Origin of the sequence: Pedobacter frigidisoli, assembly GCF_032678525.1 — a bacterium.
In the GTDB taxonomy this organism is placed as follows: domain Bacteria; phylum Bacteroidota; class Bacteroidia; order Sphingobacteriales; family Sphingobacteriaceae; genus Pedobacter; species Pedobacter frigidisoli_A.
The window spans coordinates 57,672-115,342 of sequence record NZ_JAVTSE010000008.1 but is presented as its reverse complement, the minus strand read 5'-3'; the positions used below and the strand labels follow the sequence as shown (position 1 = coordinate 115,342).

Sequence of the window (57,671 nt, the reverse complement as noted above, 5' to 3'; positions counted from 1 at the left end):
GCTATACTCATTTCGCGAACTTTTCATTATACATTTTCTCCAGGGCAAACATTTCATCACGCAGTTTTGCGGCTTGTAGAAAGTCCATTTCCTTAGCTGCTTTCTGCATATCTTTCCGGGTATTGTCGATGGCTTTTTGCAGTTCGGCTTTACCCATATATTGTACGATGGGGTCGGCAGCGATGCTGATTTCCGCATTCTCCACATATGCCCTTGCTTTATTGTCGCTGGCTTTCTGAGAGAAATCTAGCACAGAAGTTTGTTCCAGGATGGCTTCCCTCGATTTTCCGACCGTTTTAGGGGTAATCCCATGTTCCAGGTTATAGGCAATTTGCTTTTCCCTGCGGCGGTTGGTTTCGTCGATGGTTTTCTCCATACTCTCTGTTATCCCGTCGGCGTACATAATTACCCTTCCCCTATCGTTACGGGCGGCGCGACCAATGGTTTGAATCAACGATTTTTCAGAGCGGAGGAAACCTTCTTTATCTGCATCGAGGATGGCCACCAAAGTTACTTCCGGTAAATCCAGCCCCTCTCTGAGCAAGTTGATCCCTACCAGCACATCAAATTCACCCAGGCGCAGTCCACGAAGGATCTCTACCCTTTCCAGCGTTTTGATTTCGGAGTGGATGTACCGGGTTTTGATATTTAAGCGGTCGAGGTATTTAGTCAGCTCTTCTGCCATGCGTTTGGTGAGGGTAGTCACCAGAATACGCCCTCCGTCTTTAATGGTCAGATCGATCTCATCTAACAGATCATCAACCTGGTTTATAGCCGGTCGGATTTCAATGACAGGATCTAGCAAACCTGTTGGACGAATCACCTGTTCGACCACTACCCCTTCAGATTTTTCCAGTTCGTATTCAGCTGGTGTGGCACTAACATATATCGTTTGCGGCGCCAGGGCTTCAAACTCATTGAAGTTTAACGGGCGGTTATCTAAAGCTGCCGGTAAACGGAAGCCATATTCCACGAGTGATAATTTCCGCGACCGGTCTCCACCGTACATGGCTCTGATTTGCGGAACCGTAACATGGCTCTCGTCAATCACCATCAGGTAGTCATCAGGAAAATAATCGAGCAGGCAGAATGGGCGCATACCGGGCTGTCTGCCGTCAAAAAAGCGCGAATAGTTTTCGATACCCGAGCAATAACCCAGTTCCTTCATCATTTCGATATCGAAATTGGTTCGTTCTTCCAGGCGCTTCGCTTCCAGTAAATGTTTATCGCCTATCAGCTGATTTTTCCTCACTTCCAGTTCTTCCTGAATGCCCCAGATAGACTGATTAAAACGGTCTTTTGGTGTAACGAAGAGATTGGCCGGATAAATGGCCATATCTTCGAGCTTTTCCAGTGTTTTTCCGCTTACCGGATCAATCGCTGACAGCTCTTCAATATCATCGCCAAAGAATGATATCCGGTAGGCATAATCCAGGTAGGCCGGAAAAATATCAACGGTATCGCCTTTGACCCTGAAGGTACCGCGTTTAAATTCAGTAGTGGTTCGGGAATATAAAATCTCAACCAGACTATGTAAAAAGGCATTCCTGGATATTCTCAGCCCCACAGCAAAGCGGAAAACCATCCGGGAGAAATCTTCCGGATTACCCATACCGTAAATACAGGAAATTGACGAAACCACGATAATGTCCCTTCTTCCACTCATCAGCGAAGAGGTGGTTCTTAAACGTAGCTTTTCGATTTCTTCATTAATACTTAAATCTTTCTCGATGTAGGTATTGCTTGAAGCGATAAAGGCTTCCGGCTGATAGTAATCGTAATAGGATACAAAGTAATTGACCGAATTTTCCGGGAAAAAGTTTTTAAATTCACCATAAAGCTGCGCTGCAAGGGTTTTATTGTGACTTAATATGAGCGTTGGCTTTTGTGTTTGCTCAATTACATTGGCTACAGTAAAAGTTTTTCCTGACCCGGTAACGCCCAGCAGTGTTTGATAGTGCTCATTTGCATTAACACCATCTACCAGTTGTTTAATTGCCGTAGGCTGATCTCCGGTGGGTTTATATTCTGAAGTGATTTTGAATTTCATCGTTGTATCAAATATACGATTTAAAGAACAGAGGTGATAACAGATTAAAGTCAGGATAGTTTAACACACCTGTTGTATCGTAATACAAAATCTATGTAATTTCAAAATAGAAGCTATGTGATTTCAAAATAGCGATACAATTTTCCTGGCATAGATGGAAGCCATACAAATGAAAATCCCCCGCTGATTTGTCTTCAGCGGGGGATTTAAAATTTTAACTTCAGTAATTATTTGCTTCCGGCAACTTTCATTGGGTTGGCTCCCACAGACTGGCCTCTAACGGCGCCACCTGTTTTGGCTTTGAAGGCCCTGAACTTGCTTTCTTTGGCTTTACCGCCCCAGGTATTGTTAGTGGTATCAATATCGGCAGTTTCACGAAGCGGATCAACCAAAATAGATTCTACCTCTTTATCTTTAACATAAAACTTTGAAGTTTTCAATTCATTATGTCTCCAGATTTGTGCAGGAATACGATCGATTTCTTTAGTACCATCCTTGTAGGTAAACTCTACAATAACCGGCATCACTAAACCGCCCTTATTGCTAAAGCTCAACTCATACAGGAATTTGTCTTTATATTTTGCCTGGTCGCTCTCTGGTACAACCTCAAAAGGCATCCCCATTTCTACTTTATTGGTAATGGTAGTATCGATGCTGACCATTCCCCTGTCGTACTTGTAATAAAAATCCTGTGCGGCTGTGTTTTTATCGACATAAAAACCGATCTTTTTATCTTCACGGTTTCTGATTTTTGAAATATCTTCAAAAGCATTCACAGCAGGTTTATCAATTTTTACCATTCTTGATCTGGCGGCAGGAACATCTTTAGGAAAATCTGCTTTTGCAAATTTTACGCTGTCCAGAGCAATATCACAAGGTTCTGTTCCATAGAACCAGCCTCTCCAGAACCAATCTAAATCCTCACCACTGGCATCTTCCATAGTACGGAATAAATCTGCAGGTTCAGGGTGTTTGAAAGCCCACCTTCTGGCATACTCTTTAAAAGCATAATCAAATAACTCCCTGCCCATAATGGTTTCACGAAGAATATTCAAACCAGTGGCAGGTTTAGAATAGGCATTCGGACCGAAACGTGCAATGTTTTCTGAGTTGGTCATGATCGGTTCCAGCTCGTCCTTTGGTAATTTCATGTAATCAACAATGGTATAAGCAGGGCCTTTTTTACTTGGAAATTTATTATCCCATAGTTCTTCTGTTAAGTACTCAACGAAAGAGTTCAAACCTTCATCCATCCAGGTCCACTGACGTTCGTCGCTATTTACGATCATCGGGAAGAAGTTGTGACCAACCTCGTGAATAATTACCCCCAACATACCGTTTTTAGTGCTTTCGCTATAAGTTCCGTCAGCATCGGTACGGCCATAGTTGAAACAGATCATTGGATATTCCATACCATTAGCCGCTTCGATACTTTGCGCAACAGGATAAGGATAAGGAATAGTGAAATCAGAATAGGTTTTAATGGTATGCGCTACTGCACGGGTAGAAAACTTGCTATATAAGTTATAGGCTTCTTTACCGTAGAAACTCATACACATTACGGTGTTGTTGTTGGCTTGTATTTTTTGAGGCATGGCATCCCAGATGAATTTACGGGAAGATGTCCATGCGAAGTCACGAACGTTGTTGGCATTGAATACCCAGGTTTTTTTAGCTGTTGATTTTTTAGCTTCAGCAAGTTTAGCTTCGGCTAAAGTCTGGATTTCTACCGGAGCAGAAGCCGTTTTTGCGGTGTTGTAACGGCTTAACTGTGTTGGAGACAACACTGCGCTATAGTTGATACATTCTCCGGTTGAACCAATCAGGTGATCGGCAGGAACGGTCATTTGTACCTTGAAATCACCAAAGGTTAAGGCAAACTCTCCCCTTCCGGTAAACTGATGATTTTGCCAGCCCTGGAAATCGCTATACACACATAAACGTGGGTACCATTGCGTCATGGTGAATAAATAATTGCCGTCGGCAGGGAAAAACTCATATCCGCCACGACCGCCAACGCTCATCCTGTCGGTAATTTTATAGTTCCAGTCGACATTGAAGATGAATTTCTGACCCGTTCTTAAAGCCACAGGCAAGTCAATCCTCATCATGGTTTTGTTCACCGTATATTTTAAACTCTTACCTGTTGCATCGCTAAGTTTGGTGATATTAATACCATAACCGTTATCTGCTTTAGAACTCAACTGGTCTAAAGATTGGATAGTACCTGCAGCAGGCATTTTGGTGGCATCCTGATAATTGGAACTTTTGCTGGTGCTGTGTTCGTTTTCATCTAATTGCAACCAGATATAGGTTAAGGGATCAGGTGAATTGTTGGTATACGTTACCGTTTCAGATCCTGTTAACAACAGGTTTTTCTCATCCAGTTCGCACTTGATGTTATAATCGGCACGCTGCTGCCAATATTTAACGCCCGGCGCACCGCTGGCTGTACGCTGCTCATTAGGGGTTGGTAAAATGGTGCCCAGCTGCTCAAACTTATTTCCATGGTTGCTACCGGGATTGTTCTGAATGTTCTGCGCCATCGTCATCCCCCCCGAAAGGAGCAGCAGACTGGTGGTGATTGTAAATAATTTATTCATTTGTTCTTAGTTAGTTAAAAAGGGATGCGCTCTAAAGCCATTTTTAGTGCGAGGGAAAATACGCCTGCAGAGATAAACAACACCCAGCTCATGCGTTTGATTTTTGTATAGTTAAATATAATAAAAGTAATCAGCAGAATAATTAATACGACAAAAATCTGTCCGGCTTCCAGGCCCATGTTAAAGCCAAACAGGCCCCATCCCAGCTGCTGATCTTTTGCCAGCATGATCCGGATGGAGTTTGCAAAGCCCATTCCGTGGATTAAACCGAATCCAAGGGCAAAAAAGTAATTGATCTTTACAGACTTTAAAGAAAAATTCTTCCTGAACAGGTTGCTTAACGCCGTAATTACAATGGTACAGGGAATTAAAAATTCTACCCATTTATTTTCAAACCTGATGATATCGAGCACGCTTAACAGTAATGTGGCAGAGTGACCGATGGTAAAGGCAGTAACTAAAATTAACACCTGCTTAAGATTGGTATAACTGTAAATGGCAACAAGCGCCAGAATAAACAGCTGGTGATCTAAAGCATCGGCACTGATAATGTGTTCCCACCCCAGTTTGAAGTAAAAAATAAAATCCTGCATCGGCATTATAAACAAATGAGCGTTTGTATTTTGCTTTTAGTTACTTTTGAAAGCTTAAAATTAGAGTTTTAATTATAAAATAGTACAAAATCCAATCAAATGCATGTGTTAAACACCAAATTTGTTACCATAATCCTGACTTTCTTATTTTTTGGATTGTCGAAAAGCGATAAACATCCCCTGCATGTGAGTACAACTGAAGTAAGTTTTAACGCGAAGGAGAAAAGCCTGGAAGTGAGCTGCAGGGTTTTTTCTGATGACTTCGAATCGATACTGGCGAAGAACTATAAACAGAAAACAGATTTATCGAACCCGGCCATGAAGGTTGCAATGGATGAGCTGGTGAAGAAATACATTATCGCCCACCTCTCGGTCAACGCAAATGGTAAGAGCGTAAAAATGAATTACCTGGGTTTCGAAATTGACCATGAAGCCACCAATATTTACCTGGAAGTGGAAAAGGTATCAGGAGTAAAATCGCTTGAGGTGACGAATACCATTCTTTACGATATGTTTGATGATCAGATGAGTATAGTGCATTTAGTAAAGGGTAACATCAGAAAGAGCAGCAAAATCCTTTATCCTGACAAGCAGTTTTCGGCAAACTTTTGAGTGTAATTTTTGTAATAGATATTAGGTTAGCATTAAAATAATGTTAAATTTATTATCTTGATCTTACAATAGCGTAATATTAGTTGCTAAATGTTGTTGTATCACTTTTAAGTTCCTTTGATAATTAAGTTATGCACCTGATCGTTTTTTCCAAGCTGCTTACCCCCCGGATAAAATATATCTTCAATTTTATATTTAAAGATATTTTGAAGGCAGAAGTCGAATTTACAGGTAATGCACAGTATTTCTCGCAAAGCCCACAATACAAGATAAGCTACGGTGATCATCCGCTGGCGGATGAGCTGTTTTTCAAAAGTACTTCGTTATTGTTTTCTAATAAACTGGAGGAGATAAAGGTAAAAAGCACTGAATTTTACGAATATAAAGCACCATTTCCGGTTGAGGATTCCGCTTTGCCATTTGATGTGTTTGCTGCATCTTTTTTTATCGTTACGCGCTATGAGGAATATCTCCATCAGCAGAAAACCGTAGAAGGGTTCAAGCCGGTGATGAGCCTTCAGCATAAATGGAAAGTACTGGAAAGACCAATCATTGACGAGTGGGCAATGATTTTAAAGAGTATTATCAAAAAAAAATACCCCGACTTCAGGTTCCCCGGAAAAAGCTTCTCCTCACAACCAGCGCTGAATTTTAATCTTACACCTGATATTCCCGATGGATTTCTAAATAAGACCAGGTTTGTTTTCAGCAGCCTGTTTCAAAAGGAGAATAACTACATCAGCTCAAAGTTTGATGAGTTTACCGGAGTAAGGGTGAAGAATGAAATGGTCCTTGAACAATTGAAAACCAGATTTGCAAAAAAAAGCGGCAAGCCGGTGTTCTTTATCAGTATTCCTCACATTTCATCAGATTATATCCATAAAGCACATCTTGCCGAAGGCTTCAGCAAAGCTCCAGTGGGATTGCTTCGCCCCTGCGCCAGTGATAAAGAAAAAACTACGGCGATTAAAAATGATCTGAGCCTGCTTAGGGAGCTTTTGCCCGAACAGATTATTCCGATTAGTCAGCAACTCGAACCGTTGAAATTCCCGATCTGTTATTTAAACATTCTGAATCTGGGTGTACTGGCTGATTATTCCATGGGATATCAGGAGGCTCCGGGTTTCAGGGCCGGCACAGCTACGCCATTCAACTGGTACGACCTGCAACTGGAGAAAGTAACCGCCTTGATGATTCATTCTTATTGCATAACTGATACACAGCTACAGTATTTAAGTCCGGCTGATGCTAAAAATGAAATCACGGCTTACATTAAGGCCGTGAAATTAGTTGACGGGGCATTCCTTTCCTGCTGGAACCTGAAAAGTTTGTCGGCCAATCCAAAGTATAAAAAACTTAACACGCTTTTTAACCTGCTGCTAACTGAGGTGGCTGATTAATCAGATTTGTTAAACCATGTTCGACCATTAATTGTTAATTTAGGCAGATTGTATTAAGCTTAAAAAACCAACGATGATTTTTGACCTGAGTAAAACAAAATCTATTGCCAATACATTTATCGCCGAACTTCGCGATGAAAACATCCAAAAGGACGCTATGCGTTTTCGGAAGAATATGGAGCGCATTGGTGAGTTTTTTGCCTATGAGATCAGTAAATCACTAACCTACATTCAAAAAGAAGTTACTACTCCACTTGGGCTTTCAACATGCGAAGTATTGGCGCAACAACCTGTATTAGCCACGATCCTAAGGGCGGGTTTACCTTTACAGCAGGGGCTGCTTAACATTTTTGATCAATCGGATTGTTGCTTTATTTCCGCTTACCGCAAAACAGAAAAAAACGGCGACTTTATCATCCAGATGGATTATGTGTCTACGCCTGAGCTGGACGGGCGCATATTGATTATGGCAGATCCGATGCTGGCAACGGGACAAAGTATGGTGATGTGCTGTAAGGAATTAATTAACCGCTACAAAATTGCAGAGCTGCACATTGTTGCAGCAATAGCCAGCACAGAGGGTGTTGCACACGTTAGGGCCAATTTACCCAAGGCAAAGCTTTGGCTTGGCGCCATAGATGAGGAGATGACCAGTAAATCTTATATTGTTCCCGGACTGGGTGATGCGGGGGATTTGGCTTATGGAACTAAAGTTTAAACCTAAACGATAAAATATTGCAACTTTCAAATAAACAACACATTTTCTTCGACCTGGATCATACCATCTGGGATTTTGACCGAAACGCAGAAGAGACTTTAAAAGAGCTTTATCACACTTACGATTTGTGTTCACTTGGCTTAAACTCTTGTGAAGACTTTATTAGTACTTATACAGAAAATAATCATCAGCTTTGGGCAGATTATCATCTGGGAAAAATTACCAAAGACTTCCTGAGATCAGAACGGTTTAGCAAAACTTTTATCCAGCTGGGTATTCAGCCGGACCTGGTTCCACATCAGTTTGAAAATGATTATGTGAGTATATCTCCTACAAAAACCAATCTGTTTGAAGCCGCTGAGGAGGTATTAAGTTATCTTCAGCAAAAATATACGCTACATATCATTTCAAATGGATTTAAAGAGACCACATTAACTAAAATGGATCTTTCCAATCTGAATCCATATTTTGAGCACGTGATCATATCTGAAGATGTGGGGGTAAATAAACCAAACCCTTTGATTTTTGAATATGCACTGGACAAAGCACAGGCCCTGAAAGTAGAGAGCATTATGATTGGCGACAGTCTGGAAGCAGACATTTACGGTGCGATGGGATTTGGCATGGATACCATTTTCTTTAACCCATTAAAGAAAGACAAACCAGCCGATGTGGAAAGAGAAATTTTCCATTTAAGGGAACTCTTGCAGCTATTCTAATAATTAACTTATATTTATTAAATGACAGCTGCAAAAATCCGGGCGTCTTTACATCACATTGTTAAAGCGTATAAGGCAAAACTATCTTCTTATCCTGAGGATATTTTCCAACTTACCCCGCCGATAGATGGCTGGAGTTATAGTGAGGTATATTCCCATATTTTTGATTCCAGTTTATTATCCCTGATTGCCCTCGAAAATTGCATCAAAGGGAAAGGTGAAGATAAGCCTACACATTTTGCGGTAAAAGTGATTTTGTTTTTTGGAGCTTTTCCACCTGCTCAAAAATATAAAGTGCCTAAACGGTTGATTGACCGCGTAAAGAAAATATCGAAAACTGAAGCACTGGATTTTATCTTAGAATTTGAAAAAGCACTTGAGCATGCCTATCCAAATGTGAGTAAAGCAAACAAACGTATTAAAACGCCACATCCACGCCTGGGTTATTTAAATGCTCAACAATGGTTTAGGTTTATAGGGATTCATTTGAAACATCATCTCAAACAGTTAAACCGTATTGAGCAAAGTTTTAAAGGCTGAAATTATTTCGCCATATTTGGGTAAATCTAAAACCTACGCTTATGAAGCAGTTTACCTATCTCCTGGCATTAGTGCTATTTTGCAGCTGCAAAGGGGAGAAAAAAGAAACTTCACAAAGTCTAATCGCCACACCCGGTGGATTGCAGGGCTTGCAACAAGTTTCCAATCCGACGCCCCAAACTGCTACAACTAAAAGTAATTTAATTTTTAATCCGCCACATGGCCAGCCGGGACATACCTGTGCCTTAGCTGTTGGTGCTCCGCTGAACCAGAGTGCACCTGCCCAGGCACAAGTAAGCACAAAGGCCACTCCACCTCCTGTTGTACCAGCGACTGTGGATGCAAAAGGAAAAAAGCTAAATCCCAAGCATGGTGAACCTGGCCACAGATGTGACATTGCCGTAGGTGCACCCTTAGATTCAAAACCTGTTCAGGTTGCACAGGCCACAACGCCACAACCGGTAGTGACTCAGGTGTCGACGGTGAAAGTGGCAAAAGGCATGAACCCACCGCACGGACAACCCAACCACCGTTGCGATATTGCCGTGGGCGCCCCACTGACCTCGAAGCCCGTGGCAGTTAAAACTACTGCTGTTTCGCAAACCCCTGCACCGCCTGCTGCAGAAGCAGGATCTCTTGAAGCTAAAACCGGGGTAAAGTTGAATCCCAAACACGGAGAGCCCGGTCATCGCTGCGATATTGCGGTGGGCGCACCACTTAGCTAATTACCGCACATTTTTTACATATTTGCGTTAATGAAATTACCCGGTATAAAAGGTTTTGATGAGGAGGCGTTTAACAAGTATTTAAAGAATACTGGATGGCTGATGTTTGGCAAGGTGTTGAGCTTGCTAGTGGGCTTATTCATCGCCAGATACCTTGGGCCGGGTCTATTTGGCGATCTTAGTTTTGGATTGTCTCTTGTTGCTATACTGGCTGCTGTTGGGGCACTTGGTCTGGATACCTTTATTATCAGGGAAATAATAAAAGAACCCAAGCAACGAGATGAAATACTCGGCACTTCTCTTTGGCTTCGGTTATTGACGAATGCCGCAGCCATTCCAGTGGCCATGGGAATATACTATATTAGCCACGAGACATCGAAAAATCCGGGTGAACCGTTGACGATAATGGTTGGTTTGTTGGCTCTTGCTTCTTTTTTTAAGTCATTTAATGTCATTGATGCCTACTTTCAATCGCAAGTTCAATCCAAGTATGTTGTGCAGGTTCAAAATATATGCCTGATCATTTCGGCAGCGATTAAACTTATTCTGATTTATTTAGGCCTTCCATTAATATATATTGTAATGGCATTGGTTTTCGATGGCCTGATCCTGGCTATCGGACTGATCATTGTCTACCAAAAACAGGGATTTAGCATCTTTCAATGGCATTATGATGGGGAAAGAGCTAAATCATTATTAAAACAATCCGCGCCCCTCATCCTTTCTGCGGTAATGGTTTCCATTTACATGAAAATAGATGTAGTCATGCTGAAAGAAATGGGAAGTAAAGCCGTAGGGATTTACAGTGCCGCAGCTAATTTAAGCGAGGCATGGTATTTTATACCGGTTGCCATTGTTACATCTGTATTTCCTGCTTTAATCAATGCCCGAAAAACCGACATAGCGCGTTACCACAAGAGATTGGGAAACTTGTATGATTTACTGGTTTATATCTGTTTGCCAGTGGGAATTTTCATCAGCTTTACTGCCGATTTTATCATTCACCTACTGTATTCAAATCAGTTTGAAGGTGCGGGCGTAATGCTCTCGATTCATATCTGGTCAGGGATATTCGTCTTTTTGGGAAGTGCGAGCTCGCAATACCTCATCGCAGAGGGATACACCAGGATCTCATTCTATAGGACAGCTTGTGGTGCATTAATTAATATATTATTAAACTTATGGTTGATTCCGAAGTATGCAGGTATTGGCGCCTCTATTGCCACGTTAATAGCTTGCTTTGTTTCAACCTTTTATCTTTTATTGATCCCGAAAACGCGTCAGCAGGGAATAATGATGTTAAAATCATTATTTTTGATCACCACATTTCAAAAAATATTCAAACGTTGAGTACCTTAAAAGCATTAACTACACTTATCGGGAAACCGGGTAGACTAAAAGCGCTACTATCATACGGGCACAAGGGCTACCTGAACAGCATCGGCTGGTTTACCGCCTTTGATCAAAAACAGGCAGTAGACGGCGAGGGTAAAGCCCTACCCTGGGTTACCTATTCCTTTATTGATTTCATCAGGGAACGCATTAATAAATCGCACCATATTTTTGAATATGGTTCAGGAAACTCCACCATCTTCTATGCACAAAAGGCGGCTTCGGTTACTTCTGTTGAACACGACAGGAACTGGTACAATAAAGTGAAAGGCACCAGCCCTGCGAATGCCGAGATGATATTCTGCGAACTACAACGCGACGGCGAATACGCCAGGAAAGCAACATTACTCCATAAAAAGTTCGATATCATCATCGTTGATGGTCGCGACAGGGTACGTTGCTGCCGGTATAGCCTGGCCGCTTTATCTGAAAACGGAGTAGTCGTTTTAGATGATAGCGAACGTGACGTTTATGAACCTGCACGGGTTTTATTAAAGGAACAGGGTTTTAAGGAAATCAGCTTTAGCGGCATCTCCCCTGGACTATTTTATGAAAAGGCTACATCAGTTTTTTATAAGCCAAATAACTGTTTAGGCATCTAACTTCATCAATATGTTAAGCGAAGAGGTAAAAACTGCTTACGATAATTTCTACACCAATAGTGATGTGGCATGGCGGATGCTTGGCGCTAAATATAAAGCGAAAAATATTGTGGATGTTTGCGCCGCCATCAAACCAAGAAAGGTGTTGGAAGTTGGTGCAGGTGATGGCAGTATTCTTCACTTTTTGAACGACTGGAATTTCGCGCCGGAGCTTTATGCCCTTGAAATTGCTGAAAGTGGGGTTGATCTGATCAAAAGACGAAAGCTATCGTTGCTGAAAGAAGTACAAAGTTTTGATGGCTACAAAATCCCTTACGAAGATGACAGCTTCGATTTGATTATTCTGGCACATGTACTGGAACATGTGGAGCATGAACGCATACTGATTCGTGAGCTAAAAAGGGTGGCCAGGTATATTGTTGTGGAAGTCCCTAAAGATTATCGTTATGGTGTTGACAACCGTATGAAACATTTCCTGGATTATGGTCATATCAATATGTACACGCCTACTTCACTTCGGTTTTTGTTGCAAAGTGAAGGCCTGGAAATCCTGGAAGATAAGGTGTCAATGACGGCGACAGAGACGGTAAAGTTTAATGAGTTTGTAAACAAGAGAGCACCAAAGTCTTTGATAAGGAACCTGAAAATTGAGCTGGAATACAATATCAAAAAAACGCTTGGTGCATTGCTTGGCCGCAAAAAGCAGGAGCAGTTTGCAAATGCCTATACAGTGCTGACAAAAAAATCTGATCAGAATTTACATATATTTTAACATATTGAATTAAACATATAAGAAATGTAAGGAAATATAAGCTTATGTAGTATAACTTTGCATTTAAATCTCCCTTTAAAATTTCATTTTATCATTTTAATTATGAATTATTTAACGAGAGATTATTTAAATGAGTTAGTTTACAAGGTAAACGGCTGTGCGATTGAGGTCCATAAAGCATTAGGCCCAGGATTACTGGAATGTACCTATCATAAATGTATGATGCACGAGTTGGAAAGAAGAGATATTCAATTTGCGACGGAACTCAGTATTCCAATAGATTACAAAGGGCTGCAAATTGAAGCTGATTTAAGGTGTGATTTACTTGTTGAAAATACTTTAGTTGTTGAACTGAAATCAGTAAGTAACATCGCCCCTATTCACATTGCACAACTTCTTACTTACATGAAACTACTAAACCAACCAATGGGCTTGATAATTAATTTCAATTGCACTCATATTTTCAAGGAAGGACAAAGGACATATGTTAACAAATTATATGAAAGGATTTTTTAGGCCAATAACTTAAATGATTCTTAAATTCCTTATATGGTAAATATTAAAAAACAGTATTAAGAATTTTATTTAGCATTTTAAAGTCAATAATTCTTAACTAACTCAACTGGTAACATATACATGCAAAACCTTGCCCCGATAGCCCTTTTTGTTTACAACCGTCCGCAGCACACTGAGCGGACGCTTCAATTCTTACAGCAGAATGAACTGGCTGGAAAAAGCAGATTATTTATTTTCTCTGATGGGGCCAAAACCAAAGCAGACGAAGAAAAAGTAGCTGAGGTAAGGGCCATTATTAATGAGGTAGACGGATTTAAATCTGTAAAGGTAATTGCACGCAAAGAGAACGCTGGGTTAGCCAATTCGGTAATTGCTGGTGTGAGTGAGCTGATTGCTGAATACGGGCAGGTGATTGTATTTGAAGATGACCTGGTAAGCTCGCCACATACATTGACTTATTTTAACGATGCCTTGAACCGCTATCGTGAGGAAGAAAAAGTAATGCATATTGGGGCTTACATGTATCCACTGAAAGATGTTAACTTGCCTCAGACATTTTTTTACCGGGCGGCTACCAGCTGGGGCTGGGCAACCTGGGACAGGGCTTGGAAGAACTTTGAACCCGATATTGATATCCTGATCAAACAGTTTGATAAGAAGAAAAGAGCGGCCTTTTCCATTGATCATAAGATGAACTTCTGGAAACAGATGCAGGAGTTTAAAAAGGGTAAAAATAATAGCTGGGCGATCCGCTGGTATGCGTCGATTTTTCTTAAAGGTGGCCTCACATTAAATCCTGCTCAATCATTGGTGAATAATATCGGTCACGATGGTACAGGTGTACATTCGGGGATCAACGACATCTACAATGTCATCATTAACCCAAAGCCGGTTACCGAATTTCCGGACAGCATTGAAGAAAACAAGCAGGCTTTTAAAGCGATAAAAAGTTTCCTCACCCATCGTAAAGGGAATATGATGATCAGAGTCAAGCGCTTTGTCAGAGAGAAACTTGCACAATATTTTTCAAAGTAAATTGATTATTCTTTGTAATTTGGCTTCACTATGCAACAAATTATGAAGTCCTTTTTTATCTTACTGTTATTTCTCTCGTGTAATGTCTTAGCACAAAATGCGCCTGAACCATATGGTGCAGTACCCTCAAAACGACAACTGGCGTGGCATGACATCGAAGTTTATGGTTTGATTCACTTCACCCCCACTACTTTCGAGAACAAAGAATGGGGCTTTGGTGACGCAGATCCCAAGACATTTAATCCAAGTGACTTTAATGCGACACAAATTATTCAGGCGGCTAAAGCGGGTGGTTTGAAGGGCATTATACTGGTAGCCAAACACCACGATGGTTTTGCGCTATGGCCGACCAAAACTACTGAGTATAACATTAGCAAAAGCCCTTTCAGAAACGGGAAAGGAAACCTGGTGAAAGAGGTAGAATCGGCTGCGCGCAAAAATGGTTTAAAATTTGGCGTTTACTGCTCGCCATGGGACAGGAATAGTGCCTTGTACGGAACCGATAAGTATCTCGCCATATACCAGGCCCAACTTACAGAACTATATTCCGATTATGGACCGTTATTTATGAGCTGGCATGATGGCGCAAATGGTGGCGACGGTTACTATGGTGGTGCTAGGGAAAAAAGATCAATAGATAATACCACATATTACGACTGGAATAATACCTGGGGCATTACCAGAAAATTGCAACCTACAGCAAACATATTTAGTGATATTGGCCTGGACATTCGCTGGGTGGGTAATGAAGATGGCCATGCAGCAGAAACCAGCTGGGCTACTTTTACACCAATGGCACCTGATGGAAAAAATGTTGCAGTACCCGGGCAGGCTAACTACCCGCAGAGCCCTGCCGGTATCAGGAACGGAAAGTTCTGGATGCCAGCAGAGTGTGATGTTCCTTTGCGTAAAGGCTGGTTTTACCATCCGACGGAAAAACCTAAAACTCCGGAGGTTTTATTTGACCTATATTTGAAAAGTGTAGGCCGTGGAGCAGGACTGGACCTGGGTTTAGCACCCGATACCAGAGGACAGTTGCATGATGATGACGTAAAGGCTTTAACCGAATTTGGCAATATAGTGAAACACACCTTTGCAAATAATCTTGCCAAAGGCGCTCAGATTACCGCCAGCAATGTTCGCAGTAACATTTTCGCCGCCAAAAATGTATTGGATGGAAAGAAGGAAAGTTATTGGGCAACACAAGACAATACCCATAAAGCCAATATTGAAATCGACCTGAAAACTGAAAAAACTTTCGACATTATAAGCCTTCAGGAATACATTCCTTTAGGGCAAAGAATCGAGGCATACACTATCGAGGTTCTGCAGGATAAGCATTGGAATAAAGTTTTTGATGGCACAAGCATCGGCGCCAAAAGGTTGATTCAACTTGACCAGCCGGTTAAGACCAATAAAGTGAGAATCAATATTACCAAATCTCCGGTTTGTATTACCCTTAGTGAAATAGGTTTGTATAAAAAAGCTATTTAGTCTCCTCGCGATCGTAAAGGATCCTGAAAACACTACCCAGTGCTTTCGACGTTTCCTTGCTATAGCGATAGGTACTATCTCCTTTTATATCCCTATACATCAGCATAACTGCCCGGTAAGATATCTTGCCGAGCCTTACTTTTTTATCACGCTGTTTTGAATCCTCACTCTTCAGCACTAAAGCATCCATCTGTTTAATGATCTGGAGATTTCGCTCCATAGGGATAATACCATCTTCTTTAATTGATTTTAACTTTGAATCCTTCGGCAAATCAATTTTTAAGCGGGTGATTGCATTAAGGTAATCCATATTGCTGTTGAATTTCTCATTTAATGCTTTAAAGTCTTCTGTCTGGTACCTGGGAATAAATGTTAATACTGCGCTGAAAAACAATGCGAAAACAACAAAATTTACAGCGTACCTTGCCCAGTCTTTCAATGCGTCTTCATGCGTCGGTTTAAAGCTAAACAGGTAACAAAATGCAAAACCAGAGATAAACCCACCAATGTGCGCTGCATTATCAACCCGCTTTCCAAATGCACCATTAATCAGCACAAATACGGAAACGATCAGCGTACTGATCAATAATGCCTGTGTGGCCTTTTTTTCGAATGTTTTATTGATGAGCAGGGCAAGGAATGCACCAAATAATCCCATGATCGGACCAGAGGCACCCAGAATAAATTGATCTGGATGAAACCACAAACTCACCAGTCCGCCACAAACACCACTTAACAGGTAAATAAAAATAAATTTTTTCCAGCCCAGTTTATTTTCAATCATTAAGCCGAGATAAACCAGGGCATACATATTAAAGAGGAGATGTGATATAGACCCGTGACTGAACTGATAGCTGATCAGGCGCCAAAGCTGGCCGTTGAATATGGTATTGCGGTAATCCAGACTGAGTATGTTTTTAAAAGCTTTTGCTTTCAAACTTAGCGTATAACTATCGGTGACTCTGCCTTGGGTAATGAGGAGATACCTGAAATATATCACGTATAAGATAGAAATGGCAAAAAAACAGATGATGTTGAGCAGCACCAGAATTGGCGTTACCGTATAGCCTTTCTGCGGGAAAAATAAGTATAATACATTCTTGATTTTATTCTTGGTTGCCAGCGGGGCTTTCTCAAAATACTGATCGTCTTGCCTGGCAATCAGCGAATGGAATTTGGTTAAGCGATCATCCCACACATCTTTCAGGTGAAATTCAACATATTCGAATTCATGAAAGAACTTTTCCAGGTTCAGGTCATTCTTACCATAATCGTTAAACAGCATCTGAATACCCACGCATTCACTTTTGATTACAGCAAAATTCCCATGGATTCTGATTGAAATTTCCTCGCTGTAAGATTGAAAAGAGATATTCGTGTAAGCGATGAGTCCGGTTTGGGAAATGTGACTAAGCTTCCATCCCAGATTTTCAATCGCTTGTTGTGCAACGATTAAGTACTTATCTGCAGCAAAATCGCCAAGGGGAATAAATTTTTCAATTTTTGGCGAGTATCCCCAACTGATTGACATAGAGCGTAATTATTTTTTCGCCACTAAGATAATATATGGTGATAAATTTTTGCTCTCAAAAGGAATAATTTTAGTAAAAACTTTACCCGCTAACCAGATTGTTTTTTTCAGCAAGCGAACGCCTGCAGACTTTTGATCTTCATTCTCCAGCCAAACGCTAAAGCGTCCAAAATAACCAGCGGTTACATCCTTCAAACCGGCCTTTTCACATATAGATTTCAAGAGCTGCGGATCCATACTATCGATATTGTGTTTATCGTAATTGTCCTTGTCAAACTGCTTCTGGAACCATCCGTTAACCGCTTTAAAATTAGGCAGGGTAATAAACAATGTTCCACCTGGTTTCACAAAAGAAATATGTCTGTGGATGATGTCTGCTGTATCATTGAAATGCTCAATCAAACCGCAGCTTAGTACCAGATCATATTGTTCAGCAGGCTGATAATTAAAGAGATCTGTCTCGATGACATGTATATCATCAGGTTTCAAATCATTTTTCTCTAAAAGTGCCTGCACCACCGGTGGATGAACGAAATAATCTAAAAGTGTTACGTCAAGTTTTAGATATTTCTTAAGGAAAACAGCATAATAGCCGGGAAAACCCCCGAGTTCAATCGCGGTTTTAACATTTCCTTCATCTACAATTTCAGCCAGCTGACGATGAAATAAATAATTTGCAGGTAGCTGAACCGCAAGCCCTTTTTTACTTTCCCAATAATTTACCCAAAAAGCCCTGTCGGTTAATAAATTTGCCATGTTTTAAATTGAATACGGGTTCAAAGAAACGGAAAATTTGTTTAACTGTATAAAATGATGAACGGGTTAATGGCAACAGCATCATTGCTTTCAACATTAACCCGTTTAAACGATTCACAACTTAAATTATTTCAGGTCTTTTAGAATCTCTGCCACCGCTTTTTCCAGTTGAGGATCTTTGTCTGCCAGACGATCTTCGAAGGTATTTTTAACAAAAACATCTGGCTTTACGCCTTCACTCTCGAGGTTTTTCCCATCCATTGTATAGCAACCCCAGGAGGGTAAGCGGTATGAAGACCCATCTACAAGTCCTTTAGCGGAAGTGAAAATAATCCAGCGATAGGTTTCCGTACCTATAATTTTACCGAGCCTCAATTGTTTAAAACCTGCCGCCGTCATTTCTGCATCACTGAGTGATTGTTCATTGATCAACAGCACGATAGGTTTTGCCGCAGGACCAAAATTACTTTGAGGTGCGAGTTTGCCGCCACGATATTTCCACTGCAGGTATGGACGTTGTGAGAGAAACTTCAGCACATCATCGTGTACATTCCCACCCGTGTTATAGCGAAGATCAAGAATGATCGCATCTTTGTTTTCTTCCTGTGCAACCATATCCAATAGAAAAGATTCCAGCTCGCCCCCACTCATATTTTTCATGTACGAATAAGCAATTCGGTTATTGCCCCATTTGTCCACCTTTTTGCGGTTATTGGTAATCCATTCATCGTATAGGTTTCCACGTAGGGTGCCGGAGCTTTCGGGATGTATATTTACATATATCTCTTTACCATTTCGGTTGAAGGTTAAGCTCATCTCTTTATCCAATGATGGTTTGCTGAAATAATAATCACGGTCTGTTTTTGCATCTACTTTAATCCCGTTCACCTGAGTCAGGATGTCACCGGCTAAAATATTTGTACCTGTGCGTGCGGCATTGCTTTTAGCGGCTATCCGTTCAACTTTCAGTGGGTGCTCATTATCGAACACGATCCCGGTTTCATTGGTTACATAATTCAGATTTTTGCGTTCTTCTACCCCGGTGCTGTTGAAACCCATGTGTGATGAATTTAGCTCTCCTAACATATCATTGAGCAAAATCCTCAAATCACTGCGGTTATTTACGTAAGGAAGATAAGCGGCATAGCGTGTTCTCATTTTATCCCAGTCTACACCATGAAACTTCTCATCATAAAAATTTTCATCCAGCCCTACCCAGGTTTCATAGAACATCTGATTAAACTCAGCATTGAGGTTTCTGGTAAATTTATATCCGTGATCAATTTTATCCAGTTTATTGGCCTCCAGGTTGTATTTATTGATAACACCACGGGAGAGCACAAAGAACTTATCTCCAGCCTGAACAATATTGTAATCTCCTCCGTCTGCTACTTTTTCCGTTTTATTGGCTTCGAAAGCTTCAATTGTTGTCCGATACAAACCAGGTGCCCCTCCCTCGTGATTAGAGGTATAAAAAACATAGGTTTTATCGCCTTTTGCAAAGGCATCCGTTCCATACTGTCCGCCAAAAGACGGACCAACAAGCTCTATGCGATCTAAAATATCCTGTGTATTAATCGCAATTACGCTTGCAGGTTTTGGAGTTGGCTTTACCCCGGCTTTCTTTTTACTGGTATCGGCTTTTCCCTTTTTGCTTTTATCATCAACAACGGGCTTTACTTCTGCAGGCTTCGTTTCTTTAAAGAGATCATCAAACTTATCAGAACGGTAAGGCTCATCATAATTGTTCAACGCCATCCGGTAGATATGCGCATTAGACATCCCGGTAGGATAAGATGGTTTAGTTCGGGCACTGGTAAAAAATATATATTTTCCATCGGGCGACCAGGAAGGTCCCGTTTCGGTAACCCCTGTGTTGGTTAAATTAATGGTTTTATTTTGTTTGATATTGTGTACTACGATATCCTGTTCAAAATTTCTATACACAGTAAACAGCAGGTATTCACCATTCGGAGAGAAACCGGGTGCTGAATTTTGAAATGCCCAGAATTCATCTGTGACCACCGTTTTACTGTCAAAAGTTTTAAGGTCCATTAATTTCAACTCATTTCTACCGCTTAGATAAACCGCCATGGTTTTACTCTTATTCAGGCTGATATCCCGGTTATTGGCCTTGTCTTTAGTCAGTTGTTTAACCGTTCCTTTACCGTCACCAGCAATGGTGAACCAATTTTGATAGCCATCTGCCGTTTGGCTAAAGAGGATTGTCTTATTATCAGCCAGCCATTTACATTCCATCGCCCTTTCTCCACTATTGGTAATTTTACGGATGAATTTTCCGTCGGCATCACTTACAAATACTTCTCCACGCGAAACGAATACAATCTTTTTACCATCGGTGGATGCATCAAAAGCAGAGATGTTTGCCCGTACATCATACTCCTGTTCTTTACTTAATACCTGGTTTCTGGATGTACTGATGCTCACCTTCTCTGTTTTTCTGGTATTTACATCATAAGTATATAGCTGATAGTCTTTTTCAAAAACGACAACAGTGCCGTTTGCAGCTACGAAAGGTCTTTTAATGGAGGTATCAAACTTAGTTAAACCTGTTTTCTTTCCACCGGTGAAGGTGTAAAGATTATATTCCTCATTGCCCTCATCGGATACAAAAAAGATATTTCCCTTTTGATCAACGCTCGTCCAGAAGTCTTTCCCGATATAATCAGTATATCGTTTGTATGTTTTGGTTTTAGGGTTGTAGGACTGAATATCCGGATTATAGGCACCTTTATAATGCTTGCGGTTAGGAAAGCGGTAACTTTCCCAGGTATCGTTGAAAAACAGTTCGCCTGTTGGCGATTCAGCGATATGGTGTGTGGTATTGAAGTAGTTATCAAATAAGCGGACTGCACTTCCACCATTCACATCCACCTTATAACTGGAAAAAGAATTATACCTTCCTGAAGTAAAATAGATGGTTTTGGAATCCCAGCTCCAGTTATCCACTTCATCAGAAGCGTCATTAAAGGTTAGCTGCCTGATATCACCTCCATTGATGGGCATTACGTATACATCATTATTACCAAACTGATTGGATGAAAATGCCAGCCATTTGCCATCGGGAGAAACTTTTGGATTGATTTCTTCGCCCTGTAGTGCGGTAATCCGGGAAGCCACCCCACCTTTAACCGGAACTTTCCAGATATCGCCATCATAACTGAATACTATAGTCTGCGCATCGGGCGTTAATGCTGGATAGGAAGCAAAATAGGTTTGATTTTGAGCAAATGAATAACATGGCAGCAAAAACGCTATTGCCGTAAGCGATTTTAACAGGGTTTTGATCATGATTTTGGTTTGTTGGCTTAAAATTAGGTTGAAATTACGCAACAGATTTTATATTCGTGAACAATAAAATGTATTTTTGGTCGATTTGAAAGTAGTACACTTAAATACCTATGATGGAAATGGCGGAGCTGGCAGAGCCTGCCTTCGCCTGAGCGACGCCTTGAATGCAAATGGTATTGAATCGAAAGTACTGGTGTATTATAAATTTGGAAACAATCCAGAGATTGATACTTTCAGCAAGTCTCCTTTTCAGAGAGCGAAGGCAGTTTTCAATATCTTCTCGGAAAGATATTATGCCAAATGGCTGAGCAAATCCGTTAAAACCCCTTTTAGTTTGCAGTGGTTCGGGCGATCGGTTAAAAATCATCCTGCTGTTAAGGGTGCCGACATCATACATTTGCATTGGGTAAACCATGGTTTTTTAACCCCGAAGTTTTTAGCTGAGCTTGACGAGCTGGAGAAACCCATTGTGTGGACTTTCCACGACAGCAATGCATTTACAGGCGGTTGCCATGTGCGTTATGGCTGTGAAAATTTCCATCAGCAATGTGGCAATTGTCCGATTCTGAAAATGAGTGGTGATGATGATATTTCACACAAGACCTGGCAACGTAAACAAAAGGCTTATAGTGAACTTAATTTTCATATTGTGGCACCGAGTAAGTGGATGGCTAAGTCGGTCAAGTTTAGCAGTTTATTAGGTACGCGAAAAACTTCCGTGATCCCCAATACAATAGAAACCAATATTTTCAAACCTTATGTAAAAGCTGAAGCGAAGAAAATATTAAAAATCAATCCGGATAAATTTGTGTTGATGAGTGGATTTATGCCGTCAAAAAATGATAAGCATAAGGGAACGCCTTATTTGATTAAAGCATTGGAAATCTTATCCAAAAGATCAGGAATTAACAAAGCAAATATTGAACTGGTTATTTTTGGCAATAAAGAAAATGCGGAAATGCCTGAATTCCCCTTTAAGACAACCTTTTTGGGTACAATAAATAAAGATGATCATTTAGCAAAGTGTTATTCGGCTGCCGATGCTTTTATTACACCATCCCTCGAAGACAATTTACCCAATACGGTGATGGAAAGTCTGGCTTGTGCCACTCCGGTGATTGCTTTTACTACAGGTGGAATCCCCGATATGGTAAAGCACATGCAGAATGGTTACCTGGCAGAATATGAAAATGCCCGAGATCTGGCAAATGGAATTGAATGGCTTTACCACCGCCCGAATAAGGAAGAGATACAAAAAGCAGCAAGGCTAAGTATTCTGGCAGATTTTTCGGAAGAGGTTATTGCTGCTGAACACATTCACCTGTACGAAACCCTGATTGATTTGCAACCAAAATAGTTTTGACTTGAAGATTAATTTAATCTTTACATTCCAATTTATTTGAGGGCATACAAACCCGACAAATCTTTGCTAAATTTATAGCGTTTCGACTAGCCAAATGAAAAAATATAGCAATGCCTAAACTGACCATCATCACCATCGTATATAATAACGTCCGCGACATTGAACGAACGATAAAGTCGATTATCAATCAAACCTGCAAAAGCATCGAATATATTGTAATTGATGGGGCATCAACTGATGGTACGCTGGAAGTGGTTAACAGGTATCAAACACAAATCTCTAAAATTGTTTCGGAGCCTGACAAAGGAATTTATGATGCGATGAACAAAGGCCTTGCATTGGCTACGGGTGATTATGTTTTGTTCATGAATTCGGGCGATGAGATCTACGATGAACATACGGTTGAGGATGTTTTTGATTCGGCACCAGGAGCAGATATTTATTATGGGGAAACCGAAATGTACAATGATAACTGGGAAAACCTGGGAAGAAGAAGGCATGAAGCACCGGAGCATTTTGATTGGACGAGTTTTAAATATGGCATGAACATCAGCCACCAGGCGATATACATCAGAAGGAGTATTGTTACGCCATATGATTTACGTTATAAATACAGTTCGGATATCGACTGGATCATAAAGGCGGCGAAAAAAGCATCAAACATTGTTAATGTTCACCGCTACGTGGCCAAGTATCTCGTTGGTGGCATGAGCAAGAAAAAACATCGAGAAAGTTTAAAGGAGCGTTTTAACATCTTTACCAAATATTATGGGTTAATTCCTAATATTTTTAATCACATCATCATTGCAGGAAATCTCGGCGTTTATTTTCTCAAACACCGCCGAACAAATGACTAATCACATTTTGTCAAAACAAAATTTCCCGAATGAATGTCTTTAAATACATACCTATTTAAAACAGAAAGATTATGGGACAATTAAGTAACCGCACAATAGCTGTTCTTTCAGAAAGCGGATTTGAAGAAGTTGAATTAACTGAGCCGGTAAAGAGATTAAAAGAGGAAGGTGCAACCGTACATATCATTTCCTCAAAAAATGGAAAAATTAAAGCCTGGGATCAGGACCATTGGTCGATAGAAGTGGAGGTTGACAAAACAATTGCAGAGGCAGATGCCGACGATTATAACGGATTACTTTTGCCTGGAGGGGTGATTAATCCAGATCAACTTCGGGTAAATGCAGATGCGATTGCATTCGTGAAATCATTTTTTGCGGATGGCAAACCTGTTGCTGCCATTTGCCATGGTCCGCAAACGCTGATAAATGCGGATGTAGTTCAGGGTAGGAAATTAACATCAGTAAAAAACATTTCACAGGATTTAATAAATGCAGGCGCTTTGTGGAGTGATGAAGAAGTAGTAGTAGACCAGGGTCTGGTAACCAGCAGAACACCTGAAGATTTACCTGCTTTTAATGATAAAATTGTAGAAGAATTTGCGGAGGGAATACATGAGGGCCAACACGCTTAACGTTTTGGACGCTCTTTCTAGATTCACTCAAAAACGGCTGGCAACATTGTCAGCCGTTTGCTTATAACTTCACCTGCCTGATGATGTTTTTGATATTCAGTTCGATGATATCTGTCATATTACCGCATTTCAAATAGTTTTTATCTTTAAAATATTCACTCATACTTTGCTTTAATATGGCAATATTTTCTGGTGTAGTCAGCTCTTCCTTATTTGAAACATCTCTTAGATCAGTTAAACGGTGCCGCTCACTTCTTACCCGGTGAACAATAGAGGAACGCTCTTCCTGTTGATATTGTAAAACCGTTTTTTCGGTTAGTTGCTCCATACTCATTTTTACATAAGGGAGATTCTCTTTAAAAAACTGGGGCAAATAAACTTTCAGGTTCCCTTCATAAAACTGTTGGTCGAAGTCTATGGCACGTATACGGAATTGAATATCATCAAAGTCAGGTGTAATCTGAACTACAAAATTATAGGCACGCATATCTCCTAAGAGCATGATCAGGCAACGCTCATTGAACTTAACAAATTCCTTAGCGATACGGGTGGGATTAAATTCGGGGGTATACAATTGGCCTTTTGTAAAAACATCTCCAGGAATGCCGGCAATATGCTCTTCCACCAGGGTGTCTCCATCCACCAGATAATTCACCTGATTGGGAGATAGAATCTCTTCCATTTCCAGGCCATAAATACGGGAGGCATCTGCCTTTTTGATATAGAAATAGTCATAAACATCATTTAATCTGTTTACAATTCTGATGCGGAAGGGATGAGTATTGCCGAAGGTGCAGTATTCAATTTTATCGATGTATTTATGTTCAACGATCCGAAGGTTTCCTGAAGCTTTTAAGTTGGCGTAGACTTCTTTTAATCCGTTATGGAGATTTTCAATCAGATCCTGTGCATATATCGGTCCTTCCCACAGTGAGTCTTTACCGGATTTGTCCATCAATGGAAAGGCTTCATTGAACTGCATGAGATCTTGATACGATATTGGTAATTTAGCCTCACGCTGATAGGTCCGCAAATACTTCTGCAAAGCTGGCGTAACGGGGAAAATTGGTTTCTTTTTCAGAATTTTTACGTCTTCGTTTTCCATGTATCAGCAATGTAGTGTTTTAAAAATTCAACGGCAAAGAAAATAAAGCAAGCGCAATGAACGTGGAGATAAATAGTAAACTTGGTGTGCTTTGCGGATATTTCTTTGTGCCCTTTATGGTTAAATAAGGTCAAATCAGGGATAATTAAAGGGCAGTCCAGCTAAATACCTGCTGATTTTCCGGTAGGGATAATCACCCGCACCATGAGCTGCAAACTGCACAATGATGGTATTGGTTTTAGGATCGACATATAACCTTTGCCCGAGCATTCCTTCCGCAGCATAGTCGCCATTATCTCCTGACTGTGGAATCCACCACATATAATGGTGGGCCGATTTTTGCCAGCCTTTGGCCGAAGCAGGCTTTTCGCTACCGATGTGAATAGATTGATCTACCCATGATTTGGTGACCACCTGAACATGATTGTATTCTCCTTGATGCAAATACAATCTGCCAATCTTTGCCAGGTCGATTGGAGTTACCTGAAACCGGCTTGCTGTATTTGCCAGTCCACCAGGCTGATCTAATCCAAAGGATGCGGGATACTGTGCGCCTATTTTTCTCCAAACCGATTCTTCAAAAAACCTGGCTACCGGCTTACCAGTTGCCCTTTCCAAAACCCAGCCCAATAAAATTGGATCAATACTTTTATATTTCCAGACCGTGCCTGGCTGATTATCGAGCCTGACTTTCATCAACTCTTGCTTCATGTCATGAGTATAATAGTATTTCGCCTCATCAGATAAAAAAGCCTTTATCACTCCGCCTAAAGCATCCTGAAAGGCTAAACCGGATTTCATATCTAGCAGGTTTCTTATCGTAATCTGTTTAAATGAGGCGTTTCCAGCCAGTTCGGGGATGTAATCGGTTACCCGGTCATTCAAGTTTTTGATATGCCCTGCAGCTAAGGCCTGACCAATCATAATCGACACCATGCTCTTCGCACCAGAAAATATAGTTGTTAAGGTGCTGTCTGTATAACCCGGGCTATATTTCTCATAAAGTATGCTATCATTTCTAATGACCAGGAACGCATTCAGTTTGCCGTTTTTAAAGTATTCATCGAAGGTAATCAGGTGTTGATCAGCATCGCGTACCTTGAGGGTATCTAAATCATTTCTTATCCTGCCTGAACGATTAAAATGAAATGCGTTGTCACTTTTATGCACGACATCCTGTGGAAAAGCTTTATAAGTATCAGCATCAGGTGTTCGGTACCATAAAACCCTGATCAAATAAGGATGAATGAGAAATAACGATATAATGCCCAGTAAAATTATGACTGTGATATACGCTAAAATCTTTTTGAACATGAAACGGAACATTGTTGGCAAATATAAAAATTAATTCGCCTGCGCAACTAATGTTCCCGGCGGTGGTTTATGCTTCCACCTTCTGTGGCTCCAAAGCCAGTATGCTGGTTCCTGCTGAATAATCCCTTCTAAGAGCCTGGTATGCATTTCGGTGATCTCAAAGTTTTCAGTCTTCTTAGGATTTAAGCATAAGGGCACGCAATCAACCTCATAATACCCTCGCTTTAAAACCTTAACTTTTAAATAAAAAATAGGACGATTTGTTTTTTTTGCTATTTTTTCAATGCCTAATTGTATAGCCGCTGGCTGATTTAAAAAGGTGGTCCAGTAGTGTGATTCATCTTTTGCCGGTGCCTGATCGTTACCGAAACTAAAACTGGTTGGTCCGTTTTTACTTAACGTGAGTGCCCTCATGGTCTGCCTCATGGCTACCATATGATTTCCAAACCTGCTTCTGATTTTTCTGAACCAGATATCAAATACCGGATTACTCAAAGGTTTATATATTGGGTAATGACTTCCGGAAAAATTTAGTCCAATCCCGATTGTGCCCCATTCCCAATTCCCATAGTGAGCGGAGCAAAATAATACACTCTGGCCACTTTTCAAATAAGTTTCAGCGAGTTCAGTGTGCTTAAAAACGAATCGTTTTCGAATTGCTCTTTTCGAAATAGTCGTCATTTTTACCACTTCGAAAATTAAGGAAGCCAGGTATTTGTAATAGCGTTTCTCAATTTCCACGATTTCAGGTAGTGTTTTCCAGGGAAAGGCTTTTAGCAAATTTTCTCTGACTACTGTTTTTCGATATCCGAAAACATGATATAGTAGAAGGTAACTACCATCCGCAAGCAAATACAGAATAGGTAAGGGAAAAAGTGACAATGCACTTAAAAAAAATATGCCCATTAAGGAGATGCCTTTCTTAATCATGCAGGATGAGTTGATAGGCAAAATTAAAAGGGCTGTAAAAAACTTATGCCATGAAAATGTTAGATTTTTATGCTTGTAAGATGGTTTGAGTTTCCGCTGACAGAAAACGCCATAAGTGATTGAGAATTTCCAAATTCTTTACAAAAAAAAGCCCCGATTTTCATCGGGGCCTGGAATTTATTTTCAAAAGGATTAAGCGAATTGCTTTCCTTTAACTTTACGTTCTTGTTCTGTTAAGAAGATTTTACGTAAACGCATGCTTACTGGTGTAACCTCGATGTACTCATCAGCCTGGATATACTCCATAGCCTCTTCTAACGAGAATTTAATTGCAGGCGCAATACGGGTATTATCATCAGTACCCGAAGCACGCATGTTGGTTAACGCTTTACCTTTAACCACGTTTACTACTAAATCATTATCACGGATGTGCTCACCCATAATCTGACCTTCATAAACATCAGCTCCCGGGTCGATAAAGAAGCGACCTCTATCCTGTAATTTATCGATTGAATATGCTGTAGTCTGACCTTTTTCCATTGAAATCAATACACCGTTCAAACGACCAGGAATAGTTCCTTTCCAAGGCTCATAAGCTTTGAAACGGTGCGCCATGATTGCTTCACCAGCAGTAGCAGTTAATACGTTGTTACGTAAACCGATAATACCACGCGATGGGATCTCAAATTCTAAATGTTGTAAATCACCTTTTGGCTCCATAATCAATAACTCGCCTTTACGTTGTGTTACCAATTCAATTACTTTACCAGAAACTTCTCCAGGTACATCAACAATTAAAGTTTCAACCGGCTCATGTTTTTTACCATCGATTTCTTTCACGATAACCTGTGGCTGACCCACTTGTAACTCGTAACCTTCACGACGCATCGTTTCGATTAATACTGATAAATGGAGAATACCACGACCATAAACCAACCATGAATCTGGCGAAGCAGTTTCAACAACTTTCAAGGCAAGGTTTTTTTCCATCTCTTTCATCAAACGGTCTTTGATCCGTTGAGAAGTAACCAATTTACCTTCTTTACCAAAGAAAGGTGAGTTATTGATGGTGAACAACATGTTCATTGTTGGCTCATCAATGCTGATTACTGGTAATTGCTCTGGTGCTTCGAAATCAGCGATAGTATCACCAATATCAAAACCATCGATACCTACAACTGCACAGATATCTCCTGAACTTACTTCAGTAGCTTTAACTTTGCCTAAACCTTCAAATGTATAAAGTTCTTTTACTCTTGATTTAACGATTTTACCATCGCGTTTGATTAAAGTAACCGGCTGGTTTTCTTTAATTGTACCGCGGTGAACACGACCGATCGCAATACGACCTACGAAAGATGAATAATCCAAAGAGGTGATTTGCATTTGTAATGTACCCTCGTTGATTGGTGCTGGTGGAATGTTGGCCACAACTGCATCCAATAAAGCAAAGATATCGGTAGTTGGTTTCTGCCAGTCAGTACTCATCCATCCTTGTTTAGATGAACCGTAAATAACAGGGAAGTCCAATTGTTCTTCAGTTGCTTCAAGGTTAAAGAACAATTCGAAAATTTGCTCATAAACCTCTTCAGGGCGACAGTTTTCTTTATCCACTTTGTTTACCACCACAATTGGCTTTAAACCTAATGCCAAAGCTTTTTGCGTTACGAAACGTGTTTGAGGCATTGCACCTTCAAAAGCATCGCAAAGTAAAAGTACTCCATCGGCCATTTTCAAAACACGCTCTACCTCACCGCCAAAATCCGCGTGACCAGGTGTATCGATAATGTTAATTTTTACGTCTTTGTATTGAACAGATACGTTTTTAGATACGATCGTGATACCACGCTCGCGCTCTAAATCGTTATTATCCAATATCAACTCTCCTGTTTGTTCGTTGTCACGAAAAATAGAACAAGAGTGTAAAATCTTATCAACCAACGTGGTTTTACCGTGGTCAACGTGTGCTATAATAGCTATATTTCTAATCTTTTGCATAAAATGCGCCTCAAATTTGGCGCAAAGATAATGTTTTGAAATGGATTTTCTACTATGACCCCAACTATTTAATGCTATGATAATGTTGCAATTATCTCATTTTTAACCCAAAAGCAATCTTTAGTGCTTACCTCCGTAAGTTGAGCAGCATTTTAACTGACGGCTGTAGGTTTATCTTCTAGCCCGGTTTACAGATAGGCTGCCTCATAAAATAGCCTGGGTTAAACTTCAAAAGCCCAGTTCAAAAACGCAGGCATCACACTTTCCCAGGTAGGCACATCATGTTTTCCTCCTACCTTTTCAAAGTAGAAAACATTTTCATTACGCTTATAGCCTTTCTTTAAAAGCGCTTTTACAATATCAATGGTATCATCAATCGAATCAATGATAAAATTTTTATTGCGGTCTGCCTTTTCGTCTTCAGTTCCCGTCATCAGCCAAAACTTCATATCGGCCCTGGTTGAGGTACGTTCAATCAATGCATGCATAATCCGGTCTGCATCTGTATACCCATCTGCTAAATCTCTGGTTCGCCACCAAAAGGCACCAGAGAACACGCCTACAGCATCAAACACAGCAGGATGATTCCAGGCAATATCAAATGCGGATAAGCCACCTAATGAAAATCCGGCATAGGCAACTTTGCCGGTTATTGGCATTGCGATCTTCTTTTTAACAAAGGGTAAAAGTTCTTTAATCACAAAATCGGTATAGGCACCAGCTTTTGCCCCGCGGCCTCTAAAATCAGGAATTCCGGCTACACCATACTCCATTAAACGATCTTCAGAAGCTTTAATGGCCACTACAACCAATCTATGATTTCGTTTATGCTGATGCGCAGCCTGAAGGATTTTTGGAAAATCCATCATTGCCACATCCTGGCCATCGTTTAACAGAAGAAGTTCAATTTTTTCATTTCCTAATATTCCCTCTGGAGCATAAATATCGATTTCCACCTCATGCTTCAGATAAGCAGATGGTATCCTCAAATTACTGGTATTAACTTTTACAGATAAAATTGTAGTATACATAGTTCAAATCCCTTTCACCCGGCAACGCCTCAAAAATTTCGGCAAAGGTACAAATCCTGATAAACTATTAATTATCAGCCCTCATTTTTTGTCAGCAAGATTAACTTTATAAGGCACCTACTATTTTTCTTGATTTAAATCTCTATCTTAATGCATTAAATATTCGATATGATAAAAGAAGAATACAAGCGGTGGTATAGCCCCAACCTGAGTATGGATATCGATATGCTCATATTTGGCCATGCCGGCATTCCTGTTCTGTTATTCCCCACAAGTATGGGCCGGTATTTTGAAAACAAAGATTTTAAGCTGATTGATGCTGTAGAGGGATTCATCAACGAGGGTAAAATTAAGATTTATTGCCCTGACGCAATTGACAAACTGAGTTGGTATAATAAGGGGATACATCCTGCAGATCGGGTTAAAAATCATATCTGGTACGATAAATACCTGCTCGAGGAGGTTGCTCCCCTGGCCCGCCATGAAACCGGACATAGTAAAATCATTACAGCAGGATGCAGTTTTGGCGGTTATCATGCTGCAAATTTTGCTTTCAGGCATCCCTGGCTGGTGAGTCATATGTTTAGTATGAGCGGTGCATTTGATATCAGTGGTCAACTAGATGGTTTTTACAATGATGATGTATACTTTAATAATCCCGTCGACTTTGTACTCAATAACAGCAATCCTGAACTACACTACATGAAAATTGTACTGGGAACAACCGATAGAGATATGTGCAGACCTGATAATGAAAGGTTATCGGACATTCTCCATAAAAAAGGCATTGATCACTGGTTGGATATCCGGCCTAACGCTGATCACGACTGGCCAATCTGGAGGGAAATGTTCCCCAACTATATTGCGCAATTATAAGTTCATCATTCGATTAAAACAATTAACCGATTAAGCAGTTACAGCATTAACACATAGCACCTTTAAAAACAAAAACTGATGAAAAAAATAGGGATTTTGTATGGTCAGGAACGTTCTTTTCCTGAAGCACTTGTAGAGCGAATTAATCAAAAAGCAGAAAAGGATATAATAGCTGAACCAGTAAAAATAGAAAAGATCCTCCAAAACCAGCCTTTGGATTATGCGGTAATCATTGATCGTATTTCTCAGGATGTTCCATTTTACCGGGCATCTTTAAAAAACGCTGCTATTACCGGAACGGCCATTATCAACAATCCGTTTTGGTGGAGTGCGGACGAGAAATTTTTTAACAACGTACTGGCTGAACAAATAGGTGTTCCCGTTCCTAAAACGGCACTAATCCCATCCCGGCAGCACCCCACCGGCACAACTTCAGAATCATTCTCTAACCTTGCCATGCCCTTAAACTGGGACGAAATTTTCGATTATGTAGGTTTCCCTGCATACATGAAGCCTTATGATGGTGGTGGATGGAGAGATGTTTATAAGCTTCATGATAAAGAAGATTTCTTTGATAAGCATAGTGGAACCGATCAGCTGGTGATGCTGCTTCAGGAAGAAATCATTTTTGATGAATATTTCAGGTGCTATTGTATTGGCGGCAAGCATGTACGCATTATGCAATATGAACCACGTAACCCACACCATCTGCGTTATGCAACAGATGGCAAAACCCCTGATGCCAAATTGCTTAAAACTGTTGAAGAGTACACCATAAAACTTTGCACTTATCTGGGTTATGATTTTAATACCGTAGAATTTGCAGTAAGAGATGGTATACCCATTGCAATTGATTTTTGCAACCCGGCCCCCGATGCGGATATTAATAGTGTGGGTGCGGAGAATTTCGAATGGGTAGTGGAAACAACTGCCAACTATGCCATCGAACGTGCAAAAGCACAAAAACCGGGTCAGGACAATCTCACCTGGGGAAAATACATTAAAGCTTCAGTTGCAGGTACGCCTTTGCTAAATAAAACTATAGCAAAGAAACCAGGCAAAGCGGCTCCCACTCCAAAGGCAAAACCAAAAAAGGCAACTCCTGAAAAATAAGCGGGATCAAAATTAATACGATGAAGATGAATGAATTTACATTGGGTGTAGAGGAAGAGTATATGGTAGTTGATCCCGTGACCAGAGAACTTACCTCACATGATCAGAAAATTGTTGAAGCTGCTCAGAAAATACACAAAGATCAGGTAAAGGCAGAAATGCACCAGGCTGTTGTAGAGGTGGGTACAGGTATTTGCAGAACCACAACTGAGGCCAGAAAAGAGATTTCACAGTTGCGATATACGGTATCACAACTTGCGGGAGAACAGGGCTTAAGAATCGGTGCAGCAGGTACACATCCTTTTTCACATTGGGAAAAGCAGCTGATTACGGAGCATCCCCGTTACAATGAAATTGTAAATGAATTACAGGAAGCAGCGCGGTCTAACCTCATTTTCGGATTACATGTTCATGTAGGCTTTCAATCGAGGGAACTGGCCATTCACATCGCAAATCAGGTGAGGTATTTTCTGCCCCACGTATTTGCCTTGTCAACCAATTCTCCTTTTTGGGAAGGAAGAAATACCGGATATAAATCTTTCCGTACGAAAATCTTTGATAAGTTCCCCAGAACGGGGATTCCTGATATCTTTAACAGTATTGAAGATTACGATAGTTATGTAAAGTTGCTCATCAAAACAAACTGCATGGATAATGCAAAAAAAATCTGGTGGGACATTCGCGTGCATCCGTTTTTTGATACCGTGGAGTTCCGCATTTGCGATTGCCCTATGCTGATAGATGAAACCATGGCCTTTACAGCTCTATTTCAATCCCTGTGTGCAAAACTCTATAAGCTGAGGCTGCAAAACATGACCTTCATCAGTTATTCCAGAGCCCTGATCAATGAAAATAAATGGCGGGCAGCCCGCTATGGCATTGATGGAAACCTGATTGACTTTGGAAAAGAGATGGAGGTAAACTGCCGCAACCTGGTGTTGGAGTTACTTGATTTTGTAGATGATGTAGCGGACGAACTTGGATGCCGCGAGGACATTAACTATGTTCATAAGATATTGGAACATGGCACAGGTGCCGACCGGCAACTGGCGGTTTATCAGCAAACCGGTAGTTTTGAATCGGTAGTTGATTATATAACCACCCAAACGTTGATTGGTGCAAAGTAATTACGAATGGAGAAAAAAAGAGATTTAAGAGTAGCTGTTATTGACATGAACAACGGCGCGCCCAATCAGGGTATGCGTGGAATCGGGGAAATTTTAACCCGCTTCGAAAGTGACCACGGCATCAGCCTTCACTCCGATATTTTTGATTTGAGGCAAAAAGGCGAAATACCCGACTTGTCTTATGACGCCTATATTTCAAGCGGTGGCCCAGGCAGCCCTATAGAAAGTGAAGGGGAAAAGTGGGAAAATGACTTTTATAACCTGCTGGACCAGATTGAAGCCTTCAATGCATCTCATAAAGATGACAGGAAATATGCCTTTCTGATTTGTCACTCTTTTCAATTGGCTTGCAGAAAGTATAAACTGGGCAATGTAACCGAAAGACGGTCTAATGCTTTTGGAATTTTTCCCATCACGCTAACAAATGAGGGAGAAACTGATGAAATTTTCTCTGGGATAAGCAATCCTTTTTTTTCTGTTGACAGCAGAGACTGGCAGGTGATCGAACCTGATTATGAAGCTTTTGCGACCAAAGAAGCTAAACTCCTGGCCATCGAAAAAGAACGAAAACACGTTAATCTGGAGCGGTGTATGATGTCTATCCGTTTTTCCCCGGAAATTATTGGCACCCAGTTTCATCCGGAAGCCGATCCTGTAGGAATGAAAATGTACTTGCTTCAGGAGGAAAAGAAAAAGGTAATCATTGATACGCATGGGGAACAGAAATATTTTGATATGCTTAACAGCTTAGATGATCCGGCGAGGATTGTTTTAACTCAAAGTGTGATCTTACCTAATTTCCTGAAAAAGGCTTTAACATACCTATAAAAGATTCTAACAAATGATACCAGCACTAAGGGAGCAATTTAATCAGCAGTTTAATCAGGAGCGATATGAAAATTTCCTGTCAGAACTTCAGAAAGGCTATCCCGAAATTCCTTTTCGGGTAGCAGAGACACCAATTTTTGTACCCAAAGCTTTGAAAGAAAAGCTCATCGCTGCAGGCGAAGAGATTATCAATGTGATTAAGCAGCCGGATTTTAAGCGACTTACTGAAGCATCCATTCCACCTGAATGGAAAGTGCCTAATGAAAATAAGCAGCCACATTTTTTAACTTTTGATTTCGGCATTTGCAAAAATGAGGATGGTGAATTGTCGCCCATGCTTATCGAAATGCAGGGCTTTCCTTCCCTCTACGGCTTCCAGCATCACCTGGCTGACACATTTGAAAAAAACTATGAAATTGATCCCGAGGTTGACTATTTTTTAAATGGATTTGATCAGGAACAATATGTTACCCTTTTGAAAACAGTGATTATTGGTGATCATGAAGTACATGAGGTAGCCCTGATGGATGTGGATGCGCCTAACCAGAAAACGGCTATCGACTTTTTTGTGACTCAAAAAATACTGGGTATTAAGATTTTAGCATTAGAAGATATTAAACGGGTTGGACGCCAACTGTTCTATGAAGAAAATGGTAAAAAGATTCAACTCAAAAGAATTTACAACCGGTTAATTTTCGATGAGGTTGCTAACAGAACGGAACTTTTCGATAGCAGCTTTGACCCCAGGGCTGACCTTGATGTGGAGTGGGTAACCCATCCCAACTGGTTTTACAGGATAAGCAAATACACCATGCCCTTCCTAAAAAGTAAATATGTACCAGAAACCTTTTTCTTAAATGAGCTAAATTCTATACCCGTAGATCTGGAACACTATGTGCTGAAACCATTATTTTCTTTTGCCGGAATGGGCGTAATTATTGATGTAACCCCACAGGACATTGAGAAAATTATAGACCCACACAACTGGATTTTACAACGGAAAGTAAGCTATGAACCAGCCGTGGAATCGCCAACGGGCGGTGTAAAAGCAGAAATCAGAATGATGTATTTATGGCCCGATGGTGAGGAACCTCAGCTTTGCATTAACCTGGCTAGATTGAGTAGAGGCAAGATGATTGGCGTTCGATACAATGCAGACTTCGACTGGGTAGGCGGCACCGTTGCATTTATGGAAAAATAGTCCGTAATTTAGTTGTGCAAACAATGCTTTTTGCCGCATACCTTTTTACATTAAACTGAAGCCCTGGCAGCAAAACCTCCTTATATTTGTATTATGGATACTCAAACGATTTTAGTCTTTCTACTCTTCGCGGTTGCTTTGGTATATGTAGGCCGTTTGGTTTTTAAATCTTTACAGGTAAAAAAAGATGGTTGTGGAGGTAATTGCAAATGTGGTGTTGATTTTTCTGACATTAAGCCCGCCAAAAAATAACCCGCTCATTGTATGATTGATCAGTTCAAAAACTATCTTAAAGACAAAATTGAAATTACGGATGAACAATTCGATAGTATTTCGGGTAACTTAAAAATCAAGAAGTTCGACAAGAACGAGATCATACAATATACAGGAGATATCTCCAAACATGGTTTTTTTGTTTGCAAAGGACTGCTGAGAGCCTATTCTATAGATTCAAAAGGTAAAGAACATATTCTTCAGTTTGCACCGGAGAACTGGTTAATATCTGACAGGAATAATATGAATAACGAAGCTTCGGTGTTTTTTATAGACGCTATTGAAGCAACAGAAGTGGTATTAATGCCCAATAATTTCATGGAGCAGGCAGCTATGCAGGTGCCTTGCTTACAGCCCATGCATACCCGCTTGCTTAATAATTCTATCCGTTTTATGCAAAAAAGAATTAATATGCTTTTAAGTGCTACCGCAGAAGAAAGATATCTTGACTTCATCAAACTTTACCCCAATCTCACTTTGCGCGTGCCGCAATGGATGATCGCTTCATACCTGGGCATCACGCCCGAGTCGCTAAGCCGTGTAAGAAAAGAACTGGCTAATAAACATTTCAAACCAAATTAATATTCCCTTCATTACTTACCATACATCAATTCCTGTTCATAACCAGCTACTTACTTTTGTGTTGTAAATATTAATATCAAAAACACAAAAGATATGGCAACTACAAAATGGACTTTAGATCCAACCCACAGCGAATTACAGTTTAAAGTAAAACACTTAATGATCACTACCGTTACTGGTAGCCTGAAATCTTTTTCGGCAGAACTTTCATCTGAAGGCGATGAGTTTGAGAACGCAGAAATTTCCTTCAAAGGAGACATCTCTTCGATTGATACAGGAAATACAGATCGCGATAACCACTTGAAAAGCGGTGATTTTTTCGACGCTGAAAAATTTGCTCACATCGAATTCAAATCTTCTTCAGTTGAAAAAGACGGTGCAGATTATATCGTTAAAGGTGACCTTACCATTAAAGGCGAAACCAAACCCGTAAAATTAACTGCAGAGTTTGGTGGCATTGCAACCGATCCATGGGGTAACACCAAAGCAGGTTTTACTTTAAGTGGAAAAATTAACCGCTCTGAGTTTGGCTTAACCTGGAATGCAGCATTGGAAACAGGCGGTGTGATGGTAAGTGAAGAAGTTCGTTTATTGGGCGAGTTGCAGTTTGTAAAACAAGCATAATTTCGCAGAGTGCTTTGAGCTTTGCGCATAAAATAATGATGTTCACAGCCCCATGCCTCAATTAATTTCAAGGTAATGGAAACAAAACAAGTATCACGTATCCTAAAAGCACCCGCACCCCATATGGTTGGCGATGGTTTTAGGGTACATAATTTTTTTCCGGGCGGATACCAGATCGATATGAGTCCGTTCTTTTTACTGGACTATGGCTCAAAAATCCAGTTCTCTGCCAGAAAAATTCCCCGTGGCGTTGGGATTCATCCACACAGGGGTTTCGAAACGGTTACGATAGCTTACCACGGCACCGTCGCGCATCATGATAGTTCAGGAAAGAGTGGCATAATTTATCCGGGAGACGTACAGTGGATGACAGCAGCTGCGGGAATACTCCATAAAGAGTACCATGAAGAGAACTACAGTTTGAAAGGGGGACCATTTCAAATGGTACAGTTATGGGTGAACCTTCCTGCAAAAGATAAAATGGGTAAGCCAGGATATCAGTCCATAAAACAACAGGATATGGCCTTTATTAACCTGCCCGACAATGGAGGAAAAATTGAAATCATTGCCGGAGATTACAAAGGACAAAAAGGAAACGCCCACACATTTACGCCGATGCACGTGTATAACGCCAGACTAAATATGCAGGGGAAGGCAAGTTTTAGTTTTCCTGCATATTTTAATACTGGTTTTATGGTGATTGAAGGAGCAGTGAAAATTAATCAAAAGGAAATTGCACCCGTCGATAGTTTCGTTCACTTTGAAAACCAGGGAGAGCAGATTGATATAGAGGCGCTGGAAAATAGCATCGTACTTATACTCAGCGGAGAGCCACTTAATGAGCCCATTGTTCAATATGGTCCCTTTTTGATGAACACCCAGGAAGAAATAAATCAGGCCCTGGAAGATTATAACCAGGGAAGATTTGGTTACATAGAAGAATAAAAAAGCTTCAACACCTAAATCCTGAAGCCGGCATTTGTAAAATCTGCCGGCTTTTTTCGTATATAGATTTTCATCCAATCTTCACTTTCGTTGATGACATTTGATTAAAAATCAGAACAGAAAAATGTCCGGAAAACAAATATTTCAAACTGAGACTAAAAAACGCTGGTATACTTTTACCTGGGTAAGCCGAACCTTATTTTTAGTTTTCATCGTAGCAATCCTTTGCGTTGCTTATACACTATCATCGGTTCAGGAGCCAGATTTACCTTTCATAAACACCAATTCTCCCCTTACGCAAAAGCAATTGGATAAGCTGAAGAAATCTCAGCAGTACAAAGCATTCGTAATCGAAAAATCCCGGTTGGAGAAAATCAGAAAAGACAGAGCGCTGCGTATTCTAACTAAACATGGAGATAAAAAACGCATCAACATGGCCTTTTACGTAAGCTGGGCGGCAACTAAAGATAAATCACTCGCGGATTTAAAAAGGAACATTGGCCATTTAGACATGGTTGCCACTGAATCTTTTTTCTTAAATGGCGACTCAATAGTTGATAAGGCAGATACCGCAGCTTTAAATGTTATACATGCAGGAAAAAAATCTGCTATTGCAGTAGTATCCAACTTCAACAAAGACCATTGGGATGGCAATGCGGTAAAGCGTTTGCTCAACGACCAGGCCGCTCAACAAAAACTGATATATAACCTGATATCCATTACAAAAAAATACGGGTACAAAGGTATAAACATCGATTTTGAAGAATTAGATCTGGAGAACAATCAAAGTTTCAATGCTTTCATGAAAAATCTATATGACCAGTTTCATGCAGAAAACCTGATCGTCTCTCAGGATATTTCTCCGGAAAACGACGACTATCAGCCGGAGGTGCTTCAGAAATATAACGATTATATCATTTTAATGGCCTATGATCAGCATACAGATCAAAGTAATGCCGGCGACATTTCCCATCAGGAATGGGTGGAAGAGAAACTGGATGACATTTGCACAAAGGTAGACCCAGGAAAAGTAATTCTTGCTTTAGCTTGCTATGGATATGACTGGCCCAACAAAAGTATTGGAAAATCGGTAACCTACGAGGAGGCCATGACTACGGCGGTTACCTTCAAAAGCAAGGTGAACTACAATCCCAACTCGGCCAATTTAAATTATAGTTATAATGACGGCAGCGGTATTAAACATGAAGTTTATTTTACAGATGCGGCAACTTATTTCAACCTGATCCGCAAGGCTGATGACTGGAATATTGCCGGAGTAGCACTGTGGAGATTAGGTTCAGAAGATAAACGCCTGTGGTCTTTCATCTCAAATGGTTTAAGTCTGGATACGCTTCAAAAAAAACCATTCGACCTACGAAAAATCTCTTCCCTCAACATGGGCGGAATATCATACATCGGCGACGGGGAAATCCTGGACCTGGTATCTACACCACGCCTCGGGGCGGTGAGGTTTACTCTAAATAAGGATAATTTTACCATTGCCGATCAAAAATACATGCGGTTGCCAGAGCAGTACGTGATTAAGCGTTTTGGTGAAGCTGATAAGAAAATTGCATTGACATTCGATGACGGGCCAGATCCGGTTTACACTCCACAGGTATTAAATATCCTTAAACAGGAACATGTACCGGGATGCTTTTTTGTTGTAGGCATCATGGCCGAAAAAAACATGGAATTGCTGAGACAGGAGTATGATTCCGGATACGAAATTGGCAATCATACTTTTTTTCATCCTGATATGTCTGCGATTGGCCCCAGGAGGGTAAAATTCGAGTTAAATGCTACGAGGAGACTTATTGAAGCCGTTACGGGCCACAGTACCATTCTTTTCCGTGCCCCTTTTAATGCTGATGCCGAGCCTCAGAATATTTCTGAGATCTTGCCAGTCGCACAAAGCCGCAAAGAAAACTACATAAACATTGGTGAATATATCGATCCTGAAGACTGGGAACCAGGGAAAACGGCAGATCAGATTTTTAATGAAGTAGTGAAACAGCACGAAAATGGTAACATTCTGCTGCTGCATGATGCGGGAGGAAACCGTGAAGCAACTGTGGCTGCCCTACCCAGAATTATCAGGTACTTTAAATCACAGGGATATACTTTTACAACCGTTGGAGATTTGATGGGCAAAAAAAGAGCTGAACTGATGCCTGCTGTAAAATCTGATGCAAACAGTGGATTCAGCGGATCAGGAGATTATTTCTTCATCAGCTTCTTCTACTATGCCAATATTGTCTTAGATATCGTATTCACAGTGGCCATTGTGCTGGCGATCTTAAGAACAATCTTCATTGCCTATCTGGCAATTAAACAGCGTAAAAAGGCAAAAAAATATGCACACAAGCTTATCGAAAACCCCTCAGTAAAAGTGAGCGTGATTATTCCTGCCTATAATGAAGAGGTAACGGCAGTCCAAACCATTAACAGCCTGCTTAAAACTACGTATCCTGATTACGAGCTGATATTCATTGATGACGGATCAAAGGATAAAACATTCGAAATGGTTCAATCCAGATTCGGCAACCATCCTCAGGTAAAAGTTTACCGGAAAGAAAACGGGGGAAAAGCTTCTGCTTTGAATTATGGCATCGCAAAAGCCGCATCTGATTTTGTAATCTGCATAGATGCTGATACGCAGCTTAAAACGGATGCGGTTAATGAACTGATGCGCTATTTTTATAGCGATAAGGTAGCAGCCGTAGCCGGCACAGTTAAGGTTGGAAACGCCAATAACATCATTACAAAATGGCAGTCTATTGAGTATACAACGGCTCAAAATATGGATCGGAGAGCATTTGATTTACTCAATACCATTACTGTTGTACCCGGAGCCATCGGTGCATTTAGAAAATCAGTAATTCTCGAGGTTGGCGGCTTTACCATAGATACCCTGGCTGAAGACTGTGATTTGACTATGCGCATCCTGAAAGCAGGCTACAGGGTTAAAAACTGCGACACTGCAATTGCTTACACAGAAGCTCCTGAAACAGTTAATATGCTTTTGAAACAACGTTTCCGCTGGAGCTTTGGCGTATTACAAAGTTTTTGGAAAAACCGTAAAACACTTTTAAATAAAAAGTATGGATATTTTGGGATGGTGGGAATGCCGAACATTTTGGTCTATCAAATCATTTTGCCGCTCTTTTCGCCGCTTGCAGATTTCTTTATGTTGTTATCCCTGATCAGCGGGCTATTTTCCTTAAGTACAATAAACAACCTGACGCTTACCGGTTTTTCTGGGATCCTCAGCCTCCACAATGGTTTCGGACAGGTATTATTCTATTATATTATTTTTATTCTGGTAGATATGTTTTTTGCTGCCATCGCTTTCAGAATGGAAAAAGAAAAACTTAAAAACCTGATTTACCTATTTCCGCAAAGGTTTTTCTGGAGGCAGCTCATGTACATCGTGTTATTCCGTTCATTTAGAAAAGCCATAAAGGGAGAGCTGGAAACATGGGGAACGTTAAAAAGGACAGGAAATGTTAAAGAAGCTAATGCCTAACCACATAAAAATCCGGCTCACCATTTAAAATGTTGAGCCGGCTTTTTAATTTTTTCTGTTAAATACGCTTCAAATATTAAACTACCTGATTCTTTTCAATCAAACAGACTGCATATGCGACTACGCCTTCTTCTCTGCCTACAAAACCCATTGTTTCATTTGTTGTGGCTTTTATAGAAATGTCTTCAGTAGAAATGCCGATTGCATTGGCAATATTTTCCTGCATGGCAGGAATATGAGGATTAATTTTGGGTGCTTCCAGACACAACATCGCATCGATGTTTCCAACTACCCAGCCTTTATCTGATAGTAATTTTACCGTTTCTTTAAGCAAAATTAAGCTGCTGATTCCCCGCCATCTTTCATCCGTATTTTTAAAGTGGAAACCAATATCACGAAGATTGGCAGCACCCAGTAACGCATCGCAAATGGCATGAAGCAGTACGTCTGCGTCCGAATGTCCAAATGCACCTTTATGATGTTCAAGGTTTACTCCACCCACTACGAAGGGGTGCTGGTCTTTCAGCTGGTGTACGTCAAAGCCGAAGCCTACTCTGATTTTCATGAAAATGTATTTTATGAGTTTTAACTAAAGCCGTAAGTTAATTTTTTACGATTTTCTTGTCGCCAAAGTTAAACAAAAGACCGAAACGTAAGGTATTGGCAAGGGGACTGGTTTGTGCATTAGCCAGCAAGTAAGAGAAATCAATATTAAAGACATTGTATTTTAGTCCTAAGCCCATAGTAAAATAGCGGCTATCACCTTTCATCGGACTCTGATAATTATACCCCGCCCTGATGGCAAACTGCTGATTGTACCAGTACTCCACACCTGTTGAAATACCAACCTCTTTCAATTCTTCACTAAAACCTCCTGGCGCATCGCTAAATGAACCGAAGATACCGGCAGGCACTGACCGGTTAGGATCCTTTCCGCTGATAATCTGTCCGCTTGAATTGTAAACAGGCTGAGTAGGAACAAGCAATTTATTGAAATCAACAGCCAGGGTGAAAGTACTAAATTCATCAACAATAAAGGTCGATGCGCCGCCTAGTTTGAAATTGGTTGGAAGAAAATAATTTACCCCTCCATCACTATAACTCATTTTTGTACCGATGTTGGATATATTTGCACCAGCAGATAAAATCGCATCTTTTCCGAACATATGCGTGTTAGTCTTATACAAACCGGACACATCTACTGCAACAGCATTACCACTTTTTACCTGACCTGATGAAACAAACTGACCTGATGCCAGGTTCGAATAAACATATCTAAGAGAAGATCCCAGTGAAAACTCTTCACCAAATTTTCTGGCAAAGGTTACATCAAGCGCAAATTCGTTAGGATTTGAAATGCCCAGATCTTGTTGATTAATATCAGTTAACTGAATTGAGCCCAAAGAAAAATAACGAAGGGAAGCACCAATTACGTTACGATCATTCAAACGGTAAAATCCACTTAGATAAGCCAGATTAATATCCGGAACTAAACTCTTTAACCAGGGACTATATGAAACAGAAAAACCGTATGGTTTTTCAAGAAATGCAAGTTTAGAGGCATTAATACTCGATGAATTCACATCCCCCGAAACAGCCACCCCTGCATCTCCCATAGATCCGGAACGCGCATCGGGAGTAATTAATAAAAAAGGAACCGCAGTGACGATGTTATTAGATTCGCTGCCATTTGTTTGAGTATTGCCTATAGTAACCTGTGCATTTGTTTTAGCAAATACAAAGGCCAGAGAAAATACCGAAAAAACAAGCTTACTAATATACTTGGGATTCATTCTTTAAAGGTACGTAATTTTAGATCTTTAGGAATTTAATTCGAAGAGATTATCCTCTTAACGTAAAACCGAAAGTTATATTTTACCAAATTACGAATAAACTGATTATTTACTAATTAAACCTACGATTTTTACATATGAATGCGATGCACGAAAGGTTAATACGATAAATACTAGGCCTTTATAAAAGAAAAAAATGAGTTATCGTGATCTGCGTTGGCTGTGGATAAGATGAAGAACTAAAAATTAATCAACTCATAATCCCTTAAATGGATAAATTAATCTAACCAAAACAGCTTCAATAATGTACTATTGAAATCCAGAGTATTTGACACTTAATACAAACTAGCTCCTTAATTTATAGTGTTTTACCAAAAATCGAAAATAAAAATTAAACAGACACAATACGAAATAAAATAATACGTTATGCCTTAAAAATATATTCAGTATTTTATTGTCACAATATTTATATATTCATTTAAATTTGTTTAATTTTATCGGTTGAAACCCCGTTGGGCGGCAATCCCTAGTATTTATATGAAAAAACTTATACTATATTCTTTTACTTGTTTGTCTTTAGCCGTTATGCTCACCGGTTGTAGCTCTAAAGGCGGTAACAGTTCTAGCAAAACAGGCATTCCTTATGCAGACAGAAAAAGCAAAAAGAACCAGTCTGGCGCTTTTGCTGTTGCCTCTCAATACAAGAGAGCACCTGGTCCCGGCCTGATCCCGATTGAGGGTGGTGTTCTAGTTGTTGGTGGTAGCGCCATTGAGGTACCAGGTGTTGAACCTAACATTTATAACTATAAAAGGCAGGTAACTGTACCTTCATTTTATATGGATGAAACTGAAGTATCAAATACCGACTGGCTTGAATACTTACACTGGATCAGATATAATTTCCCTGAAGATCAGGAATTTTATTATAACGAGCTTCCAGATACGCTGGTTTGGCGTCGTGCTTTATCTTATAACGAACCTTACGTAGACAACTATCTGCGTCACCCTGCTTACCGTGACTATCCGGTTGTGGGTGTATCCTGGGAACAGGCTTCGCGTTATTGTGAATGGAGAACTTCCCGTGCAAACGAATTTATTTTACGTGAAAAAGGGATTTTAACTGATTATAAAACACTAGCAGGGGGTGGTAGTGGCAGAAACAATAACACAACAGCTGCGGCAACACCAAAACCAACCAATCCATTTAATACTGACGCTTATTTAAATGGTCAGTATGATGATAAAGGTAAAAATGCTCCTGTTGATTATAACACTAAGTCTGGTGCTGCAACTACAACCGCTGGTGCAGCTGCAGGTGGCAGGGGAAATGCTCAGCCTAGAAGGACAGCAACTTTGGAAGACGGTGTAATTATGCAACCGTATCGTTTGCCAACAGAGGCAGAATGGGAATATGCTGCATTGGGCTTAATAGGAAATACAGAATACGAAAATATCAATCAGAATAAAATCTATCCATGGAATGGCCTCGGCGTAAGCTCGGCTAAGAAGAAAACCAGAGGTATGATTCAGGCCAACTTTAAAAGAGCTCCTGGTGATTATATGGGGGTTGGTGGTTCACTGAATGATAAAGGAGATTTGACCGTTCCTGTTATTCAGTATACGCCTAACGACTTTGGCTTGTATAACATGGCAGGTAACGTTAATGAGTGGGTAAATGATGTTTACAGAACAGGAACATTTACCGACGCTGATGCATTTAACCCATACCGTGGTAACTACTTCACGAATAAGAAACTTGAAGATAGCCAGAGTGGTAAGATCTCTTTAGATAAGTATGGCAATCCGATTAAGGAAAATGCTTACTCAGGAAGAAAACAGACATGGGCGGAAAAACAGGCACAGGCGAAACGTAGTGATTCAATTTCTAAATCAACTGATCCTCAGGCTCCGGTTGCAGCTGCTGCTTATCAGGCAGATCAGAGAGGTTATCGCGACAGACAAAATACTATTCTTAACGAAGAAGGTGTAACCTTGGTAAATGATAAATCAAGAGTATATAAAGGCGGATCCTGGAATGACATGGCATATTGGTTAAATCCGGCAACCCGTCGTTTCATGCAGCAAGATGAATCTTCTGCAGAAGTTGGTTTCCGTTGTGCCATGACTATGCTTGGCGCACCAGAGATTAGTACTGCGGGCAAAAGGAGCTTTAAAAATCCTCCTCAGAGGCCATATCGCGTGAGTAAAGGGAAATAAAATTAAATAAAAAGTCCCAATGAAAATTGGGACTTTTTATTTATGGGTTGTGTTAATATTAAATGTTACAAAACATGATCAACTAAAATGCATCAGAACCTGATTTTTATCCACCTTATCCCCAGGTTTTACGTTGATCTTATTAATGACCCCATCGGCTGGAGATTTTAAGATATTTTCCATCTTCATCGCTTCTAAAACAACCAGGCTTTCTCCCTTTTTAACCTCTGCCCCATCACTAACCAGTACTTTTAAAACCAATCCAGGCATTGGCGCTTTTACTTCTGAAACTTTGCTGGCAGCCAGATTATCCATCCCCAGCTGTTTCAATAACTGATCGAAATGATCTTCCAGAGAAACTTCATAAACGTTACCGTTGACTTTAATTTTACAAGACTTGCCGGCACGGTTTATCTCCACAACTTCAGTATTGAAAGACTTATTGTTGTGCAGTACATGCGCGGCAGAAGCATTGATTTTGTGGAGATCAAGCTGTATAGCCTTACCATCCACAAGAATTTGATCGCCTTTATTTTCTATTTCGTATTGAAAATTCCCGTTAACTTTTACTTTATACATATCTATCGGGTTAATGCATACTGAACCACATTAGCGCCCATTTTTAGGGCTTTTGTTCTGGTATCCTGTGTGTCTCCCGGATAGGTACCAAAATCCTCCCAGCCGTTGCCTAAATCACATTCATAAGTGTAGTAACAAACTACACGCCCCTTATAAATCAAGGCGAAGCCTTGGGGACGCTTATTGTCGTGTTCATGAATCTTCGGCAATCCGTTTGGGAATTTGTATTTTTGATTGTAAATGGCGTGATTGGCTGGTAGTTCAACAAAGTTCAATTCAGGAAAAACTTTCTTCATCTGGGGCCTTATAAACTTATCTAAACCATAATTATCGTCAATGTGCAGAAAACCTCCCTTACTTAAGTAAAGTCTTAGGTTGGCAACCTCCTGATCGCTTAGCACTACGTTTCCGTGGCCTGTCATGTATATAAAAGGATAGTTGAATAATTCCTTCGAACCCACTTCAACAATGCTTTCTTCCGGATAGAAATTAGTTTTAAGATTGCTATTACAATAAGCAATCAGATTACCAAGGGCAGTGCGGTCAGCATACCAGTCGCCACCTCCGCTATATTTTAGCTTAGCCATCCGGTAAGACGGAGGCACACTCGTAAACGCAACGGCCACAAAAACAATGCAGGCAATACCAAACGCCAATGTTGGCCTTAACATTCTGGAAAACTGAAAAGGAAATACTGGAAATTTCAAACTGACTATCGGTTAAGGTAATTGATTTCAAAACAAGCAGCAAGCGCAGCAGTCTCCGTGCGCAACCTGTTATCACCTAAAGTTAATGATTTAAAGCCTTTATTCAAAGCCAAATTAACCTCATCCGGTGTGAAATCTCCTTCAGGACCGATTAATATTAAATATTTCTTGCGTGGTTCTACCAAATCAGCAATATATTTTTTTTCCTCCCCATCTATGCAATGTGCAATAAGTTTATCCCCCTCAAAAGGAAGATTCACAAAAGTATGATAGGAAATGGCTTCATTCAGCTTCGGATGATAGGCTTTTATAGATTGCTTAACTGCCGACGTGATTACTTTATTTAATCTATCGTCTTTTACCACTTTCCTTTCTGAGCGATCAGTAATGATGGGCGTAATCTCATCGATTCCCAATTCGGTGGCTTTTTCCAGAAACCATTCAATCCGGTCAATATTCTTAGTGGGTGCTACAGCAATATGCAGATGATGATTACGCTTATGAAACTCCAGCTTCACGTCTGTGATTAGCAATCCTACTTTTTTGGGATTATCAGAAGTGATTTCTGCAGTATAAAAACCACCTTTTCCATCAACGAGATTAACAATTACCCCCACACCCAGGCGCAGGACGCGCACGCAGTGTTTACTCTCTTCTTCATTAAGCGTATAGGTACCTTGTGTGATGTCAGGTGTATAAAAAATATGCATAGTTGAATTTAGTGATTATCAACCTGATCTTCCTTATTAATTACCAACTCCAGTTTAATGGTTTCAATATTCTGCTCGGTCTTTTTCAAAATCGTAAACAGATACCCATACGATTCATTGCTTTCGCCAACCTCAGGAATACGTTCGAAAACGTGGGATACTAAACCACCAACGGTATCAAAGTCTTCGTCTTCTGGTAAATCATGTGGTAAATATTCATTTACATCATAAACCGTTGCAAATGCATTTACAATAAATTCGTTGTCTGAAACTTTTTCAACTAAGGGTTTTTCCTCATCATACTCATCCTGGATTTCACCGACAAGCTCTTCAACAATATCTTCCAAAGTTACCATACCCGCCGTACCACCGAATTCATCCAATACGATGGCAATCTGAATGCGGTTACTCTGGAGTTCACTCATCAAATCGTTGATCTTTTTCGTTTCAGTAACAAAGTAAGGTTTACGGATGATATCGTTTAAAGTCCACACCTGATTACCCGCGGCAACTAATGGCAACACGTCTTTTGCATGGATAATACCAACAATTTTATCCATTACATCATCATAAACCGGTAATCTGGAATATCCTTCCTTAATAATGATATCAATTACTTCCTCTTTAGGAGAGGTTAATTCAATGCCTGAGATTTTAGTTCTCGGCACCATGATATTCTTAACAACACGCTCATTAAAATCGAACACATTCTTAATCAGTTCATGCTCATTATTATCAAGCGCTCCGCTCTCTTTACCTTGATCAAGCAGATATTGTAATTCTTCGGTACTATGAATCGATTCATGACCAGCAGAGGTATCAATGCCAAAGGGCTTAAGAATAATTGCAGCAAGACTGTTCAAAGTCCAGATTGCAGGTCTGAATACCACGTAAAAGAGCTGTAAAGGAATAGCAATGAATAATGTTGTAGCTACAGGCCGTTGAATAGCGAAAGATTTAGGAGCCAGTTCGCCAAATACAATATGCATAATCGTGATTAGCGAAAAGGCAACGATAGTGGAAGCAGTGTGTATGGTCGCATCGCTTAAGCCCCATTGTAAGCTGTCAAAAAGATTTTTAAAGATAGTGTGCATAACACCTTCTCCAACCCAACCTAAGCCAAGGGATGCAAGTGTTATGCCCAACTGTGTAGCTGCCAGGTAACCATCCAGGTTATGGATGATGGATTTGGCCATTTTACCAACACGACTTCCTGTTTTTGCTTTAATTTCAATTTGCGATGCCCGGACTTTTACGATTGCAAACTCTGCTGCAACAAAAAATCCGTTTAATAACACCAAAAATAATGCGAGAAATAAACGCCAGCCAATTCCTTCTGTGTCGGTATCTTGTATAGCAACCAAAAGGGTATTTTGTGGCAGAATTGTACTCAGTTCAAAATTCGACAGTAAACAGACCGTGGGTAAATCCATTAAGCTAATTCTCTAAATGTTGTATTATAAAGTTCTATACTCTCTTTAATAACCTTGTGAGCATAGCGAACACCAAGTAAATGTTCAATAGTTACGTTTTTACCTTCCAATGCTTTATAATCCTGAAAGAAACGTACAATTTCTTTCATCTGGTGCGGTGGCAATTCATCCAAATCGTTGATGTAGTTAACCGACATGTCGTGAGCGGCTACAGCAATAATTTTATCATCCTGCTCACCATTGTCAACCATGTGCATTACACCAACAACCTTTGCTTCGATTAGTGTCATAGGATACACATCAACAGAACAAAGTACAAGGATGTCTAGCGGATCTTTATCATCGCAATAAGTTTGCGGAATAAAACCATAGTTTGCAGGATACATTACTGATGAAAAAAGAACCCTGTCTAACTTAATTAAACCAGATTCTTTATCAATTTCGTATTTTGCTTTTGATCCTTTTGGAATTTCAATAATTGCATTAACCGTTTCTGGTAAGTTGCTACCAGGAGATACGCTATGCCATGCGTGGTGATCGTCTTTTATCATTTTTAATTTAAATCTGTCTTTTCCTCTTCAGAGCTGTTAACTTTACTTTTTACAAAGGTAATCAATAAAGGGATAGTTGTGATAAGGATAAAGCCAATAATAATATATAATAAGTAATCGTTAATTTGTTTTTCGAATCTTCGGCCTAAAAAATAGCCAAGTAAAGTCAATGAACAGATCCAAAGTACTCCCCCTACAACATTGTAGAAAGCAAATCGTTTGAAATCTAGTTTAACTACACCAGCAAAAATTGGGGCAAATGTTCTCACTATTGGCACAAAACGTCCCATAATCAACGCAAAGGCACCTTGTTTGTTGTAATAAGCTTCTGCAGCTTTAAGATAACGTTTTTTAAAAAAGAAACTGTCTTTTCTGGTATACAATAACGGACCAGTTCTTCTACCGAACCAATAACCGGTAAAGTTGCCTGATATCGCTGCAATACATAGTCCGGCAAGCAAAAGGGCGATATTTACATCGAGCTTTCCTGTTGCCACAAACATACCTGCCAAAAACAAAAGATAATCTCCTGGAAGGAAAAACCCAAAAAACAGCCCTGTCTCCGCATAGATCACGAACACGACCAGATAGAAACCACCTTCCCTCAATAGCTTTTCGGGAGAAATAAGATGCTGAAGGTTAGTCCAAAAATCGTGCATATTTAATTATTCGTAAAACTACAAATAATTATCTAACAAGTGTATACCTATATCAGGTTTAAAATAATTGCCGGATAAATACCCAAAATTAAAGTAATTGCTACCGAAACAAGTAAAACAACCTTGTATTGACCTGGGGTCGAAAGCTCAGTTTCTGCTCCATCTCTAAACCATACCGCTACTATTACTCTAAAGTAATAATAGAAACCTACAAGGGCATTTAATATCGCGAAAGCAACTAATAAAGTCTGGTATTCGCCCATCACGTTTAAAAACATGAGGTATTTACCAATGAAACCGGCAGTTAATGGAATACCTGCGAGTGAAAGCATTGCAACAGTCAAGGCCAACGCCACCAATGGATTTTTCTTACCTAAACCATTAAAGCTTTCAAAACTATCACTCCCGGTTTTTTGCTTAACCAAAATTAATACAGCGAAGGCAATGATGGATGCAAAAGTATAAGCAGCGGCATATACAAGCACATTATTTTGCGATTGAGCACTGACCACCACCAATGAAAATAAGAGGTAACCAGCATGCGAAATACTTGAATACGCAAGCATTCTTTTAAAGTTCTTTTGAAACAAGGCAGTAACGTTACCTATAAATAGTGTAAGGCACACAATTACAATTAATGGTTGAACCCAGAAATCATGGAGTGGTTTAAATGCATCGCCAAACAGTCTTAAAAAAGCTGCAAAACCTGCTGTTTTAACAACTGTACTCATGAATGTGGTAATCAACGTAGGTGCACCCTCATAAACATCCGGAGTCCAGAAGTGAAAAGGAGCAGCACCAACTTTAAAACACAAGCCAATCATCATCAAAATGACGCCAGGATAAAAGATTGGAGAAATTGATGAGCTATGATCAACCAGGTAAGTTTGAATTTTATCTAAATCGAAAGACCCTGTCGCACCGTAAATTAAAGTAATCCCGAATAGTAGAAATCCTGTGGAAAATGCACCCATTAAGAAATACTTAAGCGATGCTTCATTAGAGGCAAAATCTTTTTTACGGATACCCGCCAGGATATATAAACTTACCGACATGATTTCTAATCCCACAAATAGCATCGCCATATTTTTGTAGGATACCATCATAATCATTCCCGCTAGTGCAAAAAGAATCAATGTATAGTATTCAGCGATATTCTCACTTTTCGAATTAAAATAGTTTTGCGTCAATAAGAAAATTAAAAGTGTTCCAACAATACAAACACCCGAAAATGCCAGAGCAAAATTATCAGTCTGCATCATTCCGAAATGAACGGCATTGCCATTCCACGCACCGAAAGTAAATCCCAATGCAGTAAGTAAGCCAACAACGGTAAGCGGTAATAATGCTCTATTTGCTTTAAACAAACCTGCATAAAGTACAATAAAAGCGGTTATACTAATGGTTATTATAATATTCATTGCTTAGTTTACTGATGTTAATTTTTGATTTACCTGTTCTAATAAATGTTGTACAGATGCCTCTGTTAAGTGCAAAAGTGGTTTTGGATATACTCCAAGTACAATGATTAATGCACAAATGATATAAAGAACCAATTTCTCAGTTCCCTGAATATCTGTAAAGGTGATCGTTAGCGAATTGGTTTTACCAAGCATTACGTTCTGATAAGTACGCAACATATATACCGCACCAAAAATGATGGTTAGGCCGGCAATCGCCGCTGCCCAGATACCGTACTGGTAAACACTCATCAGCAACAAGAACTCCCCTATAAATCCATTTGTTCCTGGTAAGGCAACCGTTCCTAAAACGATAATCAGGAAAGTAATGGCCAATTGTGGTGCAACTTTAGCAATACCACCCAATTCCTCAATTCTATTTGTTTTTACTCTTGAAAAGATGATATCAAGAACAAAGAATAAACCTACTACGTTGATACCGTGACTTAACATCTGAACCATCGCTCCCTGCAAACCTTGCTGGTTTAATGCAAAAATACCAGCTGCAATTAATCCAACGTGTGCAATTGAAGAATAAGCAACCAAACGCTTGGCGTCTTTTTGTGTGAAGGCAATAATAGATGCGTAAACAATGCCAATAATTGAAAGTATCATGGCTAAGCAAGTCCATTCTTTAACACCTGCTGGCACAATGGGCAATAACCATCTGATTACGCCATATATACCCATTTTCAACATGATACCCGATAATAGCATGGTTCCCTGAGCGGGTGCTGCTGTATAGGTATCCGGCTGCCAGGTATGGAAAGGGAAAATTGGCATCTTGATCGCAAATGCAATAAAGAAAGCCCAGAAAATCCAGCCTTGTTGTGCGTTGTCTAAATTTAAAGCATAAAAAGCCTGAATATCAAAATTATGAGCAGGATTTTGTAAGTACAGATAAATGATACCCATTAACATGAACAATGAACCTGCAATCGTGTATACAAAGAATTTCATATTGATGCGGATTCTGTCTTTACCACCCCAGAAAGCACAGATGAAATAAATTGGAATCAATGCAGCTTCCCAGCCAATGTAGAATAGAAAAGCATCCATTGCTGTAAATACCAATAACAATCCGGTTTGCATGAATAGCACTAGTGCATAAAATGCTGACGGATGCTGATAATCATGCTTATAGCTGGACAAGATGATAATCGGAATTAATAAGTTAGTTAACAAAACCACTAACATGCTAATGCCGTCAATTCCTACATGGAAACGGATCCCAAGATCAGCAATCCATGGTAAGTTGGCTTCAAACTGTGTGCTGGCATTCGGAATGAAGTTACAAGCGATAAACAAAGCCAGCAATAAAGAAGCAACCGAGAATACAGTTGAAATTATTTTGGCCGACTTACCCGAAAATGCCGTAATAATAGCACCTGCCAAGGGAAGAAATATAAGTAGTAAAAGTTGTTCCATTATATAATTTTGAACCCTTTTTATATGTAATAAAATGTATATGCAAGCAATGCGATGATACCAAACACCATCATAAAAATATAGAAACCAACGTTCCCACTTTGTAATAAACGAACGCCTTTACTGGCCTCATTTGTACTCCATCCCAATCCATTCACAATTCCGTCGATGAACTTGGTATCAATAATTCTGTAAAAGAATCTTGAAAAGGCATCTAACGGTTTAGTGATGATGAAATCATATATTTCGTCCAGGTAAAACTTATTGTATGATAATTTTGCCAGAGCGGAGCGTGGACCTTCATCAGCAACAGGTACACGGGCACCTTTTACATATCTGATATATGCATAGAGTAAAGCCACAATTGCAGCTACTACTGAAATACCCATTAAAGTGTATTCTGTAGCATGACTTAATTCTAACTCGTGTTGCGCAACCCCTGCTCCGCTTAACCAATGTGCTAACCATTCGTTTCCACCGAAAACGTGTGGAATGTTAATGGCCCCGCCAATGGCAGCTAAAACTGCAAGGATAATTAAAGGGAGCGTCATCGCTGTTGGCGACTCGTGCACATGACTCTCTTCGTGGTGTGTTCCTCTATATTTACCTGAGAAAGTCAGGAACATCATTCTGAACATATAGAACGATGTTAAAAATGCGGTTAAAACACCAATACCCCATAGAACAGGGCTCGCCTGATACGCATGAGCTAAAATCTCATCTTTTGAAAAGAAGCCTGAAAATGGTGGTAAACCTGCGATAGCAATTGTACCGATCATCATCGTTAGGAAAGTGACTGGAAGTTTCTTTCTTAATCCCCCCATGTGACGCATGTCCTGCTCATGATGCATAGCATGAATTACTGAACCCGCACCTAAAAACAACAAAGCTTTAAAGAATGCGTGAGTCAGTACATGGAAAAAAGAACCAGTATAAGCACCAACGCCTAATCCTAAAAACATATATCCCAATTGAGAAACAGTAGAATAAGCCAGTACTTTTTTAATATCCGTTTGGGTCAATGCAATAATCGCTGCAACCAGCGCCGTAGTAATGCCCACAATCGCGATGATGTGCTGGGTTAGGGGAGCTAAGTCAAATAACACACTTGAACGCGCAATCATGTAGATACCGGCCGTCACCATCGTCGCCGCATGAATCAAGGCTGATACAGGCGTTGGTCCGGCCATTGCATCTGGTAACCAGGTAAACAATGGCAATTGAGCCGATTTACCACAAGCACCTATAAATAGTAGTATGGTGATCAGAAATAAGGTATTTTGTCCCGGCAGCATGGTAGCAGCTTGTGGAAAAACTTTAGCGAATTCAACACTGCCAAAAGTGCTGAATATCAAAAACACTCCCAACAAGAACCCAAGATCACCGATACGATTCATCACAAAAGCCTTTTTAGCAGCCGATGCATACGCCGCATTGGTATACCAGAAACCGATTAACAGGTATGAGCATAATCCAACACCTTCCCAACCGATAAACATCACAATGTAGTTTGATCCCAATACTAACAAAAGCATAAAAAATACAAACAGGTTAAGGTAAGCAAAAAACTTACCGAATCCCTCATCATCATGCATATAGCTGGTAGAATATAGATGGATTAAAAATCCAATCCCTGTGATGATCAACAGCATTATAGCGCTTAGCGGATCAACCAGGAATGATAAAGGAATATGGAGTGCTCCTGCACTAATCCAGTCAAATAAAAATACCTCGTGAGATTTTTGTGTATCGCCTTGTAAACTAAAGAAAATAACTACGCTGATGATAAAAGAGACGAGAATTACTCCACTTCCTATAATTCCAACAAGTCCTTTAGATAAAGATTTTCTGCCCAGCCCATTAATTACAAACCCTAAAAAAGGAAGTAACGGAACCAACCAAATCAATTGTTCTATGCTCATTCTTAATATATATTTACCACTTAAGGCGATTTAAAACATTAATATCTATCGATTTCGTATTTCTGTAAACCATTACGATAATGGCTAACCCAACGGCAACCTCTGCAGCAGCAAGCGCCATAATAAAAAATACGAATACTTGTCCTGAAGGATCATTGCTATGTACTGAAAAAGCTGTTAAAAGCAGATTCACTGCATTTAACATCAGTTCAACTGACATAAAAATTACGATTGCATTTCTGCGGGTTAATACGCCAATTACACCAATTGTGAAAATAATTGCACATAAGTAGATGTAGTGATTTAGCGGAACGCCTGCCATTTGTGTAGTTAGATTTTCCATTATGCTTCTACCTCATCTCTTTTTGATAATAAAACGGCTCCTACCATTGCTGCCAACAGTAATAGGGATGATAATTCGAACGGTAATAAAAAAGGACCAAAAAGTTCTTTTCCTAAATTCTCTACCAAACCCAAACCTGGATTTTTAAGAATTAAAGGGCTTGTAATTGTTGCTGCTTTAAATGAACCAACCAGGGTCACAATTAAACAGCATCCGGCAATAACACCCACAATTTTAATCAGGGGCGATTTCACAGGTTCAGTCTCTTTATTTAAATTGAGTAACATCAACACAAATAAGAATAAAACCATGATGGCACCCATGTAAACGATAAAGTTTACAACCGCTAAAAATTGGGCATTCAGCAGTACATAATGTACGGTGAATGTGAAAAAGGTAAGGATTAAGTATAATACGCTATGTATTGGGTTTTTTGCAAAAATCACCAAAAGCGAAAAGAGAATACTTAATGTGGCTACGAAATAGAATACTTGTGTACTCATTAATTTGTTTTTTGTTTGTATCCCTCGTCATTGCGAGGCACGAAGCAATCTTATTTATTACCGTTCCGTTAAGGATTGCTTCGTTCCTTGCAACGGTGACATTGTTAGCTATTTTTTCATCTCCAGGGGAGCCTCTACCAGTTTGTCTTTTCCGTAAATGAAATCTTTACGTAAATAATCCGCTGGTACGATTGGTCCATCTAAATAAATTGCCTCTTTAGGGCAAGCCTCTTCGCATAAACCGCAAAAAATGCAGCGTAACATGTTGATTTCATACGTAGCAGCGTACTTCTCTTCACGGTATAAATCTTTTTCTTCCGGTTTGCGTTCTGCAGCAATCATGGTAATGGCTTCTGCAGGGCACGACAAGGCACATAATCCACAAGCCGTGCAACGCTCTTTACCATTTTCATCACGTTTGAGCGAGTGCATCCCCCTGAAGTTGGTAGAAAATTCGCGTTCTACTTCCGGATATCTTACGGTAGCCTCTTTTTTGAATAAGTGACTGATGGTAATACCCATGCCTTTTGCAATTGCAGGCAGGTACATACGCTCCATAAAGCTCAAAGGCTTTTGTTCGAGTACTTTTTTCTTATTACTTAATGATTCCATAGTTAAAACTTCTCTATAATCGCAATCACAACTCCGGTTATTATAATATTGGCAATAGCCAAAGGTATTAAGCCTTTCCAACCCAAATTCATCAATTGATCATAACGGAAACGAGGGATTGTCCAGCGTACCCACATGAAGAAAAAGATGAAAAAGAATATTTTCGCAAATAAAATTGCAGTACCAAATAAAGGTGCGCATGTTGGCCCCAATAAAGTAGCCATGTAATCCATTCCCGGATAATTGTATCCACCAAAGTACAATGTAGCCATCACCGCTGATGAAACAAACATGTTAATGTATTCAGCGAAGAGGTAAAAACCCAATTTCATTGAAGAATACTCCGTGTGGTATCCACCGATTAACTCTGTTTCACATTCAGGCAAATCAAATGGTGCACGGTTGGTTTCTGCGAATGAGCATACCATGAAGATGATAAAACCAAGCGGCTGATACAACACGTTCCAGTGCCAGCCGTGTTGTTGATTTACAATTTCTTTTAAACTCAGTGTATTGGTCATTAAGAGCAATGCGATAATGGATAATCCCATTGCAATCTCATAACTAATATTTTGTGATGCCGCACGAATGGCACTTAATAACGAATATTTGTTGTTAGATGCCCATCCGCCGATCATTACACCATAAACGCCTAACGAAACTACGCCAAAGATGTATAAAACGCCAACGTTGATATCGGTAACCTGAAGGGGAATAATTTTTCCTCCAATCTCCATCGGACTTCCCCATGGAATAACAGCAGTACCAATACAGGCACAAAGTAATGCCAAACCTGGTCCGATAATAAATAACCACCTGTTAGAAGTTGTCGGAATGATCTCTTCTTTCATAAACATCTTCACACCATCGGCTAAAGGCTGCAAAATCCCGAAGGGACCGGCTCTGTCAGGACCTAAACGATCTTGAAGATAGGCTGCAACCTTACGCTCAGCATAGGTAGAATACATGGCAATTACCAAACTGATGCCGAAGATAACAGCCACCAGTATAAATTTTTCAATGATAAAAGCTATATCCATTAGTATTTAACTATTT

General features: G+C 40.1%; 53 protein-coding genes (1 of these 53 only partly in view). 26 read left to right on the top strand and 27 right to left on the bottom strand.

Annotation, left to right across the window (positions count from 1 at the left end; translation table 11 throughout):
• Window positions 1-7 precede the first annotated feature (7 nt).
• The 3 genes from uvrB to R2Q80_RS19260 form a co-directional block, all read right to left on the bottom strand.
• The gene (gene uvrB / locus R2Q80_RS19270) at window positions 8-2,050 is read right to left on the bottom strand and encodes an excinuclease ABC subunit UvrB (protein WP_316801168.1); all 2,043 of its coding nucleotides are present in this window, start codon (window positions 2,048-2,050) and stop codon (window positions 8-10) included.
• A gap of 227 nt (window positions 2,051-2,277) precedes the next feature.
• On the bottom strand, window positions 2,278-4,653 hold the full coding sequence (locus tag R2Q80_RS19265; RefSeq protein ID WP_316801167.1) for a M1 family metallopeptidase: 2,376 nt from the start codon (window positions 4,651-4,653) through the stop codon (window positions 2,278-2,280).
• 14 nt (window positions 4,654-4,667) lie between these two features.
• Window positions 4,668-5,246 (bottom strand): HupE/UreJ family protein, encoded by a 579-nt coding sequence (locus R2Q80_RS19260; RefSeq protein WP_316801166.1) that lies wholly within the window; start codon window positions 5,244-5,246, stop codon window positions 4,668-4,670.
• A gap of 99 nt (window positions 5,247-5,345) precedes the next feature.
• On the opposite strand from R2Q80_RS19260, the gene R2Q80_RS19255 reads away from it, so the two are divergent.
• The 12 genes from R2Q80_RS19255 to R2Q80_RS19200 all read left to right on the top strand — a co-directional run bounded on the left by R2Q80_RS19255 (window position 5,346) and on the right by R2Q80_RS19200 (window position 15,771).
• On the top strand, window positions 5,346-5,858 hold the full coding sequence (locus R2Q80_RS19255; protein WP_316801165.1) for a DUF6702 family protein: 513 nt from the start codon (window positions 5,346-5,348) through the stop codon (window positions 5,856-5,858).
• A gap of 206 nt (window positions 5,859-6,064) precedes the next feature.
• Window positions 6,065-7,258 carry a DUF7033 domain-containing protein gene (locus tag R2Q80_RS19250; protein ID WP_316801164.1) on the top strand — a complete coding sequence of 398 codons (1,194 nt, stop codon included), beginning with the start codon at window positions 6,065-6,067 and terminating at the stop codon, window positions 7,256-7,258.
• Between the two features lie 73 nt (window positions 7,259-7,331).
• Complete coding sequence (gene upp, locus R2Q80_RS19245) at window positions 7,332-7,976, top strand: uracil phosphoribosyltransferase (protein ID WP_316801163.1); 645 nt, start codon at window positions 7,332-7,334, stop codon at window positions 7,974-7,976.
• Between the two features lie 17 nt (window positions 7,977-7,993).
• On the top strand, window positions 7,994-8,695 hold the full coding sequence (locus tag R2Q80_RS19240) for a YjjG family noncanonical pyrimidine nucleotidase (RefSeq protein ID WP_316801162.1): 702 nt from the start codon (window positions 7,994-7,996) through the stop codon (window positions 8,693-8,695).
• Window positions 8,696-8,716: 21 nt separating this feature from the next.
• On the top strand, window positions 8,717-9,235 hold the full coding sequence (locus R2Q80_RS19235; RefSeq protein ID WP_316801161.1) for a DinB family protein: 519 nt from the start codon (window positions 8,717-8,719) through the stop codon (window positions 9,233-9,235).
• 41 nt (window positions 9,236-9,276) lie between these two features.
• Complete coding sequence (locus tag R2Q80_RS19230; protein WP_316801160.1) at window positions 9,277-9,960, top strand: hypothetical protein; 684 nt, start codon at window positions 9,277-9,279, stop codon at window positions 9,958-9,960.
• A 30-nt stretch (window positions 9,961-9,990) separates the two neighbouring features.
• Window positions 9,991-11,310 (top strand): flippase, encoded by a 1,320-nt coding sequence (locus R2Q80_RS19225; protein ID WP_316801159.1) that lies wholly within the window; start codon window positions 9,991-9,993, stop codon window positions 11,308-11,310.
• Window positions 11,307-11,954, top strand: coding sequence for an FkbM family methyltransferase (locus R2Q80_RS19220; RefSeq protein WP_316801158.1), 648 nt, complete (start codon window positions 11,307-11,309; stop codon window positions 11,952-11,954). The genes R2Q80_RS19225 and R2Q80_RS19220 overlap by 4 nt, the downstream gene beginning before the upstream one ends.
• A 10-nt stretch (window positions 11,955-11,964) precedes the next feature.
• Window positions 11,965-12,726, top strand: a complete 762-nt coding sequence (locus R2Q80_RS19215) for a class I SAM-dependent methyltransferase (protein ID WP_316801157.1) — start codon at window positions 11,965-11,967, stop codon at window positions 12,724-12,726.
• Between the two features lie 102 nt (window positions 12,727-12,828).
• Window positions 12,829-13,242, top strand: a complete 414-nt coding sequence (locus R2Q80_RS19210) for a GxxExxY protein (RefSeq protein ID WP_316801156.1) — start codon at window positions 12,829-12,831, stop codon at window positions 13,240-13,242.
• A 120-nt stretch (window positions 13,243-13,362) separates the two neighbouring features.
• Entirely contained in the window at window positions 13,363-14,277 is a 915-nt protein-coding gene (locus R2Q80_RS19205; protein WP_316801155.1) for a glycosyltransferase, read from the top strand.
• Window positions 14,278-14,319: 42 nt separating this feature from the next.
• Complete coding sequence (locus tag R2Q80_RS19200) at window positions 14,320-15,771, top strand: alpha-L-fucosidase (RefSeq protein ID WP_316801154.1); 1,452 nt, start codon at window positions 14,320-14,322, stop codon at window positions 15,769-15,771.
• Here the strand turns inward: R2Q80_RS19200 and R2Q80_RS19195 are convergent.
• From R2Q80_RS19195 to R2Q80_RS19185, 3 genes are all read right to left on the bottom strand, one after another.
• Complete coding sequence (locus R2Q80_RS19195) at window positions 15,764-17,302, bottom strand: rhomboid family intramembrane serine protease (RefSeq protein ID WP_316801153.1); 1,539 nt, start codon at window positions 17,300-17,302, stop codon at window positions 15,764-15,766. The two genes, R2Q80_RS19200 and R2Q80_RS19195, sit on opposite strands and share 8 nt — an antisense overlap.
• Window positions 17,303-17,311: 9 nt before the next feature.
• The gene (locus tag R2Q80_RS19190; protein WP_316801152.1) at window positions 17,312-18,058 is read right to left on the bottom strand and encodes a class I SAM-dependent methyltransferase; all 747 of its coding nucleotides are present in this window, start codon (window positions 18,056-18,058) and stop codon (window positions 17,312-17,314) included.
• Window positions 18,059-18,184: 126 nt separating this feature from the next.
• The gene (locus tag R2Q80_RS19185) at window positions 18,185-21,370 is read right to left on the bottom strand and encodes a S41 family peptidase (protein ID WP_316801151.1); all 3,186 of its coding nucleotides are present in this window, start codon (window positions 21,368-21,370) and stop codon (window positions 18,185-18,187) included.
• A gap of 85 nt (window positions 21,371-21,455) precedes the next feature.
• Between R2Q80_RS19185 and R2Q80_RS19180 the strand changes: the two genes are divergently transcribed.
• The 3 genes from R2Q80_RS19180 (at window position 21,456) to R2Q80_RS19170 (ending at window position 24,222) form a co-directional block, all read left to right on the top strand.
• Window positions 21,456-22,727: a glycosyltransferase gene (locus tag R2Q80_RS19180; protein ID WP_316801150.1), complete on the top strand. Its 1,272-nt coding sequence runs from the start codon at window positions 21,456-21,458 to the stop codon at window positions 22,725-22,727.
• Between the two features lie 116 nt (window positions 22,728-22,843).
• Window positions 22,844-23,590 (top strand): glycosyltransferase family 2 protein, encoded by a 747-nt coding sequence (locus R2Q80_RS19175; protein WP_316801149.1) that lies wholly within the window; start codon window positions 22,844-22,846, stop codon window positions 23,588-23,590.
• Window positions 23,591-23,661: 71 nt separating this feature from the next.
• Complete coding sequence (locus R2Q80_RS19170; protein WP_316801148.1) at window positions 23,662-24,222, top strand: type 1 glutamine amidotransferase domain-containing protein; 561 nt, start codon at window positions 23,662-23,664, stop codon at window positions 24,220-24,222.
• A 61-nt stretch (window positions 24,223-24,283) separates the two neighbouring features.
• Here the strand turns inward: R2Q80_RS19170 and R2Q80_RS19165 are convergent, their stop codons facing one another.
• The 5 genes from R2Q80_RS19165 to R2Q80_RS19145 all read right to left on the bottom strand — a co-directional run bounded on the left by R2Q80_RS19165 (window position 24,284) and on the right by R2Q80_RS19145 (window position 30,600).
• Window positions 24,284-25,327: a hypothetical protein gene (locus R2Q80_RS19165; RefSeq protein WP_316801147.1), complete on the bottom strand. Its 1,044-nt coding sequence runs from the start codon at window positions 25,325-25,327 to the stop codon at window positions 24,284-24,286.
• Between the two features lie 135 nt (window positions 25,328-25,462).
• Window positions 25,463-26,641 (bottom strand): serine hydrolase, encoded by a 1,179-nt coding sequence (locus R2Q80_RS19160; protein ID WP_316801146.1) that lies wholly within the window; start codon window positions 26,639-26,641, stop codon window positions 25,463-25,465.
• Between the two features lie 30 nt (window positions 26,642-26,671).
• The gene (locus R2Q80_RS19155; RefSeq protein ID WP_316801145.1) at window positions 26,672-27,571 is read right to left on the bottom strand and encodes a lysophospholipid acyltransferase family protein; all 900 of its coding nucleotides are present in this window, start codon (window positions 27,569-27,571) and stop codon (window positions 26,672-26,674) included.
• A 192-nt stretch (window positions 27,572-27,763) separates the two neighbouring features.
• A complete protein-coding gene (gene typA, locus R2Q80_RS19150; RefSeq protein ID WP_316801144.1) occupies window positions 27,764-29,569 on the bottom strand; it encodes a translational GTPase TypA in 1,806 nt (601 codons plus the stop codon).
• 221 nt (window positions 29,570-29,790) lie between these two features.
• The gene (locus R2Q80_RS19145; RefSeq protein WP_316801143.1) at window positions 29,791-30,600 is read right to left on the bottom strand and encodes an alpha/beta hydrolase; all 810 of its coding nucleotides are present in this window, start codon (window positions 30,598-30,600) and stop codon (window positions 29,791-29,793) included.
• Between the two features lie 168 nt (window positions 30,601-30,768).
• On the opposite strand from R2Q80_RS19145, the gene R2Q80_RS19140 reads away from it, so the two are divergent.
• From R2Q80_RS19140 to R2Q80_RS19095, 10 genes are all read left to right on the top strand, one after another.
• Window positions 30,769-31,476 (top strand): esterase family protein, encoded by a 708-nt coding sequence (locus tag R2Q80_RS19140; protein ID WP_316801142.1) that lies wholly within the window; start codon window positions 30,769-30,771, stop codon window positions 31,474-31,476.
• Between the two features lie 78 nt (window positions 31,477-31,554).
• Window positions 31,555-32,589, top strand: coding sequence for a hypothetical protein (locus R2Q80_RS19135; RefSeq protein WP_316801141.1), 1,035 nt, complete (start codon window positions 31,555-31,557; stop codon window positions 32,587-32,589).
• Window positions 32,590-32,615: 26 nt separating this feature from the next.
• Window positions 32,616-33,716, top strand: a complete 1,101-nt coding sequence (locus R2Q80_RS19130) for a carboxylate-amine ligase (protein WP_316801140.1) — start codon at window positions 32,616-32,618, stop codon at window positions 33,714-33,716.
• Window positions 33,717-33,722: 6 nt separating this feature from the next.
• Window positions 33,723-34,544 (top strand): glutamine amidotransferase-related protein, encoded by an 822-nt coding sequence (locus R2Q80_RS19125; RefSeq protein ID WP_316801139.1) that lies wholly within the window; start codon window positions 33,723-33,725, stop codon window positions 34,542-34,544.
• 13 nt (window positions 34,545-34,557) lie between these two features.
• Window positions 34,558-35,745, top strand: coding sequence for a hypothetical protein (locus tag R2Q80_RS19120; RefSeq protein WP_316801138.1), 1,188 nt, complete (start codon window positions 34,558-34,560; stop codon window positions 35,743-35,745).
• A 93-nt stretch (window positions 35,746-35,838) separates the two neighbouring features.
• The gene (locus R2Q80_RS19115; protein WP_316801137.1) at window positions 35,839-35,997 is read left to right on the top strand and encodes a FeoB-associated Cys-rich membrane protein; all 159 of its coding nucleotides are present in this window, start codon (window positions 35,839-35,841) and stop codon (window positions 35,995-35,997) included.
• A 12-nt stretch (window positions 35,998-36,009) separates the two neighbouring features.
• On the top strand, window positions 36,010-36,600 hold the full coding sequence (locus R2Q80_RS19110) for a Crp/Fnr family transcriptional regulator (protein WP_316801136.1): 591 nt from the start codon (window positions 36,010-36,012) through the stop codon (window positions 36,598-36,600).
• Window positions 36,601-36,693: 93 nt separating this feature from the next.
• Complete coding sequence (locus tag R2Q80_RS19105) at window positions 36,694-37,224, top strand: YceI family protein (RefSeq protein ID WP_316801135.1); 531 nt, start codon at window positions 36,694-36,696, stop codon at window positions 37,222-37,224.
• Window positions 37,225-37,299: 75 nt separating this feature from the next.
• A complete protein-coding gene (locus R2Q80_RS19100; RefSeq protein WP_316801134.1) occupies window positions 37,300-38,169 on the top strand; it encodes a pirin family protein in 870 nt (289 codons plus the stop codon).
• A 124-nt stretch (window positions 38,170-38,293) separates the two neighbouring features.
• Complete coding sequence (locus R2Q80_RS19095; protein WP_316801133.1) at window positions 38,294-41,698, top strand: glycosyltransferase; 3,405 nt, start codon at window positions 38,294-38,296, stop codon at window positions 41,696-41,698.
• Window positions 41,699-41,774: 76 nt separating this feature from the next.
• Here R2Q80_RS19095 and ispF read toward each other — a convergent pair whose 3' ends face one another.
• Window positions 41,775-42,263: a 2-C-methyl-D-erythritol 2,4-cyclodiphosphate synthase gene (ispF, locus tag R2Q80_RS19090; RefSeq protein WP_316801132.1), complete on the bottom strand. Its 489-nt coding sequence runs from the start codon at window positions 42,261-42,263 to the stop codon at window positions 41,775-41,777.
• Between the two features lie 37 nt (window positions 42,264-42,300).
• Window positions 42,301-43,491, bottom strand: coding sequence for a type IX secretion system outer membrane channel protein PorV (gene porV, locus R2Q80_RS19085; protein ID WP_316801131.1), 1,191 nt, complete (start codon window positions 43,489-43,491; stop codon window positions 42,301-42,303).
• A gap of 537 nt (window positions 43,492-44,028) precedes the next feature.
• Here porV and R2Q80_RS19080 point away from each other — a divergent pair.
• Window positions 44,029-45,708, top strand: coding sequence for an SUMF1/EgtB/PvdO family nonheme iron enzyme (locus tag R2Q80_RS19080; protein WP_316801130.1), 1,680 nt, complete (start codon window positions 44,029-44,031; stop codon window positions 45,706-45,708).
• 78 nt (window positions 45,709-45,786) lie between these two features.
• Here the strand turns inward: R2Q80_RS19080 and R2Q80_RS19075 are convergent, their stop codons facing one another.
• From R2Q80_RS19075 to R2Q80_RS19010, 14 genes are all read right to left on the bottom strand, one after another.
• Window positions 45,787-46,287 carry an acetyl-CoA carboxylase biotin carboxyl carrier protein subunit gene (locus tag R2Q80_RS19075; protein ID WP_316801129.1) on the bottom strand — a complete coding sequence of 167 codons (501 nt, stop codon included), beginning with the start codon at window positions 46,285-46,287 and terminating at the stop codon, window positions 45,787-45,789.
• A 2-nt stretch (window positions 46,288-46,289) separates the two neighbouring features.
• Entirely contained in the window at window positions 46,290-46,874 is a 585-nt protein-coding gene (locus R2Q80_RS19070; RefSeq protein ID WP_410478768.1) for a DUF4159 domain-containing protein, read from the bottom strand.
• A gap of 125 nt (window positions 46,875-46,999) precedes the next feature.
• Entirely contained in the window at window positions 47,000-47,704 is a 705-nt protein-coding gene (locus R2Q80_RS19065) for a 16S rRNA (uracil(1498)-N(3))-methyltransferase (RefSeq protein ID WP_316801128.1), read from the bottom strand.
• 8 nt (window positions 47,705-47,712) lie between these two features.
• Window positions 47,713-49,137: a hemolysin family protein gene (locus R2Q80_RS19060; RefSeq protein WP_316801127.1), complete on the bottom strand. Its 1,425-nt coding sequence runs from the start codon at window positions 49,135-49,137 to the stop codon at window positions 47,713-47,715.
• The gene (locus tag R2Q80_RS19055) at window positions 49,137-49,688 is read right to left on the bottom strand and encodes an inorganic diphosphatase (protein ID WP_047800893.1); all 552 of its coding nucleotides are present in this window, start codon (window positions 49,686-49,688) and stop codon (window positions 49,137-49,139) included. Before R2Q80_RS19055 ends, R2Q80_RS19060 begins: the two co-directional genes overlap by 1 nt.
• A gap of 2 nt (window positions 49,689-49,690) precedes the next feature.
• On the bottom strand, window positions 49,691-50,347 hold the full coding sequence (locus tag R2Q80_RS19050; protein WP_316801126.1) for a DedA family protein: 657 nt from the start codon (window positions 50,345-50,347) through the stop codon (window positions 49,691-49,693).
• Between the two features lie 47 nt (window positions 50,348-50,394).
• Window positions 50,395-51,768, bottom strand: a complete 1,374-nt coding sequence (locus R2Q80_RS19045) for an NADH-quinone oxidoreductase subunit N (RefSeq protein WP_316801125.1) — start codon at window positions 51,766-51,768, stop codon at window positions 50,395-50,397.
• 3 nt (window positions 51,769-51,771) lie between these two features.
• Window positions 51,772-53,235 (bottom strand): NADH-quinone oxidoreductase subunit M, encoded by a 1,464-nt coding sequence (locus R2Q80_RS19040; RefSeq protein WP_316801124.1) that lies wholly within the window; start codon window positions 53,233-53,235, stop codon window positions 51,772-51,774.
• 20 nt (window positions 53,236-53,255) lie between these two features.
• A complete protein-coding gene (gene nuoL / locus R2Q80_RS19035; protein WP_410478765.1) occupies window positions 53,256-55,157 on the bottom strand; it encodes an NADH-quinone oxidoreductase subunit L in 1,902 nt (633 codons plus the stop codon).
• Between the two features lie 13 nt (window positions 55,158-55,170).
• Complete coding sequence (gene nuoK / locus R2Q80_RS19030; protein ID WP_010601897.1) at window positions 55,171-55,500, bottom strand: NADH-quinone oxidoreductase subunit NuoK; 330 nt, start codon at window positions 55,498-55,500, stop codon at window positions 55,171-55,173.
• Complete coding sequence (locus R2Q80_RS19025) at window positions 55,500-56,003, bottom strand: NADH-quinone oxidoreductase subunit J (protein ID WP_047800898.1); 504 nt, start codon at window positions 56,001-56,003, stop codon at window positions 55,500-55,502. The genes nuoK and R2Q80_RS19025 overlap by 1 nt, the downstream gene beginning before the upstream one ends.
• A 108-nt stretch (window positions 56,004-56,111) precedes the next feature.
• On the bottom strand, window positions 56,112-56,615 hold the full coding sequence (locus R2Q80_RS19020; protein WP_047800899.1) for a NuoI/complex I 23 kDa subunit family protein: 504 nt from the start codon (window positions 56,613-56,615) through the stop codon (window positions 56,112-56,114).
• A gap of 2 nt (window positions 56,616-56,617) precedes the next feature.
• On the bottom strand, window positions 56,618-57,655 hold the full coding sequence (nuoH, locus tag R2Q80_RS19015) for an NADH-quinone oxidoreductase subunit NuoH (RefSeq protein WP_316801123.1): 1,038 nt from the start codon (window positions 57,653-57,655) through the stop codon (window positions 56,618-56,620).
• Window positions 57,655-57,671, bottom strand: partial view of a 2Fe-2S iron-sulfur cluster-binding protein gene (locus R2Q80_RS19010; protein WP_316801122.1) — the 3' portion only. Its footprint extends 994 nt past the window's final position; only the last 17 of its 1,011 coding nucleotides appear in the window; its start codon lies beyond the right edge, outside the window; it ends in the stop codon at window positions 57,655-57,657. Before R2Q80_RS19010 ends, nuoH begins: the two co-directional genes overlap by 1 nt.

Coding starts and splice junctions, on each gene's coding strand:
- uvrB (WP_316801168.1), bottom strand. CDS start 2,050: ATGAAATTCAAAATCACTTCAGAATATAAACCCACCGGAGATCAGCCT.
- R2Q80_RS19265 (WP_316801167.1), bottom strand. CDS start 4,653: ATGAATAAATTATTTACAATCACCACCAGTCTGCTGCTCCTTTCGGGG.
- R2Q80_RS19260 (WP_316801166.1), bottom strand. CDS start 5,246: ATGCAGGATTTTATTTTTTACTTCAAACTGGGGTGGGAACACATTATC.
- R2Q80_RS19255 (WP_316801165.1), top strand. CDS start 5,346: ATGCATGTGTTAAACACCAAATTTGTTACCATAATCCTGACTTTCTTA.
- upp (WP_316801163.1), top strand. CDS start 7,332: ATGATTTTTGACCTGAGTAAAACAAAATCTATTGCCAATACATTTATC.
- R2Q80_RS19235 (WP_316801161.1), top strand. CDS start 8,717: ATGACAGCTGCAAAAATCCGGGCGTCTTTACATCACATTGTTAAAGCG.
- R2Q80_RS19230 (WP_316801160.1), top strand. CDS start 9,277: ATGAAGCAGTTTACCTATCTCCTGGCATTAGTGCTATTTTGCAGCTGC.
- R2Q80_RS19225 (WP_316801159.1), top strand. CDS start 9,991: ATGAAATTACCCGGTATAAAAGGTTTTGATGAGGAGGCGTTTAACAAG.
- R2Q80_RS19215 (WP_316801157.1), top strand. CDS start 11,965: ATGTTAAGCGAAGAGGTAAAAACTGCTTACGATAATTTCTACACCAAT.
- R2Q80_RS19210 (WP_316801156.1), top strand. CDS start 12,829: ATGAATTATTTAACGAGAGATTATTTAAATGAGTTAGTTTACAAGGTA.
- R2Q80_RS19205 (WP_316801155.1), top strand. CDS start 13,363: ATGCAAAACCTTGCCCCGATAGCCCTTTTTGTTTACAACCGTCCGCAG.
- R2Q80_RS19200 (WP_316801154.1), top strand. CDS start 14,320: ATGAAGTCCTTTTTTATCTTACTGTTATTTCTCTCGTGTAATGTCTTA.
- R2Q80_RS19195 (WP_316801153.1), bottom strand. CDS start 17,302: ATGTCAATCAGTTGGGGATACTCGCCAAAAATTGAAAAATTTATTCCC.
- R2Q80_RS19190 (WP_316801152.1), bottom strand. CDS start 18,058: ATGGCAAATTTATTAACCGACAGGGCTTTTTGGGTAAATTATTGGGAA.
- R2Q80_RS19185 (WP_316801151.1), bottom strand. CDS start 21,370: ATGATCAAAACCCTGTTAAAATCGCTTACGGCAATAGCGTTTTTGCTG.
- R2Q80_RS19175 (WP_316801149.1), top strand. CDS start 22,844: ATGCCTAAACTGACCATCATCACCATCGTATATAATAACGTCCGCGAC.
- R2Q80_RS19170 (WP_316801148.1), top strand. CDS start 23,662: ATGGGACAATTAAGTAACCGCACAATAGCTGTTCTTTCAGAAAGCGGA.
- R2Q80_RS19165 (WP_316801147.1), bottom strand. CDS start 25,327: ATGGAAAACGAAGACGTAAAAATTCTGAAAAAGAAACCAATTTTCCCC.
- R2Q80_RS19160 (WP_316801146.1), bottom strand. CDS start 26,641: ATGTTCAAAAAGATTTTAGCGTATATCACAGTCATAATTTTACTGGGC.
- R2Q80_RS19155 (WP_316801145.1), bottom strand. CDS start 27,571: ATGATTAAGAAAGGCATCTCCTTAATGGGCATATTTTTTTTAAGTGCA.
- typA (WP_316801144.1), bottom strand. CDS start 29,569: ATGCAAAAGATTAGAAATATAGCTATTATAGCACACGTTGACCACGGT.
- R2Q80_RS19145 (WP_316801143.1), bottom strand. CDS start 30,600: ATGTATACTACAATTTTATCTGTAAAAGTTAATACCAGTAATTTGAGG.
- R2Q80_RS19140 (WP_316801142.1), top strand. CDS start 30,769: ATGATAAAAGAAGAATACAAGCGGTGGTATAGCCCCAACCTGAGTATG.
- R2Q80_RS19135 (WP_316801141.1), top strand. CDS start 31,555: ATGAAAAAAATAGGGATTTTGTATGGTCAGGAACGTTCTTTTCCTGAA.
- R2Q80_RS19130 (WP_316801140.1), top strand. CDS start 32,616: ATGAATGAATTTACATTGGGTGTAGAGGAAGAGTATATGGTAGTTGAT.
- R2Q80_RS19125 (WP_316801139.1), top strand. CDS start 33,723: ATGGAGAAAAAAAGAGATTTAAGAGTAGCTGTTATTGACATGAACAAC.
- R2Q80_RS19120 (WP_316801138.1), top strand. CDS start 34,558: ATGATACCAGCACTAAGGGAGCAATTTAATCAGCAGTTTAATCAGGAG.
- R2Q80_RS19115 (WP_316801137.1), top strand. CDS start 35,839: ATGGATACTCAAACGATTTTAGTCTTTCTACTCTTCGCGGTTGCTTTG.
- R2Q80_RS19110 (WP_316801136.1), top strand. CDS start 36,010: ATGATTGATCAGTTCAAAAACTATCTTAAAGACAAAATTGAAATTACG.
- R2Q80_RS19105 (WP_316801135.1), top strand. CDS start 36,694: ATGGCAACTACAAAATGGACTTTAGATCCAACCCACAGCGAATTACAG.
- R2Q80_RS19100 (WP_316801134.1), top strand. CDS start 37,300: ATGGAAACAAAACAAGTATCACGTATCCTAAAAGCACCCGCACCCCAT.
- R2Q80_RS19095 (WP_316801133.1), top strand. CDS start 38,294: ATGTCCGGAAAACAAATATTTCAAACTGAGACTAAAAAACGCTGGTAT.
- ispF (WP_316801132.1), bottom strand. CDS start 42,263: ATGAAAATCAGAGTAGGCTTCGGCTTTGACGTACACCAGCTGAAAGAC.
- porV (WP_316801131.1), bottom strand. CDS start 43,491: ATGAATCCCAAGTATATTAGTAAGCTTGTTTTTTCGGTATTTTCTCTG.
- R2Q80_RS19080 (WP_316801130.1), top strand. CDS start 44,029: ATGAAAAAACTTATACTATATTCTTTTACTTGTTTGTCTTTAGCCGTT.
- R2Q80_RS19075 (WP_316801129.1), bottom strand. CDS start 46,287: ATGTATAAAGTAAAAGTTAACGGGAATTTTCAATACGAAATAGAAAAT.
- R2Q80_RS19070 (WP_410478768.1), bottom strand. CDS start 46,874: ATGGCTAAGCTAAAATATAGCGGAGGTGGCGACTGGTATGCTGACCGC.
- R2Q80_RS19065 (WP_316801128.1), bottom strand. CDS start 47,704: ATGCATATTTTTTATACACCTGACATCACACAAGGTACCTATACGCTT.
- R2Q80_RS19060 (WP_316801127.1), bottom strand. CDS start 49,137: ATGGATTTACCCACGGTCTGTTTACTGTCGAATTTTGAACTGAGTACA.
- R2Q80_RS19055 (WP_047800893.1), bottom strand. CDS start 49,688: ATGATAAAAGACGATCACCACGCATGGCATAGCGTATCTCCTGGTAGC.
- R2Q80_RS19050 (WP_316801126.1), bottom strand. CDS start 50,347: ATGCACGATTTTTGGACTAACCTTCAGCATCTTATTTCTCCCGAAAAG.
- R2Q80_RS19045 (WP_316801125.1), bottom strand. CDS start 51,768: ATGAATATTATAATAACCATTAGTATAACCGCTTTTATTGTACTTTAT.
- R2Q80_RS19040 (WP_316801124.1), bottom strand. CDS start 53,235: ATGGAACAACTTTTACTACTTATATTTCTTCCCTTGGCAGGTGCTATT.
- nuoL (WP_410478765.1), bottom strand. CDS start 55,157: ATGAGCATAGAACAATTGATTTGGTTGGTTCCGTTACTTCCTTTTTTA.
- nuoK (WP_010601897.1), bottom strand. CDS start 55,500: ATGGAAAATCTAACTACACAAATGGCAGGCGTTCCGCTAAATCACTAC.
- R2Q80_RS19025 (WP_047800898.1), bottom strand. CDS start 56,003: ATGAGTACACAAGTATTCTATTTCGTAGCCACATTAAGTATTCTCTTT.
- R2Q80_RS19020 (WP_047800899.1), bottom strand. CDS start 56,615: ATGGAATCATTAAGTAATAAGAAAAAAGTACTCGAACAAAAGCCTTTG.
- nuoH (WP_316801123.1), bottom strand. CDS start 57,655: ATGGATATAGCTTTTATCATTGAAAAATTTATACTGGTGGCTGTTATC.